This window comes from Paenibacillus sp. P3E, assembly GCF_001909045.1.
Taxonomy (GTDB): Bacteria; Bacillota; Bacilli; order Paenibacillales; family Paenibacillaceae; genus Paenibacillus_AQ; species Paenibacillus_AQ helianthi.
The window spans coordinates 57672-114564 of the sequence record NZ_LVWH01000198.1 but is presented as its reverse complement, the minus strand read 5'-3'; the positions used below and the strand labels follow the sequence as shown (position 1 = coordinate 114564).

Sequence of the window (56893 nt, the reverse complement as noted above, 5' to 3'; positions counted from 1 at the left end):
TTCTCGGTGGTGCAGTAGTTACCAAAACCGGTTCGGGACTGGAATGCGGCAATGAATGGCCACTCTGTCACGGAAAGCTGATTCCTGCCTATACGCTAGGTTCTCTAATCGAATACACCCATCGTTTATTTAGCGGGCTGGCTGGCCTGATGTCCCTTGTCTCGATGCTGGCCTTTTGGCGTTATGCGCGTAAACGGAGAGATCTGATGGTGTACGCTCTGCTGACGCTTTTATTTGTGGTGGTGCAGGGAGGAATGGGAGCGCTTGCGGTGATTAAATCGCAGTCGGCTGCGGTGATGGCACTGCATATGGGCTTCTCCCTGATCGCTTTTGCCAGCTCGCTGATGCTTGCGCTCGGGTCGAAAAGGCGGCATGCGCTGGGGGATAATCCGCCTCTTCCGGGACCGCGTGTCAGCAAAGGCTTCCGCAACTTAACATGGGCGGCTGCGTTATATTCTTATATAGTGGTTTATATTGGGGCCTATGTCAGCCATACGGATTCCCAGGGAGGCTGCTCCGGGTGGCCGCTCTGTAACGGGGAATGGATACCGGAGCTGTCTGGCGGTGTGGGCATTGTGTTCACGCATAGGGTTGCAGCGGCATTGCTGTTTCTCCTGATCGCTTGCCTGGGACATTTAGCCTTCTGGAAACATAAAGCTCTGCCTGAGCTGAGGGCACTTGGTAGTGCTGCTGTTGTTCTGTGTCTGCTTCAGGTATTCAGCGGTGCTGCTGTTGTTCATACCCTATATAATGAACGGCTGTACATTTTTGCCGCACTGGCGCATATCCTCCTGATTGCCGGACTCTTCGGTGTTCTGTGCTACATGAGTGTGCGCGTATGGCAGCTGGAAAGAGCGAATAAATAGTCTACGCTCATCAAACTTTTGCGAGATAACGCCCTGTTTGAGGAGGAACGATATAGTGGGATACGGAAATTTGCGTCAATGGATTGAACAGCTCCGCCGGGATAAGGATATTGCCGTGATTGATGCTCCGGTGGATCCTTATTTGGAGCTTGCAGAGATACATCGGCGTGTCGTAGAAGAGGAAGGGCCGGCTTTGCTCTTTACGAATGTAACCGGAACACCGTTTCCGGTGGCAACCAATCTCTTCGGGACGGTCCGCCGGGCCAATCAGGCCTTCGGAACGCGTCCGGAGCAGCTGATGAAGACGATGGTGAGTGCAGCCGAAACACTGCTGCCGCCAACAGCGTCCGGGATATGGAAGGAAAAACGGCTGCTCCTGGACCTGCTTAAGGTGGGAACCCGGAATGTACCGCAGGGAGAAGCCCCGGTACTTGGCGTCTGCCGCAGTACGGATCCGCTTAAGGAGCTGCCCCGCATCACCAGCTGGCAGGAGGAGGGAGGACCATCGATCCTTCTGCCCATTGTCTATACAGAGAGCATTACTCAGCCGAATGACCATAACCTTGGGATATACCGGATTCAAATGTATGATGACAGCAAGGTGGGAGTGCATTGGCAAAAGCATAAAGGAGGCAGCTTCCATCACCGGGAGGCGGAACTGCTCGGAGAGACCCTTCCGGTATCCGTCTTTTTAGGCGGGCCTCCGGCATTGATTGCCGCAGCAGCGGCTCCAGTACAGGAACGGATACCGGAGCTGATGCTAGCCTCTCTGGTGCTGGGCCGAAAGCTGCAGATGGTCAAGGACCCGATGGGCGGGCACCGGATTCCCGCTGAAGCGGAATTTGCCATTCGCGGACTGGTCACGCCCCAAGAGCGTCATACGGACGGACCATTCGGTAATCACTATGGTTATTACTCCAAACCCCGCGATTTCCCGGTCATGCACGTTCAGCGGATTTGGCACCGGAAGGATGCCATCTATCCGGCAACTATCGTCGGCAAACCACACCAGGAAGATTACTACCTCAGGGAGTACATACAGCGGCTGCTGGCTCCGGTGTATCCGCTGCTAATGCCGTCCGTCAAAGCACTGTGGGAGTACTCGGAATGCGGTCCGCATTCCCTGGTGTCTGCTGTCGTGAGAGAGAGCTACCCTAACGAAGCGATGGTATCAGCCTACCGGATTCTGGGGGAAGGCCAGCTGTCCTTAACCAAATTCCTGCTGCTGACTGATGAGCCGGTCGAGCTGACCGATTTCCCGAGACTGCTGGAGAACGTACTGGAGCGCTTCAATCCCGCCTCGGATCTTATGGTATACAGCAATGTCTCCCAGCATGAGCAAGGGCATCCGGTGAATCCATTGAACAATAGCAGCAAGGCTATAATGGTAGGAGTGGGAAGTCCAGTACGTGAGCTTCCTTATGCATACACAGAAGGACTAATTCCGGGTGTCTCACAGGCAATTCCTTACTGCCGGGGATGTTTAGCCGTTTCCGGTGCATCCTATGAAGAAGATCCTGAACTTGCGTCCCGGCTAGTCGCTGTTCTGCGAGCCCAGGAAACGGCCTGGCCGCTCGTGATAGTGGTGGATAACGCCGCAGATACAGTACGGACTCAAACCTCTTTTCTGTGGACGGTGTTCACAAGGTTCGATCCGGCCAGTGATATATACGCCGAATGTGAGATCAAACGCCATCATATCGGCTATAAGCTGCCCCTTGTGATCGATGCCAGAATGAAACGGGAGTATCCGGAGGAGCTGATTCCGCGCGAGGATATTGTTCAGCGGGTTGACCGCAACTGGAAAAGCTATTTCCCACACTGAGGAGGTTACAGGATGCTGCGGATATTACTCGGAGAGCCGCCCCGTGAGAACAGCGGTGTGCTGGCTGAAGCGATGGACAATATGGCCAGGCTCGCATCCATGCTGCGCAAGGACATGAACCTGCATGAAGACCGTAACCACGAATACCGCAAGCTTGAAATCTGGACGCGCGGTCTAATCTCTTCACTGGACGAGCTGGAGCAAAGCTGGTTCGCGGCTGCCTTTTTCCGCAAATCCGTTGTAGCGGGTTACATGGATGATATGTCCCCTATGGAGCAGGGTGAATATGCGAGATATGTTTATTTTTATAAAGATGGCTTCATTCGTGTGTTTTCACTGCTCGACAAGCTGGGTACGGTGCTCAACAGTCTGTACGATCTGAACACCAGCAAGGTCAAAGCCCATTTCTCCTATTTTACAGTGCTTCGCCAGTTTCATTTACTTAAGCAGCATACAGAACTGGCTAATGAACTGGAGGGAATTAAGCATTCCTACCGGGAGCCGCTGGAGAATCTGCGCAAGCGCCGTAACGCCGAGATCCATTACATGAATGCTGAAATGCAGGATGATCTGTGGCAGCGGCATCAGGGACTTCATGACAGAATTCATTTGGAGGATCTGGATAGCCATCTTGAGGATTTGAAGCAGAGCCTTGAAATGGCATGTAAGACCTTGGCAGCAGCATTCAGATACAGCAATGAGCAGTGGCATAAGAGCAAAATCGCCGCCAATCTAAAGCCCGGGCCTTCTTCCTCAGTAAAAAGTTCCCTTTGACAAAAAAACTTAAACTTACTATACTTGAGCTTACATTAGCAGCTTACATGTTGCGGGAACTAATTTCATAATAAACTCTTATCGAGAGCGGCGGAGGGATAGGCCCGATGAAGCCCGGCAACCGATTTGTAGGCGAAGCGATACTCGTCGCTCTCTTCAAATGTCATGGTGCTAATTCCTACAATGCCGCGTGGTTTGCGGTCGTTGGCAGATGAGAAGGCATGGTTAGTACAATCACAGGGCCTCTTTCGATCTGCAAATGATCGTAAGAGGTCTTTTTGGTTTTCATATGGGTTACTTGGGGAGGACAAATGGTTTGATAGAGCTGAAAGGTTTGACCAAGGTATACGGAAAAGGCAGCAAAGCTGCAACGGCGCTCTCCGGACTGAACCTGTCGATTCAAAAAGGGGAGATTTTTGGAGTCATCGGCCACTCGGGTGCCGGTAAAAGTACATTGATCCGCTGCATCAACCTGCTGGAGCGCCCGACGGAAGGCGAAGTATGGGTGGACGGAGTGGAATTGACCTCACTCAGTCAAGGACAGCTTCAGGAACGGCGCCGCAAGATCGGTATGATCTTTCAGCATTTTAATCTGCTGTCTTCCGCGACGGTGTACGATAACATTGCATTTCCGCTGCGGCTGTCGGGAACACCCAAGGCACAGATTGAACAGAAGGTTCTGGGTCTGCTGTCGCTCGTAGGTCTTGAAGAGCACAGCCGTAAATACCCGGCCCAGCTATCGGGAGGGCAAAAGCAGCGGGTTGGCGTCGCGAGGGCCCTAGCCAGTGACCCCGATGTGCTGCTATGCGATGAAGCTACCTCGGCACTGGACCCGCAGACGACCGATTCAATCCTGCGGCTGCTGCTGGACATCAACCGGAAGTTTCATCTGACCATCGTGCTGATTACCCATGAAATGCATGTCATTCAGAGTATTTGCGACCGGGTTGCAGTGATACATGGCGGGGGAATAGTCGAGCAAGGCGAGGTAGCCACGGTATTCCTGAAGCCGCAGCATGAAGTGACGAAGGATTTTATCCGCAGTGAACACCAGCATGAAGGTCCGCTTCGTGTAGCGCTGGATGCAGTACATGGACAGTACAGTACATCCGTCAAAATCACATTCCTTGGACAAAAGACCTATGAATCCACGCTCTCCCATGTGGTCCGGAGAACGGGTGTGGACTTTGCCATTCTTCAGGGAACGATATCAACGATCAAGGATGTACCATACGGCCAGCTCCTGGTTCGCTTTGAAGGCAGCTTGGAAGCGGTTGAGGCAACTCTTGCCGAACTGACAGCGCAAGGTCTTGATGTGGAGGTGTTCGGCTAATGGGGAATTTGAATTTTAACGAAATTAACTGGGAAGAAATGCTGGATGCGGGCATAGCTACACTACGAATGTTGGCTTATTCCGGAATTTTCACAATTATTCTTGGTTTACCACTCGGAATTGTGTTATATTTATGGGGAAGATCAAATAACTATATTATCAGGTTGGTTTACTCGGTATTATCTTTCGTGGTGAATATCCTGCGTTCCGTGCCTTTCATTATCCTGATGGTCGCCTTGATTCCTTTGAGCAAAAGCATCATGGGAACTTCAATCGGTGTTCTGGGAACCATTCCGGCGCTGGTAATCGGTGCTGCTCCGTTTTTCGCCCGGCTGGTGGAAACGGCTCTACGCGAGGTGGACCGGGGCGTGATCGAAGCGGCGCAAGGGATGGGGGCTACTACCGGACAAATCGTCTGGCGCGTGCTTTTGCCGGAAGCCCGTCCAGGTCTGCTAGCCGGAGTGACCATTACCATTGTTACATTAGTTTCATACACAGCGATGTCGGGGATGATCGGCGGCGGAGGTCTGGGTGACCTGGCTATCCGATACGGCTATTACCGCTATGAGAAGGAAGTCATGATAATCTCGGTAGCGCTAATGGTGATTCTCGTGCAGCTGCTGCAAATGGCCGGTGACCGGCTGGTTCAACATTTTACCCGGAAATAAGGTACTTCCATATACAAGCCTTATTCATACACACATACACAATAGAGGGGGATTTACAGATGAAAAAAGTACTGCTCACATTCTTCAGCTTGACCTTGGTTTTGGTGCTGGCAGCCTGCGGCAACAACAATAATACCAACAATGCAGCGAACTCTGCGGCTACGAAGGCCCCGGCTGCGAATGCATCCACAGAGCCGTCAACCGAGCCGTCTGCTGAACCGGTAACGCTGGTGATTGGCGCATCCCCGAAACCGCATGCGGAAATTCTAAAGGCAATTGCCCCGCTTCTTGAAAAGCAAGGCATCAAACTGGAAATCAAAGAATTCACGGACTATATCCTGCCCAATACACAGCTGGCCGAGAAAGAACTGGACGCCAACTTCTTCCAGCACAAGCCTTACCTGGATGACCAGAACCAAAAGAACGGCACGGATCTGGTATCCGTTACGGCAGTTCACGTTGAACCCTTTGGTGCCTACTCCAAAAAAATCAAATCGATCGATGAGCTGGCTGACGGCGCAAAAGTAGCGATTCCGAACGATGCCACCAACGGTGGACGCGCCTTGATCCTGATGGCCAAAAATGGCCTGATCACTTTGAAGGACGATACCAATATCGCTTCCACCACAGCAGATATCACCGAGAACAAAAAGAACCTGAAAATCGTGGAATTGGAAGCCGCTATGCTTCCCCGCCAGCTGGATGAAGTAGATCTGGCCCTGATCAACACCAACTATGCGCTGGAGGCAGGCCTTGTTCCAACCAAAGACGCATTGTTTATCGAAGGAGCAGATTCTCCGTATGCCAACCTGCTGGTAGCCCGTCCTGACAACAAGGACTCTGATGCCATTCAGAAGCTGGCTGCAGCACTGACTTCTCCGGAAGCCAAAGCCTTTATTGAAAAGGAATACCAAGGTTCGATCATCCCTGCGTTCTAAGAGGGATTCATAACTGAAGAGGTGAAATTCAGACCAGAGATTGCAGGGTAGCCATAAGTGGCTGTTCGGGCAGCCTCTGGTCTTTACTAATAGCTCTGCTACTCCGGTACCTGTACCTGTCCGATGCCCTAAAAGTTGATACGCCATGTGAAATCCACTATAATAAAAAAAATCCCGGCCTTCTCCATCGGAAGGCCGGGATCGTTATGATACGGGATTAGAATACTTGAATAACTTCTTCCACGCCGTCTACTTCTTCAAGGAGGGCGCGTTCGATCCCGGCTTTAAGCGTGATCGTGGAGCTTGGGCAACTGCCGCAGGCACCCATAAGTTTCAACTTCACAATGCCGTCTTCGACATCGATCAGTTCGACGTCACCGCCATCGCGCTGCAGGAACGGACGAAGTTTATCGAGCACTTCCAGTACTTCATCATACATGGTGGCGCTTTGTACATTCTCACTCATTTCTCAATCACTCCTTTCGTATGCTTATTATAGTACAAAAAGTTAAAAAATAAAATGGTTCACACAGAATAAGGAGAACATCATGAGACCACTTATTGAATTTTGTGCCAGCAATATCGGTCATGGCACAGAACCGCTGAAGCGCAAGCTGGAACTAAATCCCGAATATGATGTCATCGAATATGGCTGTCTGAACAATTGCGGGCAATGCTATCTGCAGCCCTTTGCCATGCTTGACGGTGAAATTATTGAAGCAGAAACTCCTGAAGCGCTTGAAGAAGCCATTGAGGCAGCCATTAAGGAACAGGAAGCCTGGGACAATCTTGAAATTGACTAGTCCCGGTTTTTTTAGCCGAAATGCCGCTTGGACATCCAGAGCACACCGCTTTTCAGCAGGCGGGGAACCCGTCCTATCACAGAACGGCGGCCCATCAGGCCAAAGCCGGCATTTTTGCCCAGAGAGCCAAGGGTGCCCTTCAGCTTGATTTTGTGCAGCTTCGGTGTTTCATCGCGCCATAGTGCTTGAATAATCTGTGCCACCTGTTCACCTTGCGCTCCTGCCGCCTGTGCGCTGGGTGCAAAGGGAAGACTTGCACAGTCCCCAATCACATAAACCTCCGGATAATCAGCCACATTATAATACTGACCCACAACAATCCGTCCGCCCCGGTCCTTCGGCAGCTCTAGCTCCTGGACGACCTGCACCGGCTGGATGCCTGCGGTCCATACGGTTACATCTCCGGGAATGGCCTGGGTGCCATTGAAGATGGCATCCTTTTCAACGTGGGATACAGAAATTTGGCCCAGGGTCTCCACGTGATGCTCACTGAACCATTCCTCCACATACTGCGACAGCTTCGCGGGAAAGGAGGACAGCACGCGTTCTCCCCGGTCCAGAATGGCGATGTTCAGATCCGGACGGCTCTCCCGCAGCTCTGCAGCAATCTCCACTCCGCTAAGTCCGCCACCTACAATGTTAACGGTTCCGTATGGTTTCACGTCATTCAGACGGCGGTAGGTTTCACGTGTCCCGGAGAAGCTCTGGATGCTGCAAGTATGCTGTTCTGCTCCTGGAATATGATGATAATTATCCGTACAGCCGAGTGCAATGGCCAAAATGTCGTAAGACAACGGTTCCCCTGTCTTCAGAAATACCACACGGCTCCCCAGATCAATGGAGCCCACTTCTCCGTAACGAACCGTAAGACGGGGGTGAACCGGGAACTGGATGCGCAGATGGTAATCCGTGACGGTGCCCGCAGCCAGTGCGTAGTATTCCGTCTTGATTCCCTGATAAGGCATCCGGTCAATCAAAACAATTTCCACATCATGGGGGAGATGGTTGTCGAGTAATTCTTGAATAAGGGCAAGGCCGCCGTAGCCGCCGCCCAAGACGAGTACTGTTCTCATGACATCTTCCTTTCGAATATGGCTCAAGTAATGGCCATTGCAGCTGTTATCGGATGAATTCCGGCTTGCAGTTATTCGTATACCTTAATCTCGTTGTAGAAGGTATCCCGTTCTACCGGAATCTTACCGGCGCCCTTCACCAGCCAGATCAGCTCTTCGCGGGTCAGTCCCTCTGGAGTTAAGGCCCCAGCCGCGTGGCTAATCCGTTCCTTCAGAATCGTGCCATGCACGTCAGATGCGCCGAAGCTCAGGGCAACCTGGGTTAGCTGTGCCCCGATATTGATGAAATAAGCCTTAATATGGTCGAAATTGTCCAGCATTAGACGGCTGATCGCAATCGTTTTGAGGTCCTCGTAGGCCGAGTTACGGCGCATGATTCCGGCGTTCTTATTCTTGGGCTGCATCGACAGGGGAATGAATACCATGAAGCCGTTCGTTTCATCCTGAAGATCCCGGATTTGCAGCATATGCCGCACGCGGTCCTCATGAGACTCGATCGATCCATACAGCATCGTGGTATGGGTCTTCATGCCGAGCTGGTGTGCCGTCCGGTGAACCTCCAGGTATTCCTCTACATTGGCTTTGTTGACCCGCATTTTTTTGCGGTATTGGTCAGAGAGAATTTCTGCTCCACCGCCTGTAAGCGACTGAAGTCCGGCTGCACGCAGTTCCTCCAGCACCTCACGGATACTGAGTCCGCTGATTCGGGTGAAGAAATCGATCTCCGCCGCTGTGTAGGCCTTCAGAGTCACCTGCGGGAACGCTTCATTCAAGGCCTTAAGCGAATCCACATAATATTGAAAAGGTACCTTATCATTATGGCCGCCGACAATATGGAACTCACGCACCCCGGGGTGGATATGCTGTTCGACATATTGCACCATTTCCTGGCCGGAAAGGGTATAAGCGCCTTCTTCACCGTCATCCTTGCGGAAATTGCAGAATGCGCAGTGTGCTTCGCAGACATTGGTGAAATATAGGCTCATGTTTTCGATAAAATATACCTTGTTGCCGTTCTTGCGCTGATTGACTTCATTTGCCAACTGGCCGATGGTGAGTAAATCATTGCTTTCATATAAATAAACGCCATCTTCCAAATTTAATCGTTCTCCGCCGCGAACCTTCTCGATGATGTTCGCCATTTTGGCGTCTGTGTGGGGTGTTATAAGAGTAGACATATGATTCCTCCTGAAGGTTATGGCGAGGCAAATGCATCGCAGAATAATTCCCAAAACAAACTTAGGGAGTGGCCGTCCATTACAAATAGCTGCGATGTCAGCTGCCTGCGTGACAATTTTCCGAATTTTACGCATACCGCTTTACCTATTATAAACCTCTCACAGGGGAGCGGGCAACCGCTGAGAAGAGATGGGATAGGAGGGTGCAGATATAAACGGCAGGATCAGTTTGGACTTGAGGGCAGGGGGATAGTGGAGTATACTTAATTTTATATAAAAAATGACTTTTGGCTGGATCAGCCATCGAATACAGAATATTTATTCAGGAGGTTAGAGACCATGATTACAATCAGTGAATCAGCAGCAGAACAACTCAAGACTATGCTGGCTGAACAGGAAATTCCGAATATGTTCCTTCGGCTTGGTGTTACTGAAGGCGGCTGCAGCGGCTTCTCCTACGCCATGGGCTTCGACGACAACGAGAGCGATCAGGACGTATTCCTGGATGTTCAGGGCATGAAGGTTGTCGTAAGCAAAGACGATATCCGTTACCTGAATGGCCTCGAAATCGACTTCGAGGAATCCGGCATGACCGGCGGCTTCACCATTAATAACCCGAACGCCACCGCCACCTGCGGCTGCGGATCATCGTTCCGTACGAAGGACGATGCCGGCAAGCCTGCGGCTGAGCCTTGCTAAACTGAGGTGGAGCAACGCTACCTGCGGCTGAGCCGTGTTGTGCTGCGGATGAACTGTGTTAGCTGAGGCTGAACTGCGCTGAACTACGACTGAGTCGTCCTAACTGCTGTTGAGCTGGCTTCCATGCAGCATCGGCTGAAGACGATGTTTGACTTTTTGATCCACCGCTCGTAAGCGATGTTTAATGCTGCGGAGTGAGGTACCCAACATGAACGTATGGATGGAGTGGAATTACTCCCACTAATCCGAGACTTTAGGCAGCTGGATCATCATTAGGTGGAATAAGTCCATCTAAAATAGCTCAATTAGACCACATCTGCTGATTTCCTCTGAATGAAGTGGAGAAAATCCCACTAATCACTGCTACACAACAGTTTTCGGCTAATCAAATGGAGAAATTCCACCTAAAGATTAGTGTGTTACTACTTTTATCGCTTCATATACAGTTACGAAGCCTTCAGGTGCATGTACCTGGAGGCTTTTTTGTACCGTCCACAGCAAGCCGGCGGAAGTTCCAGTATTTAGCTGTGCTTGTATACTGAGTGAAAGAGGAGCGTTCTTGAACAGGTATGAATAATCCAATCTTGGTAAGACTGGCAACCCCGGAGGATGCCGAAAGTCTGGCAAGGCTTAACTATGAGTTTAACGGAGTTCTAATGGACATGCATACAATTCAGGAAACACTGGTTTCGTCAAATGAACTGGTCGCGCTGGGCGTAAGCGGAGATACACCGGTAGGTTTTGCATGCGGCCAGTATTTCAAATCCGTATGTTATCGGGAGTTGTATGGAGAAATTACTGAAATGTATGTGAGTGAGAATGCGCGAAGAAGCGGGTGCGCCACATCATTACTTTCTTTTCTGGAAGCGGAACTTCGGGCCCGCGGGGTCAAAGAAATTAAATTAATAACCGGCGCAAACAATGAGGCAGCTATCGCAACCTATACGAAAAATGACTACACAAAACAAGAACATGCCGTGCTGTCCAAAAAATTATGAATACATTAAACAGCTACCCATTAGGACAACGAAGGGAGAACCAACATGATCACCATAGCTTTGACGAAGAAGCTTTTTGAGCTTAGCGCTTTGGTAGAGGAACAGGACAATGAAGAAGAGGCTGAATTCTATAAGTGGCATGCTAATGTGTTCCGGATGGCTAGGAAGAATAACATTAACCAGTTATTCGTCCAGTCTCTGATAGAGAACTTGCGAGCCGATGAGTTCAGTGATTCGAAAATTACGGAGTATGTAAGTAAAGCCGATGCAATCAAGTTCACGAAAACCTATAGTCGAAGTGTGCTGGGTTCTATGACAGACATGGTGAAGATGACAGGATTCTTAATTTCGGATTATCCTCCTCACGCAATGAATATTATAGCGCTTAATCAAAAAAACAATCGGTGTCCTTTGGTTAAACTAAGCAGCTTCCCCGAACGATTGATGAAAGAGGCATTGGGTTTGCACTAATATGAAGGAGGAGGACTCGTATGAGGCCGTTGCATCAGTCATTCTGACTCCTGCTCCCCCTTCTGGGGGTTGTAAGTCCAAGCAAGCTACATAATAATTTTCCAATAAGAGGTAATGAATACTCACTGTCGAATAAGTGATAGATATACGAATGGAATCAATTTGTGTACGGAGTTTGAATGTTGTAAACGCTCACAATAGAGATGCAGGAGGCGCTGACGATGGACGGAAGCAAGTCGTTGATCTATCAAATTCTCAAGACAATTGAAGAGGGCAAAGAACCGGTGCTGGAGAACCTGGAAGGAATAACAATAGGGGGATATCATAGCGCTCTGGAACAGATTAAGGAGAACAATCTGGCCAGCAATATCAGCTTCTCCCTTAGCGGAAAAGGTAAAAAAGCGGTCCGTGTTGCGAACATAAGCGGCTCCAAATTGACCCCTCAGGGTATCAACTATATCCATATCCAGGACAGCCGCAGCTTCTAGCGTTCCATAAGAGGAGTGTTCCTTATGGAAGATAGGCAAAAGCATACTATCCATCCACTCCGGGGGAATCCGGATACAACTGATTTCGTCTATATTGAGCTCCAGAGATATAGCGGAACGGGAAAGTGCCCCCGAAGCATTAGCTCTAGAGGGAACTAGGTGTAGAGAAGGTATCCTATAAGATTGAAACGCAGAAACCGGAATTTCGGCTTCTGCGTTTTTGCATGGGTTGAATAGGAACCTGTTTTAGATCCTTCCAGCTCCCGAAAGCTTCTGGTGAGATTTGCTGATTGTTATACTTGGCGACAGCCGCTGCAATTTCAGCCGCTTGTCCCGGCGCAGCGCCACTCTAGCTGTTGAACAAGCGGTACTCGCGTGGGGATACTCCGCTCAGCTGCTTGAAGACTTTACCGAAATGGGAGAAGTTCCCGAAGCCGCACTGCTCGGAAACGGAGGTGACCGATAATCCGGTTTCCTTTAATAAGCGCTGTGCTTGCCTGACTCTTGTGAGATTGATGTATTCGCTGAATCCGAAGCCGGTAACTTCCTTGAACATTCGGCTAAGATGGCTTTTGCTGATGTAGAAGCGGGACGATAAGTCGTCCAGCTCCAGAGGTTCAGCATAGCTGGCATGAATATGGCGGACTATAGCGGTGATCTTCTGCTGCACCGGTGTAGGCTCGTAGTGAACAGACGGCTCCTGTCTGAGCAATTCTCTGGCCGTGAACAGCAGCAGCTCGGTCGCCGCATGGACCGCGTGGATTTCATAGCCCGGGGGTTCTTCAGTAAGCTCCCCGAGCAGTTTCAGCAGCAGCGCCTCCAGCGGGAGGCGCTGCTGTAGCTTCAGCCTCAGTATAGGATACTCATGGGAGAATACAGACAATAGCAGTTGCTTATGTTCTGCGGAGAATCCGTCGAAGAAGGCAGGATCATAATACAGCAGCATTCTTTCGTAGCCGGGTATGCCGGCGTCGGAGGTTCGATGCACTATATCCGAGCCGATCAGCACGATATCTCCGGGCTGTACGGTGAAACTGCGGTCATGGATGAAGTAATTCCGCTCACCGGAAAAAAGATAATACAGTTCATATTCACGGTGAAAATGGGTTTCCGTCATGGTGTGAAAATCATTCCTGTCGAACTCTATCTGAAGTCCATTCCGGGAAGCTGTAAGGTCAAATCTAATTTGATCCGGCACCTGCCCAATGTCCATACCCAACGCTCCTCATATAGAAAATAACATATGCAGCTATTATAGCAAAATAAGCGGGGTATTAGATAAAAGGAGTAATAATTGCAGAGAAACCATATAAATATTGTGTTACTCTATGGCTGAAAGCCAACAAATAGGATGAACTATAGGAGGCGAAAGAGAATTGGATAAGAAACGTTATGTACAGGTAGGCATTGGGGGCAGGGCACAATTCTTCTATGAAGCCATTGCAAAGGAATACAGGGATTCCGCAGAGCTTACCGCTTTTTGCGATGTGAACCAGACGCGTATGGATTATGCCAATAAGGTTCTCTCGGGAACCTATGAATATCCGCAGGTCCGTACTTACCTGACTGAACAATTTGATGAGATGGTTGAAACCGAGAAGCCGGATATCGTCATTGTTACCAGTGTGGACCGGACACATCACCGATATATTATCCGGGCGCTTGAGCTGGGCTGTGATGTCATTACGGAGAAGCCCATGACCGTCGATGTGGAGAAATGCAAAGAGATATACGATGCTGTGGAGCGAACAGGACATAAGGTGCGGGTTACCTTCAATTACCGTTATGCTCCGCATCACACGAAGGCCCGCGAGCTGATCTCCTCCGGGGTGATCGGGGATGTGCATTCGATCCATTTTGAATGGCTGTTGAATACACAGCATGGTGCGGATTATTTCCGCCGCTGGCACCGGGATAAGCGTAACAGCGGAGGTCTACTTGTCCACAAATCGACTCATCATTTCGATCTGGTCAACTTCTGGATCGGTGCAGAGCCGGAGACGGTATTTGCCTTTGGTGATCTGAGATTCTACGGCCGGGAGAACGCCGAACGGCGCGGCGTAACTTCGTTCTACCAGCGTGGCACCGGCAATCCGGCAGCCTCGGAAGATCCTTTCGCCCTGCATCTGGATCAGAATCCCGTGCTGAAGGAGATGTATCTGGATGCGGAGGCGGATGACGGCTACCAGCGGGATCAAAGCGTATTCGGTGACGGCATCAGCATCGAGGACACAATGGGGGTAATGGTCCGGTACAGCAACAAGGCCATTCTCACCTATTCGCTGAATGCCTATATGCCTTGGGAAGGCTACCGGATCGCTTTTAACGGCTCCAAAGGAAGAATCGAAATGAGCATAGTAGAGAAATCCTATGTCAATGCCGGAGGTGACCGGTCACTGGAAGGTGCCGTGGAGGGCAAGCATATTGTGGTCCATCCCATGTTTGATGCGCCTTATGAGGTCCAAGTGGACGAAGGAGCAGGAGGTCACGGCGGGGGAGATCCGGTGCTGCTGAATGATCTGTTCGGAACCCCGGACGAGGACATCTACCACCGGGCAGCTGACCACCGGGATGGAGCCCGCTCCATCATGACCGGCATCGCTGCCAACCAAGCCATCCGCACCGGGCTTCCAGTCCGGATCAAGGATCTGATCTCAATTTAATTTAATAGGTGCGCAGATCTGGAGGCTTTTTTAAATATAATCCGTATTTTATATGTTGTACGCAATAAGTTGCCTATCCTTATATTTCTCGCTGAACGGCTACCGTCCTAAAAAGGGCGGCGAAGCCGTTTCTGCTTGTCTGGGCTCATCCAGTTTCCAGTTTTTAGCGGGACTGATATACTGAATTGTAGTGTGGATAACGTTCTGAAGGCAGGATAATAACGGAGGAGCTCATATGAAAACCTTATACCGGCCCGTCGGCCTCACGGAAATGAAACTAATACTCGATCTGCACCTCGGCGGCTTTCCTCCCAGATTACCGGAACAACCGATTTTTTATCCTGTTCTTAATAAGCCGTATGCTGATCAAATCGCGAGAGAATGGAACACCAAGGACCTATTTTCCGGCTATGCCGGATTTGTAACTGAATTTGACGTGGCCAGTCCTTATATCGATCAGTATGAAGAACATGTTGTAGGAGCCAGACATCATCTAGAGTTGTGGATACCTGCTGAGGAAATGGACGACTTCAATCATCAAATTGTTGGTCCAATCCGAGTGGTTGATATTTACTACGGTACCGATTATGTGGGTCTGATTCCGGGGGGATCTGTTTTTGAGAACCAAAGCGCAGCCCAGCAGTTGATTACTTGGAAAAATATTTTAGAATGCAATGCTATGGATTTTTACAGTGAGATCAGAGAGCATTGGCAGCATATTTTCACGAGTTATCCCTATTGGAGTCAGAGGGGTTTTACGGGGTACGGATTATCAGAGGCTACAAAAAACGAAGTGCTTGGAACAATGAAAGAATATTGGAATGGGCTTTTTCCGGATATGGTTTTACTTAGCCTAGGCAAGGAGGCATTATGATTCTGATGTTGCGTCTATGGTCGGAATAAAATGGAGGGTACTATGAGCGTATGGAGAAGAAAGGCTCTGGAGTTGTTTTATGATGCCAGATTTCATTTTACTCAAAAAGATGACACCGTATATTCCCTGTTACTTGAGTTGCACATTAGGCTCGATGAGCTCCACAGAAATAATAATACCTTTGAGCTTACCAAAATCTATAATTACGTAGAATGGTGCTTTCATCAAGGCAACCGAAGCCATTATCTGTGCAATGCTGCGGCAGTAGGTTTCTATGAGCATTTAGTAGATGATGAAATCACACGCAATGCCATTCCCTATTGGGTCAAACCTGATATTTTCGAAGCGGTCCAATCATTTTTTGAATGGAGGCTAGAAAATAAACTAGCTCTATATATTGAGTTGGTTATGGAATATAACAAAATCAACAATACGCAATTTATAAGTTGACTGGAGGAACGATGATGAGTAACCCGAAGGCGAATATCAATACATGGTTTCCTAAAGAATCTTCAACCCTCTCAGCGGAAGAAATCGTTGATTCGGTATGCAGCAGCATCTATGAGCCTGAGAATGCGGCTGCCCGGGAGGATGTGCTGAAATCACCTGGATTCCTGAGGGAGATTATGCTGCTGATCGATCTGGATACAGAACTCACGATGAATGGCATCCTGGGCTTTCTGGAAAATTCATCCGGCCGGTATTTGCTGGAGACTATTCAAGCACTTCAGCATATTGGCGCAGCCGAAGATGCGGAGATTTTAGAGCAGATCTACCAGCAGCTTGAAATCACTCCGGCTCAGCGAATAAAATCTCCCGGTCTGCATGAAGTCAGCAGCTTTCAAGACCGGTACATCCTGAATGCAGAAGTGTTAGATGGAATACTCAGGCTGTCCGAAGCGTTGTATTTGAACACACCTGACCGCAATATTTTTGATAACCTGGTTGGCTATCTTTCTGCGAACAGACATCTGCTTGATGAAGAACTGAAGAAGTATAGCTGGTGATACGTTCTAGCTGAGGGGAAGGAAATAATCTGATCTAGGAGATGCACAAAATGCCCGAAACGATCAAAACTAATGTAGATGTACTCAACATGCTGGACTCGCTAATGAGAGAGCCCGCCCCGTTTTGGAACAAATTCTATAGTGACAGAACGAAGGGGGTTCCCTTTTTTGTAGATAAGCCGGATGAAAATTTGGTCTCTTATGTAGAATCGGAGATACTGGAGGGCGGACGCATGCTGGAATTGGGGTGCGGACCTGGACGGAATGCGATTTATGCGGCGCTTCATGATTTTGATGTGGATGCAATCGATCTTTCGGAAGAAGCCATTGCCTGGGCGAAGGAACGTGCAGCTGAAAAAAATATTCAGGTGAATTTTACCTGCGGATCGGTTTTTGACCTGTCTCCCGAGTCTGAATATGATCTGGTCTATGATGCAGGCTGTCTTCATCATCTGTGGCCCCATCGGCGAATTGGATATATGGAGATGATCCATCATGCGCTGAAGGACGGGGGATATTTTGGATTAACATGTTTTGCTCCCGGGTTTACGGAAATGGGAGGAGCCATGGAATTAAGCGACTGGGATGTGTACCGGGACCGAAGCATGCATGGCGGACAAGCGTACAGCCAAGAGAAATTAAGCGAACTCTTAGGCGGATATTTTGAGCTGGTGGAGATCCGGTTGATGAAGGAATGTGCGGAGAAGGACGAAGTGTTCGGCGTTCCTTTTCTATGGACAAGCCTATGGAGAAAACACCCGAAGGGATAACTGCATAGGCCAGATTACTTACAAACAAAAAACCTATGTGAAAATGAACGTATCCTTGAGTTCATCTGTACTATCTTTCTATGCAGGACGAATTAAACGGACAGCAAGCTGACTCCGTAAAAACTTTGAAGTATGAAGGAAGGGAACTCCATGACTCTATTGGAAACAGAACGGTTAATCATTCGTGAATTTGTCCTTGAAGATATGGAAGCGGTGCATGCCTATGCCTCAGATCCTCTGGTGGCGAAATATATGATATGGGGGCCGAACTCAGAAGAGGAAACCGGAAGCTATATTAATTTGACCATGGAAATGCAACGTCAGAGTCCGCGGCGAGACTTTGAATTTGCCGTAGTTCTCAAACAGACCCATCAGCTGATCGGTGGCTGCGGCATTCACGTAAGTGAACCGAGCCAAGGGGAAATTGGCTATTGCTTCAATCGGCTGTTTTGGAGACAGGGATATACCTCTGAGGCTGCTGATACCGTGCTTGATTTTGGTTTTCGGGAACTCGATCTTCACCGTGTATACGCTACTTGCCGTCCGGAGAATGTGGGTTCAGCCAAAGTTATGCAGAAGCTTGGCATGGCCTATGAGGGACATTTGCGTGAACACATGTGGCATAAAGGGAAATGGCATGACTCCTATCTGTATTCGATTTTAAAACCGGAATATGATCGCCAGAGATGAAATGGTTCATACTGGAACATTAATCAGCGAATTAAGCTGTCCATCTGCACAAGCCATCCGTTCTGTTTTTCATAGAGTATAGTAAAAACCCTGTACAGAAAAATCTCTGTGACAGGGCAGTACAGGCAAGGCAATGAACGGAAAGAATCCTTCAATCATACAGGGATAATGAATTTGAAATTAATCATAAAGACGACCAGCGCGGCGGAAGCCAGAGAAAAGGTAATACAGCCTGCACCCAGGGCACTGCGGCGGTCTCTGATGAATTTGAAGCCCAGTGCCCCAATAAGAACCGTAGTTCCCGCCAGAACGACTGTCATACCCACCATTGCCAGCCAGTATAGCACCTCAAAAAACTCTGCCATGAAGAGTCCTCCCCTCCAGGCCATAATACAATGATTTTTAAGGATTTTCCAGCAAAATGTCAGGATATGTACAGCTAGTAATTGAAATTAGACCCGTATTTATTGTTGCCTTCGCTTGGAAGACAAGCAAAAACAGTTAAGATAACGAATCCCACCATGGGAATCAAACAGAACAGAACCCACCAGCCGCTCTTCCCGGAATCGTGTAGTCTTCGTAACAGAACAGCCAAAGCTGGCAAAAACATGGCGAGCGAATAGAGCGGCGTCAGGAGGTGAATGATTCCAAGCATCTCCTGCAGGAATGCCAAAGCGATGAAGAAGATAATATTGAACAGAAAGAACATCCAATACTCTGTCCGGGTGGCCCTCCCTGTGAATCCTCTATAGTTTTTTAATACTTTTATGTACCACTGCATTGACCCAACTCCCGAATCTATTATGATTATGTATTGATTTTTTATCGGCACAGTGTTAACGAAATATGATACCAGCGCTCTCCAGACCATCTGACATTCTATGCGTCCTTGATTATTTTAGGCGATTGCTGTCGATTACCGTAAGGCAGGCTTTGTCGGAATCTGCGGCTTGAGCGGCGCATCCCATAAATGGATATACCAGGACATAGAGCCCCGCGGCTATATGCCCTTTTTTGCCATGTCTACCTGCTTACACGGACAATCATACAGGAGGGTGGGAGCTTTTCTGAGTAAAGTATAGGGTAGGCTGGGGAATGTGAAAGGAGTGGGAGAACAATGGCGGGAAGACAACTGGCCAGCAAGTGGCTGAAAACCGAGGCGCTGCTGAGCGATCCGCGGGTTGCCGGTTACATTCCGAGAACGATGGAATATAGCGCTGCTGGGTTGTTAAGGATGCTGGGTATATACGGTTCGGTCGTAATAAAACCTGTTGTCGGCGGTGGCGGTTACGGGGTAATCAAAGTGTTCCGTAGCAGCCGGGCATATGGATTCACACATATGCACAGTACAAGAATGTATCGGGATTTCTCATCCATGAGACGCGCGCTGGACATGTTTAAGGTCAAACGCAGATATCTAATGCAGCAGTGTATCTCACTCGCCCGGATTGATGGACGTCCTATTGATTATCGGGTCAAGGTGGTGAAGAACGGGGATCATTGGGAGTTTCGGGCTATGGTGGGAAGAGTGGCCCGGCCAGGGCTATTCGTGACGAATCTCTGTAAGGGAGGCACGATGTTAAGCTGCCGGGAGGGGTTAAGAAGATCCTTACCCCGAATTAGGACTTCTGCCAAAAAAGCAGAGATGCGTCGTCTGACCCTGATCTGCATAGAACTGCTGGAGCGGCATTTTCCGGGGATCGGTGAACTTGGGTTTGATTATGCTGTGGATCAACGTGGAAAAATCTGGATTCTGGAAGTAAATACCCGTCCGAAATGATTAAGCAATTTTTAAGAATTGACGATAAATATAGTAATACGATAGAATTGCGATTAGTTGTGTGATTCACGAGGTAATATTTGATAAAAAATTCCACGGAATTATGAACAATGTAAAAATATTTCAGACCCATTTCCTGCGGATGAGACCTGTGTATAACTTTTATCCCCATAGTCCACTGTACAGTGAATGACTTTCAGGCCCTTACTAACATCTTATACACAGGATTTCCACAGTCGCTTGTGGATAGTGGGAACGCTTGTTCGAAAAATGATAGTTTGCTATGATAGATTCAGATCCAAATAAAGGAAAGGTAGGTGAACGTTATGGTTGAATTGTCGGATGAGATGCTCTTGGACTCTTACCATAGAGCAATAGAACTGCAATTAGAGCATGATTTCATCGCTCTTCTGCTCGCTGAAATTCGCAAACGGAACTTACACTCTCCAGTTCATGCGGTTCTTCACTAAGACGCAGAGACACCTTTGCAGCAGCTCCTACATTCAAACCGCAAGCATCACAAAATAGGGTATCTGTTCAGATTGAAGTGCAATCAACCTGAACAGATACCCTTTTATTTGGTTCAATAGGAAGCGGATGTTCCGTTAGAGCTTGAGATTGCTGCTGTGCCCCGGAGACAGCTTGGCTTCCGGGTCAAGGTAGACCTTGGCATTGTTCACTGCCGTAGGGGCTTCTCCAAATCCTACAGCAATCAGCTTCAGCTTGCCTGGATATGTAGTAATATCGCCGGCAGCGAAGATCCCTGGAATGCTGGTCTCCATGCGGGAGTCAACCACGATAGAGTTGCTCTCAATGTCGATGCCCCACTCGGCAATCGGTCCCAGCGAAGAGACAAAGCCGAAATTGACGATTACGCTATCTACTTCAAGTTCTTGCGTTTCTTTGGTTTTGATATGGGACAAGGTAACCTTGGTAATGAATTCTTCGCCGTGCAACTCGGTGATCTCTGAAGGCGTAATGACATTAACCTTGGATGCCATGAGGTTCTCTACACTATGCTCATGAGCGCGGAATTTATCCCGGCGGTGAATGAGGGTTACCTCTTCAGCAATGGGTTCCAGCATCAGTGCCCAATCCACCGCAGAGTCGCCTCCACCGCTGATCAGCACCTTTTTCCCCTTGAATGCATTCAAATCACTTATAAAATAATGCAGATTGGCTCTCTCAAAACGGGCGGCCTCCGGAAGTTCCAGACGGCGTGGTTCAAAGGCACCAACTCCTGCTGTAATGATCACTGCCTTACTATGATACTCTGCTTTATCGGTAGTGATAACGAAATGGCGTTCGTCCTGCTTGATAAGCGAAACGACCTTCTCCTCCAGCCGGATATCGGACTGGAACAGCTCCATTTGGCGGGAAAGGTTATCTACCAGCTCCTGACCGGTGACTTTTGGAAAGCCGGCCACGTCATAAATATATTTTTCAGGATAAAGAGCAGCAAGCTGCCCTCCCAGTTGGGGCATACTTTCAATAAGGGTTACCGATGCCTGGCGCATCCCGCCATAAAAGGCGGCAAACATCCCGGCCGGACCGCCTCCTATGATTAAAAGATCGCTCATAGGAACGGATTGCTCTTGTGTCACGAATATTACACCTCCGAGTTGATAGTTTCAAATTGCCATACTGGCTTATCTAACATTATAAACATTGTGACACCGACCTGCAAAGGCTTGATTTCGGAAGAAAAATGTGACATTTTGCTGCATGATTATATTTGATTAAAACGATACTAAGGTTTACAATGGATATGGTTATTTTAGAAATCCTTTAAGTTTAATTGGAAATTCTTCTGAATTTAAGTGTATAAATTCACAAAATAAACCGAATTTTTTTACAAAAAATAACACATAGACAGATTTACCTGTTGGAAGGAGCCGGAACATGAGCAGTATTCCCAAAATCGTTATCCTAGGCGCGGGATATGGAGGTATTTTGACCGCGCAGCGGCTGCAGAAAGCTTTGAACTATAATGAAGCAGATGTGACACTGGTGAACCGCCATGAGTATCACTATTTCACTACCCATCTACATATGCCTGCTGCAGGTACAGACAGCATCGAGCATACCCGGGTGTCGATTTCCAAATTAATTGATGAATTCAAAATTGATCTCGTTAAATCTTCCGTACAGGAAATTCGCACCCAGCAAAAAAAGGTAATTCTGGAAGACGGTACGCTGTCGTATGACTATCTCGTAATCGCCCTTGGAGGGGAACCTGAAACCTTCGGAATTCCGGGACTGGATAAATATGCGCTGACTATCCGCAGTATTAATTCCGTGCGTTTGATCCGTGAGCATATCGAATATCAATTTGCTAAATACAAGAATGAGAACAATGCACAGGAGCATATTAATTTCGTTGTGGGCGGCGCAGGTTTCAGCGGCATTGAATTTGTGGCTGAGCTGGCAGACCGCATTCCGGCGCTGTGCAAGGAATATGATGTGGATCCAAGCATGGTCAATATCTACAATGTGGAGGCTGCTCCTACGGCACTGCCGGGCTTTGCACCTGAACTGGTAGAGCATGCGATGACAGTGCTGACGAAGAAAGGTGTAACCTTCAAGATCGGTGTAGCCATCAAAGAGTGCCTGCCTGGCGGCGTTATCCTTGCCACTGGTGAAGAGATCAAAGCCTCAACTATTGTCTGGACCGGCGGCATCCGTGGCAACCGGCTGATCGAAGCAGCAGGGTTTGAAGCCATGCGCGGACGGGTTAAGGTGGACGAGTACTTGCGCGCTCCGGGACATGAAAATATCTTTATTATCGGCGATGGCTCTTTGATGATTAATCCGGAAGGACGCCCTTACCCGCCAACGGCACAGATTGCCATGCAGCAGGGTGAATGCTGCGCACATAACCTAGTGGCCGCGATTCGGAGCCAGCAGCCTAGAAAGTTTGCCTTTAGCAACAAAGGCACAGTAGCTTCTCTGGGGAAAGGTCAAGGTATTGCCGTAGTTGGCGATAAGACCTATAAGGGCTGGACAGCAGCGCAGCTGAAGAAGGTTGTGGATATGCGTTATCTGTTCATCATCGGCGGTATACCGCTAGTCCTAAAAAAAGGAAGATTCCTCTAGGATGCGCCACTGCAGCGTGCAAGTCCGCGGACTGCTGACGCGTGAGGAGTTGGACCGGTATAATGGTCTGATTGAGGTCGGATCTTATCTGGAGGACCAGAGCCGTTACGATCTCGCCTACAATGTCCAGAAGGAAATCGACATCCTCATACTCCCGGCGATTGAGCGGCTGAAGGATAAAGGGCGGGCCCGCGACCGGGCGACGGCTGAATACCTGGAGAGTCTGCGTGAAGAAGAGGAAGACTGCGAAGAGGATGACGAAACCGGTTCATCAACGGTTTAATTCAAATACTATGTATGACTTCATGAACATGACAAAGGGTGTGTCTCCATTATGGGAGACACACCCTTTCTGCATAGGAACAGGAGATTACTGTTGTTACAGCTTCAGCAGTTCTTCGAAACTGTCCAGTGTCAGCAGATTGCCGACATAGAACGGGCCAAATTCACCATAGCGGGCGCTGACCTCATCAAAGCGCATCTCGTAGACCAGCTTCTTGAACTGCAGCGCGTCGTCGGCAAATAGGGTGACGCCCCATTCCCAGTCGTCGAAGCCGACGGAGCCGGTAATGATCTGCTTCACTTTGCCGGCATACCCGCGGCCGATTAATCCGTGCGAATGCATCAGCTCGCGGCGCTTCTCCATATCGAGCATATACCAGTTGTCGGCAAGCTCGCGTTTTTTGTTCATCGGATAGAAGCAGATATGCTTCATTTGCGGCAGAACAGGCTTCAAGCGGGCGGCTACATGCGGATTCTGCATAGGATCACTGCCGTCTCCAGCGCTTCCGCCAGCGGCATAGTTGCTGAGCTCAACGATACTGACATAGGAATAGGACTTGGTAGTATACTGGGCAAAGGCGATTTTGTTAAAGGCGGTCTCAAGCTGGTTCAGTGCTTCCAGGCTTTCCCGCAGAAACATCATCACGAAATCAGCCTTCTGGCCGACAATGGAGTACACTGTGGTGCTTCCTTCCTTGGCTTCCTCAACTGTATCCCATTCCTGCATGAAGGCATGCAGTTCTTCCAGGGCAACAGCACGTTCTTCGTCATCGGCAGCCGTCCAGGCCGTCCAGTTCAAAGAGCGGAAGTCATGCAGGGCATACCAGCCTTCCAGTGTCAACGCGGCTTCGTTCATGTATTCTCACTCCTTAGCATAAGTTTATATGTACATCCGCTTAATCTATTTGCATTGTATCGCATGCAGGCAGGCAGAGCAAACGCGCAGCTCCAGGATATGCTGTGTGAAGATCCGGGATGAAGATAATGTTCATTGCTTCGCTACATTTTTTCTAGTAAACTTACTATTAATTAAGGTTTGCTGTGCGGTTCTTTATAGAGAGAGGGGATGGCGGTACGATGGGGTTTATTCCTGTGTTGGTTCTGGCCGTTTTGTTCTTTGTTATGATGTTTGGCATTGGCTTTATCCTTAACATGTTAATGAAGACTACCTGGTTCCCTGCCTATCTGTTTGTCCTTGTGATTCTGCCTGTGGTCGTCTATTCGATCTGGGATCGGAGCGCCATGAGCCTGTGGGAGCATTTGTCCACCTTCCATGTCGTGGATTACCTCACGGGTATTGCGGGTCTGGCTGGAGCAGTGCTCAGCGGCTGGACAATTCAGAAGCTCAGGCTTGGCGGCTACAAAATGTTCTAATGAAGGGTTTCGTGCGCATACAGAGCGGCTGCTGTCCTTACCTAAGGATGGAGAGCCGTTTTTTCTTGGAATATAAGCATTTATCTGTTCACGCCAGCAATGGATAACAAGCTGTCGATATCAGGGGGATAAGCACTGAATTTGGACTTTTTTTTACATTTCCGGGCGGAAGTTTTGTGATAGAATAGAAATCTAAATGGATTCGTGTAGAAAAAGAGGGAGGTAATCCGCAGATGCGCATGAGTCACCTGCATCATTTCACCGAACATCATCGGTACTGCGTTTCCCGCGAATTCGGTCTAAGCAGTGTAGATGCACGTATGCTGGGCTCGGTCTATCAGCCGATGGTAGGCGCTTTTGCCATCAGTCTGTACCGTCTGCTGTTTGAGCATATTCCGGCTGAAGCAATCGGCTACTCTCCGGTGGAGCAGCAGCGCCGTCTGTTCATGACGCTGGGTGTGGAACCCAATGAGAAGGGCCGCAAATATATAGTGGATCAGGCTTCCCGGCTGGAGGCGGTGGGACTGCTGCAGACCTGCCGAATCTTTGTAGCGGAGACTGATGATTATATGTACGAATACGAACTGCTGCCGCCGCTGTCGCCGGCTGATTTTTTTGCAACCCAGCATTTAACACTGCTGCTGCGTGACAAAATCGGTAAATTTGCCGTGCTGTCCCTGCGTGAGCAGTTCTGGAACCGGGAACCGGAGGAATGGAGCCGCCGGTCGATCGGCAAAGAAAATATTTCCCTGCCCTTTTATGATATTTTTCAACTCAATACCCATGTGATCGATTACGAACTGGAGCAGGCTTTGGCTGAGGTGGCAACGGTCAAGCAGCCCGGCATGCGGGAAACCGGGGAACCTGCTATCGGGTACAGTGATATTATCCTGCGGTTTCCGCGGGAATCAGTCAACCGGGTTCATGTCGAGAAGCTGCGTTTTGACCATACCCAGATGGGGATGATCAATTATGTAGCTCATAAGTATGAGCTTAGCCCGCAAGACCTGTCCCGTCTGCTGGATGAGGACGGGGTATTTACGCCGGATGGCGAAGTGATTCTGGATGCACTGCAGTACAAGGCAAGCCAGCATTTCCGCCAGGATATGAAACGCCAGGAGAAGCGGGAGGTTGCCGCAGCGAAGGTGGTGGCGCTGCGCTCTGCTGCTGCCGTGGAAGGCGATGATTCCATCGCTCCGCTGGAGCAGTCCGTCGAAATGGAATATTATGTGGAGGTGCCTCCGCAATTTCTGTCCAAATGCGACATTCACCAATATAATATGATGCTTCGCAACGAGCCTTATACACGTCTGCTGCAGACTTTTTTCCCGGGTGCCGTGCCCACACAGCTGATGGATACTTTTGAGAAGATTGATCTGAATTATAAGCTGAGCGGGGAAGTCATTAATGTACTCATTCATTATCTGATGACCATGGTAGCCTCCGGGGGCGATCAGCGGATGAACCGTAACTTCGTGGAGGCGATTGCCTCGAATATGCTGGTCAAGCAGGTGAACACCTACGAGAAGGCTGTCCGTTATATCCGAGACCAGACCAAGGTTAAGGGTAAAGGTTCAGCAACGGGGTCAACGGCATCAGGTGGAACGCGCCAGCGCAGCTACAGCAAAGCCGGCGGCCGTTCCGGCAAAGCCGAGATTCCGATTGTGCTGGATGACGGCAGCGCCGGGACGGTATCCGAAGAAGAGTTCGCGGCGATGATGAAGAAGGCGGCTGAAATCAAGGCCAGTAAGAAGAAAGGCGTATCCAAGACGCCATAAAGAAAGCGAGGTGCGGCTATGGAGTCTATGGGCGAAGTGCTGCGTTCGATGAACAATTCCGCGCTCCGCCAGCGCTCCCGTGATCTTGAGCAGAACCTGCTGAACCATCCTTTGGTGAAGCAGCTTCAAGCCGAGCATCCTGAGCTGGACGAGTCGCGGCTGCGGCTTCATTTAAGCCGCCTGTATCAATATGTAGAAGAAAGCCGCCATTGTGCGAATTGTCCCGGCCTGGAGAAATGCCCGAATGATTTCCAGGGCCACTACAGCAAACTTACTGTTGAGACGGTTAATGGTACGGCAGATCTGTACGAACGGAAGACAGCCTGCAACCTTAAGATTGCCCGGGATAACCAGGATAGCATCCGCAAGCGTATCCGCAGCTTTTATGTAGATGAACGCGTGTTGAACGGCGGCTACGATGAGATTGACATTATGGGCAAGGACCCCCGCCGGGTCTCCGCTGTGAACCGGATATTTGATTATATAGCCAGTGCCAAAGAGAATGGCCTAACCTCACGGGGGATATATCTGCAGGGCTCTTTTGGAACAGGCAAAACATTTTTGATGTGCTATATGCTGCATGAGCTGGCGATTGCCGGGTACAGCGGCGTGATCGTATACATGCCTGATTTCATCGAGGAGCTCAAGCTGATTATGATGGATAATCAGAAGCTTAAGGAAATGGTGGACACGATGAAGAATTGTGACCTGCTGATCTTTGACGATATCGGGGCGGAGAACCTCAACCCTTGGGCCCGTGACCATGTGCTGGGTGCGATCCTGAACCACCGGATGAACCGTAAGCCGACTTTTTACACTTCAAACTATCCTTTGGACGGGCTGGAGAAGCATCTGAGTATTACAAGCAAGGACGGCGAGGAGATCTATAAAGGCCAGCGCCTGATGGACCGGATTGCACCGTTTGTGGATGTGATCCCGCTTCACGGGGAGAATCAGCGGGGAATGAGCAGATAAAAGATATCCTATAAATTAGCAAAATCCGGCTTCTTCCATATAGGAAAAGGCCGGATTTTGCGCTTTGGCAGGCAATACGGGGTATGGCCCGGCAATTACTCGGACAAAAACTTGATAATCACCATACCAAAGAAAACAACGGTCATGAATCCCGTCATTCCGAAGAAACCGGCCAGCAAATCGCCCAGGTCATTGCGTGGCTCCTCGTTGATATGCTCCCGCGGATCACGTGCTTGCGCGTTGACATCCATCTTTTTTCCTCCTTGCAGTTGCATGACTGCAATTAGTGGGTTACAGTTAGACGTGTGAGAGAAGTCATTGACAATTAATGCGCTTTCCTCAAGTATACGAAGTCCCTGGAATGTTGTAAAGCAGAGACTGCGGCGGAATATTTGATTTTATACAATTTAATTTCATAAAACATTACACAAAGTCACTGTAAATATGTTATACTGTGGATGTGTCGGTAAATGGTAATCTGGTTATCATATTACATGAAACATTTTATCCGTTATAATTTCGGAGTGAATTCGCCACACTAGGCTTATGAGTTATAGAAGCGGATGAAAGCTTCGTACAACTTAAAGGAGGAACAATATCATGGCTATCGTGAACGTGTCTGACCAATCCTTTGTGGGTGAAGTTGAAGGTCAAGGTACTGTAGTAGTAGATTTCTGGGCACCTTGGTGTGGCCCTTGCAAAATGCTTGCCCCAATTCTGGAGGAGCTGTCCACCGAGCTGGGTGACGATGTGAAAATTGCCAAGCTGAACGTGGATGAAAATCCGGAAACGGCTTCCCGTTTTGGAGTCATGAGTATTCCTACCTTGATTTTCTTCAAAGACGGCCAGCCTGTGGATAAAGTTGTAGGACTGAACTCCAAGGATTCCCTTAAGAATATTGTAGCCAAACATCAGTAAGATGATGCTGTCTTCCCCGGGGCCTCTGCCCTGCCGCCAAAGCGCCTTCGGTTTATCCGAAGGCGCTTTGTGCGTCGAATGGAAACCGCGCTCTTTTGAAATATACGAATGTTTGTGGTATCAGAAATAAGTTGGATTCCGGGGTTTGGGGTTGAACCCATAGCGACTTATATCTTAAACTTAAGTTATCACGGTGTTGTACAGGTGGGGGAGAAATCATGGATTATATGGATAATATCCGCAACAAACTGGCACTATTGCCCGACCTGCCCGGGTGCTATCTGATGAAGAATGAAGAGGGCACGATTATTTATGTGGGCAAGGCCAAGGTGCTGAAGAACCGGGTTCGCTCATATTTCACAGGCAGCCATAACGGGAAGACGCAGAGGCTAGTCGCCAATATTGTCGACTTTGAATATATCGTTACGTCCAGCAACATGGAAGCGCTCATTCTGGAGTGCAATCTGATCAAGAAGCATATGCCGCGTTATAATGTGCTTTTGAAGGATGACAAGACATTCCCGTATCTAAAAATCACGAATGAAGCTCATCCGCGCCTGGAGGTTACGCGCCGGGTGATTAAGGATAAAGCAAAATATTTCGGACCGTATCCGAATGCCTACGCGGCCCATCAGACCAAGAAGCTGCTCGACCGGATGTATCCGCTGCGCAAATGCGGTGTAATGCCCAAGGAAGTCTGTCTGTACTATCATATGGGCCAGTGTCTGGCGCCCTGCGAGAAGGAAGTGCCTAAGTCTGCTTACGAGGAGATTACCCAGAGCATTGCCAGTTTCTTGGGGGGCGGCCATGAGGCAGTCAAGAAGGATCTGCAGAAAAAAATGCAGGAAGCCGCGGAGGAACTGTATTTCGAACGGGCCAAGGAGCTTCGTGACCAGATTATCAACATTGATGCCTTGATGGAGAAGCAGAAAATCAACACCGCTGATACCAAAGACCGCGATGTATTCGGTTATGCTGTGGACAAGGGCTGGATGTGCGTACAAATCCTGTATATGCGTCAGGGGAAAATGATCCAGCGTCACTCCTCGGTGTTCCCTTTCTACGGGGAGGCGTACAGCGATTTCATCTCCTATGTAACGCAGTATTATAGCGAGAACCCGGCCCTGCCGCAGGAAATTCTGCTGCCGGAAACCGTGCTTGAAGGCACGGATGCATCAGGCAAGCCGCAATTGGCTGTTAGCAGTGAGGCTGAGGGGGCAGATACCGAAGATACGCTGGATAATGTGGCGGGGCTCGCGGCTGAGACTACTGGTGAAGCTGAGGCGGCTGAGGTGACTGAGGTGACTGAGGTGACTGAGGTGACTGAGGCGGCCACCGAAGGAAACGTGGACGCAGCAGGCGGTGCAGCTGCGCTTCAGGAATGGCTGGGTGTCAAGGTACTGGTACCCCAACGCGGCTTGAAGAAGCAAATGGTCGGAATGGCATGCCAGAACGGCCGGGTGGCACTGGATGAGAAGTTCCGCCTGATCGAGCGGGATGAAGAACGCACTTCCGGTGCAGCCAGCAGCCTGGGGCAGAGCCTGGGCCTGGAGTCACTTAGCCGGATTGAGGCTTTTGATAACTCGAATATCCAGGGAACCAACCCGGTATCCGCGATGGTTGTGTTTATAGACGGCAAGCCGGCGCGCAAGGAATACCGCAAATACAAGGTCCGCTCGGTACAGGGACCGGATGATTACGAAACGATGCGCGAGGTAATCCGCCGCCGCTATGAACGAGTGCTGAAGGAGAACCTGCCGCAGCCGGATCTGATTGTGGTCGATGGAGGGAAAGGGCAGATCTCCTCCGCCATTGACATTCTGCAGAATGAGCTGGGGCTGTACATCCCGGTCTGCGGTCTGGTGAAGGACGACAAGCACAGAACGGCGCAGCTGCTGGTCGGGGATTCCGCCGAACCGGTGAGCCTGGCACGGGACAGTCAGGAGTTTTATCTGCTGCAGCGTATTCAGGATGAAGTTCACCGGTTTGCGATTACGTTCCACCGCGAACAGCGCGCCAAATCGATGGTGACCTCGAAGCTGGATTCCATTCCGGGCATCGGCGAGAAGCGGCGCAAGCTGCTGCTGAAGCATTTCGGGTCCCTCAAAAAAATCAAGGAAGCCGCAATCGAGGACTTCCGCCCGCTGTCGATCGGCGACAAGCTGGCTGCACAGATTCTGGATGCCCTCAAGGATGAAGAACCGTCATTATAAAGTACTATCATTTATGCATCAATGCAGAAACGGCTGAGCTTTCCTTATCATAAGGAGGCTCAGCCGTTTTGTGTGTGTGCTCTTTGAGTTATACTAGTGGATTCACCGGTTCAGCCTGTTCCACTTTGCGCGGCGGATTGAACCGGTACACGATATAACCCACGATGAACGGCAGCACGATGGTGACAATACCCGCGCTGATATTTACGGATTCCTTCATAAAGATCAAGGTGGCGCCCATCAGGATGCTGTCAAACACCACGTGGCTGAACATAACGGCGATGAAGCCGTAGCGCAGGAAAATGTAGCTGAACAGCAGGCCGATCACGGTCAGCTCAATCGGACGCGAGCTGATGGGATAGATCGGATACAGGGTATGTCCGAACGCCCAGACCAGTGTGGTGATCAAAGAGGCCAGGAAGGTATTGCGAACGATTTTCTTGACCATACGGATACCGAACAGACGGTAGATGGCTTCCTCGGACAACCCGGCAAGCCAGGCCACAATAGGCAGCAGCCAGGCATATCTCATGTTGTATGGAGACTGGCTGGCGTCGGTGGTGGACCAGTTATGCAAGGTGAATGACAGGATAATGAACATGATGGTCTGTACGCCAAGCAGGATAAAGGCCCAGACATAGCCGGCACGCATACTGTCCAGCACATACCGCCCATAACCCGGTTCTTTGGCCCGCGGCCAGGGGTTCAGATCTTCTTCTTTACGCCACAGGCCGTTGCCTCCCACCAGCGAGAAGTAGAGCATCAGAGACATCAGCAGACTGTAGAAGATATAGAAGATGAGCGTGATGAGGCCCGTTAAACGGCTCTGTAGGCTGTCTCCGCTGGCCTCCGGCAGCATGTTATAGGTGCTGACCAGCATGATTACAAAATGGGCGGCGCTGAGGAAAATCCCCCGCTTGAACGAAGTATGCCCTCTGCGCAGAATGCTGTAGATCAACGCCAGAATGCCCAGTGCCAGTGTGGGTATGCCATAGCCGAGCCCGGTCACCCAAGTGGCCATGGACGTTTGATCTTTGACATAGCTGATATGCCAGGCGGGAGCCGAGAATCCAGCCCGGAAATACGAGACCTGCTCCTGCTGGAATTTGAACCGGTATTGCAGCTGCGATTCTCCAACCTTGACCGAGCTGTCGGTATAGACCAGTCCATAATTGTCACTATCCGCCTGGATTTGCAGCTTGGAGGGATTGGCTCCCCAAGACTGAAGCCAGGGACGGGCGAGGTTCTCCTTCTGCTCAAGTGAAAGCTCCGGCTCACTGGCCGCGCTTTTGCTGGAAAGAGCGGTAGCAGAAGTTGTCTCCGTTCCCGTGCTGAAGCCGGAATGTTCGCCGCGCCCAAAGCCTACGACCTTGCCGGTATACATATTAAGATCCACTGACAAAATCGGGATGGCTTGGCCGGGAGCGTGCAGCACGGCATGAAAAACATCGAACGGATAACGCTGATCGAGCTTCTTCTTGGAATATTGATCCAAAAGTTTTTCCCGGGACATATAGCCGTAGAAAGAAGAGTCGGTCCGGTAGCTTACAGCCCACTTTTCTCCTGTGGACTCCGGATGGCCAAGCTGCTTGGCTGCAAATACGGCGGCTTGCTCGCGGGCCTCATTCTTGCTGATAGGGGTGGTGTCAGACTCACCTGTGCCCCCGAGGAGCTGGGGAGCGATCTGGAACATAATGAACACGATGAGACCGATAATACCCGCAAGAATAAGTCTGGTAGTAAGGGGCCGCTGCTGTAGGGGCTGGCCGACGGAATTCATGTAACGCCTCCTTGTGATGATAATGATGCTGTTATTTTTCATTATAGTATTACTGGCAGACCTTTTACAAAAAAATACTGTATTATCCTTTTACGTGAAGATAGCTGTACTTATGCTTGTTTTGTCCGTACGGCTTCATTCTTCTGCATCAGCACAAGATGGTAATATTTAGAGCCTGCAAGAATACAGCATACCGCAAAAGGCAGACCCAATACAGCAGTCCAGCCGAGTAACGCCCAGTCGGGATGCCAGCCGCTGCTGTAAGATGCCGGGAACATATATGTATTGATCAGATTGCTCTGTAAAGGAACCGCAAAGGCAACGGGCAAAAACAGCAGGGAGAGTGCTCGTGACCTCATCAGATAATAGCTGATTTGCAGCAGGCCAAGTGCCAGTGTCAGGGCCAGTGTATAGACCAGAAATGAGAAAAACAGCCAGGACACATATTGGGTCATCTCGTGAAAACTGGACTTGCCTGCGGCGAGACCGGCCAGAAGGCCAACAACAGCTGATACCCCCAATACCACATTCACACGCATCACTGTAACCCATACAGCGGCAATCCCTGACAGCAGCAGCCGCAGCCGGCTCTGTGGAAATCCCAGCCACCAGGGTAATTGCTTGCGTTCAAAGCTATTGCGCAGCAGCATCCAGAATGAACCGAACAATACCGGAAATATGAAAGGTAAACGGATTGCGGACTGCATCGCATTCAGATTGCCGGAGGTGAAATAAAACATCGCAACGGCAATAACGGGAGCGGCAAGCTTCAAGATGCGTACAGCTTGATGCTTCTCCATCTGTTGCAGACGGCTGGAGTCAAGCTTGTACAGGGTGACGAATGGTGATTGGCTCCTTGCCGAAAGGTGTCTGTCCTTTTCCGGTTTACGGACGGACTCTGCCTTTGAGGAGGCTGCCGCAGGGATGCTGCGTTCCCCCATTTGTCCAAGCCCGTTCACCGCAATCCGGGGCATCAGAAAATAACAGGCCGGCCACCCGACAACGAGGAGTGCAGCTGTATAGAGGATGATATACGATGGTGCTGTATATTGCATATCATAAATGCCCAGAGCCTGTGAGTTGAGAAGCCCAATAAGAATAAACGGCAGCATCCAGAGAATTGAATACGGGAGGAGCAGCACCCGCGCAACTCTGCCGGGACGCATGATGAGGCTCGCCAGCAGGCCGAATACAACGGCTATTGGCAGAAGAACAAGGATGAACATTACGTAAGCTGTAAGGGTATAGATCAGCTCTCCGGCGGGAAGCGGCGTATAACGTCCTGTAAAGGTTGAAAGGCAGTACAGGACAATCGCTTCTATATACAACAGGAGCGTAAGATTGAGGCTGTGTCTAAGCAGGCTGGCCCCTTTGGCATAGAGCAGGGTGAGCCGGCTGTGGGGAAAGGTAAGCACCCAATCCCTATTCCGCTGCCCTGGAAAGGAGGCCATATGAAGAAAGGAGATGCCCACGCTCACGGTCCACAGCAGGAGGGCAACGGTTATGAACGGAGACCGCTGCGATGTGTTGAAGCCCGGGAGATACATACCGAGAAGCAGCAACAGAGAGAACAGGACCAGCACAGTCAGACTGCGCTGCTTCTTGCTGAATCTGGCTGGACCATAGCGGCTGTATTCCAGGTTGATTAGTGTTCTAAACGCGCTCATGCGAACACTTCCCGGTATCTGGATTCCACTGATTTGCCGGAGCGGCGCAGAGTGTCAACATCCTCGATGCCCTGGATTTTTCCTTCGCCCATCAGGATCAGCCGGTCGAACAGCAGCTCCATTTCACGGATATCATGGGTTGCAATGAGAAAGGTCCGGGCGCCATCCGCCAGCTCGCCGACCACAGCCGAGGCGATGCGTTCTCTGGAGATCAGGTCAACGCCGGTAAACGGTTCATCCAGCATAATCAGCGGTGCCTTCCGCGACAGGCAGGTCAGCAGCTGGAGACGTGCCTCTTCTCCCCGGGACATTGCGGAAATGAGAGCCTCGGTTGAGACGGAGAGCTGGAGCAGCAGCTGTTCAGCTTTGTCTGCATCCCAGTCCGGATAGATGCCTTGGGCAAAACCCAGCCACTGCGCTACAGTCAGCCAGCCGGGAAGATTCGCGCGGTCAGGCAGCATAGACAGTACACCGAGCCGGTCAACTCCCGAGGGCTTGCCGAAAATCTGTGTAGAGCCTGAATCCGGTAGGGTCAGACCGGCAAGAATGCGTAGCAGAGACGATTTACCTGCGCCATTGGGTCCAAGCAGGCCGGTAATGCTGCCTGACGGGATCTGAAAGCTGATTCCGTCCAGTATCATTTTTTTCTTCACTATTAGTCTTACATCCTGGCACTCCACCGCGACAGGTTCATCATAGGGTACGGGAAGCTTGTTATTGTCTATCATTTGAATCCTCCTTATCGAAATTAAGCATTTGCTCTGCCGAGAGTCCGAGTGACTCCGCTATGAACTTGAACTCTAGGACGGCCTTGCGCATGATCGTCTTGCGTGCCTCTGCAATGACCGCCTCCTCAAGGGTAACGAAGGTTCCCTGGCCGCGACGGGTGACGATTAGACCGATACGCTCAAGCTCCTGGTAGGTTCTGGCCGCAGTGGTCGGATTTACATTTCTTCCCGCGGCCAGCTCCCGAACAGAGGGCAGGCGCGAGCCGGGCGGGATGAGCCCGGTTACAATCCGTCCACGGATGGCATCAACAAATTGCTCATAAATCGGGAGCGAAGGATTGATCTGGAATTGCTCCGGTAAAAGCTCATAGGATTGCTCCATCGGTTCCTTCCTCCAACCTTGTTGTTATGTGTGTATGGATACATGCCATACACTTAATAAGTGAAGTGTACCATCTTGCACCATACAATAGCAAGAGCAGGAATGATAAATATAAAATGAACCTTTGTGAAGTTGGGTAATAACGATTATAATTTGTATGTTTATTACGTAAGTTGCGAAAGGATGAGATGTTTGGCTTCACCCATTCCAAAAATTACAAATTTCAGATTTCTGAAGCTGTCTCCGCCGCAGATTCTGGTGCTTGGCTTTGCTGCCGTCATTCTGACCGGGACCTTGCTTCTGATGCTTCCGATGTCGAGTACATCAGGAGTATCGCTCAATTTTATTGATGCATTGTTTACTGCAACCTCGGCAACCTGTGTCACCGGGCTTGTGGTGGTGGATACAGGTACGTATTTCACTGTGTTTGGACAAATTGTAATCATGCTGCTTATTCAAGTTGGGGGATTAGGGTTCATGACGATGGCCACCCTGTTCGCCCTGGTGCTGAAACGCAGAATCTCCCTGCGCGACCGGCTGATTCTTCAGGAAGCCATGAATCAGAGCTCCATGGAAGGCATTGTACGGCTGATCCGCAAGGTGCTCATCTATTCACTCGTCATTGAAGCCGCGGCTGCTGCTATACTCTCACTGCGCTGGGCATTTGATATGCCGCTGGGGCGTGCTGTCTACTTTGGTATTTTTCATGCGGTATCGATGTTCAATAATGCGGGGTTTGATATCTTTGGAGACTACCGAAGCTTGACCGGATATGTAAACGACCCTATTGTCAACTTTGTGGTCATGTTCCTGATTATATCTGGAGGCATTGGCTTCATCGTGATGTCCGATTTGGTGGAATTTCGGCACACGCGCAGGTTGTCTCTCCACAGCAAAGTGGTTCTGTCGATGACAGCGGCGCTGATTTTACTTGGAGCAGTTGTTATTTTTGTATTTGAATTCACCAATTCCCGGACCATGGGGCCGCTGAGCTTCGGGGGTAAAATCTGGGCTGCCTTCTTTCAATCCGTCACCCCGCGTACAGCGGGAGCGAATACATTGGACATTGGCAGTCTTCGTCAGGCCTCGCAATTTTTCATCGTCATCCTGATGTTCATCGGTGCTTCACCAGGCTCCACAGGCGGGGGCATCAAGACTACGACCTTCACCCTGATGATCGGTGCAGTAATCTCGATGCTGCGCGGCCGCGAGGATATTGTCTTGTTCCGCTACCGGCTTGCACAGGAACGTGTATTCAAGGCGCTGACGATTACGCTGCTGGCGCTGCTGCTGGTTGTGTCTGTCTCGATGATCCTGTCCACCACGGAGGATCGGGCGTTTCTTATGATACTGTTCGAGACTACCTCGGCTTTCGCTACAGTGGGCCTCAGCATGGGGCTAACTCCGGAGCTGAGCCAGTTCGGAAAAATCCTGATCAGTCTGACCATGTTCGCCGGACGGCTTGGGCTTCTAACACTGGCGTATGCAATTGGGCCGAAACAGGGTAAGCAATTATATAAATACCCGGAAGGCAAAATGATAATTGGATAAGGAGTTACGGACATTATGAAAGCACAGCAGTTTGTCATCATCGGTCTTGGCCGCTTCGGCTCAAGCCTTGCCCTGGAACTGATGGCCATGGGCTATGAAGTGCTCGGTATTGACCATTATGAGGAACGCGTAGAGGAAATGAGCGGCCAGCTGACCCATGCCGTCGTTGCGGATGCCACGGATGAGGGGATCATGCGCTCACTGGGTGTGCGCAACTTCGACTGCGGCATTGTGGCGATTGGCGATAACATGGAGCGGAGCATCCTGGCGGCGATTCTGCTGAAAGAACTGGGTGTGAAGCAAGTGGTGGCCAAGGCGATTTCGATCCTTCACGGACGGGCCTTGTCCAAGCTTGGCGTAGACCGGGTGATTTTTCCTGAACGGGATATGGGTATTCGTGTCGCTCATCAGCTGACCACGCCCAACCTGCTGGACTATATTGAGCTCTCCAAGGATTACAAGGTGGTCGAGCTGACTGTTCCCGCCTGTATGGATGGCAAGAGCCTCTCTGAGCTCAACACGCGGGCCAAATACGGCTGCAGCATTATTGCCCTGAACCGGGAAGACGGTGTAATTGTCGCCCCGACAGCCCATGACCATGTGCATCAGGGGGATATTATGGTGGTCATCGGTTCCAATGCAAGCATCGTGGAGTTCGAGAACGAAGCGGTGAATGTGGAGTTGTGAGTAACTACTACTATAGGTTATGTTAAACGATAGAAACACAAACAAACGCCCGGATACGCATCCGGGCGTTTGTTTGTGTTTGGAGCGAGGTAAGGGTGATGAATATCCGTGAGTAGGCATCTTTGATATTGGCGGAATTTACTTTGTCATTGTGTAGTCCGTAGCCCCAAGATTGCATTTTGCCGCCAGCCTGATAATGGCCTGCGATACACATTCCCGACTGCATCTACATCAGGACTCGCTGTCAGGAGAAAATAAAGTTTTCTACTGAAAATAAAGGAATAGACTTGCAAATATAAATGTAGACTGGGAAAATAAAATATGGGACTGACGATGCTTCATTAAGCTGACGGGCAGAAGAGTGCGGTGGAACGGCTGTTTATTATCGCTCTCTCTTTTGCCAGAGTAACACATCCGCTTCACCTACAATATGATAAGTCTAGAAATCTAAAGAGGTGAGCCAATGGCAGTCGTAAAATCCAGGAAACAGGATATTGATATGTTGGCAAGGTTGCTTCGAGCTGAAGCTGAGACCGAAGGGGAAATGGGCATGCTCCTTGTTGGAAATGTTGGCATTAACCGAATAAGAGCGAATTGCTCCGATTTTACAGGAATCCGGACAATTCCACAAATGATCAACCAGCCGCATGCATTCGAAGCGTTACAACATGGTATGTACTATCAAAACGCAAGAGACAGGGAACGCCGTCTGGCGCAACGGGCTGTGAATGGGGAGCGGAATTGGCCAGGCGAATTCTCCCTATGGTATTTCCGTCCAGGATCGTTCGAAAATCCCGGACCATGTCCGCCAACTTGGTATGATCAGCCGTTCGTAGGACGATGGAAGAAGCACTGTTTTTATCAACCGACCGTGGAAGAATGTGAAAATATATATAATACGTAAATGAAAAGAGCTCTTAGGATCTCTTAACTTGACCTGTCACAGCCATGTGTCGGTTGACAAGAACTTTATCTCATTAAGTGCCGCGTAAATCGCGGCTTCTTTGGGTTTAGTGGAATAAAAGTTGTTGTCACGGTCATTATTCGGAAACTATACCCACGTGACAGGCCGTCCGATGTCGGATTAAAAGAACATTAGCCGAATGAAGTCTGCTTGAATTGCGGGCTTTATTTATTACCGGATCAAGCTCTTGTCATTTGTTAATGTCAAGAACATTGTCCGATTGCCGACGAGCTTTGCCGGTCGGCAGCCTGTTTATCGAACGGGAAAGAAAGTTAAAAAAAGGAAAATCACGATGGGTGGAGGAATAAGTTGTTGTCGGGTTAGAGATTGAACTAACGGGGAACTTTAGTTCAATGAAACAGCGACAGTCTTTGACGTTATTATCTCGTCCTTGGCTGTCGCTGTTTCATTTTCTAAGGTCAGTCTAAAACTATATCTTCTGTTAACACTCGCAATTTCCCCCTTCTGCACTCAACTGCAGGCGCAGCAAGGCATCGCTATTCCCGTCCCGGCAGGAACACTGCTTCAGTTACCTGCACGAGGCAGCGTGCAGCCTTGCTTAAGCTCCCGTTGCTTGGATAGATCAGACATGTCGTCCGCCGGGTCTGCTCCAGCTCCTTGATGTGCAGTGAGACCAGCCCGCCGCCGTTCAGCAGCTCGGAGCGCAGATAAGACTTCGGCAGCAGTGCCGCGGCTTTGATCGTTGGCAGCAGCCGGACAATCGCCTCGAAGGAGTCGATCTCCATACGCACATCGGGATCGGTACCGCTGCGCTGAAACAGCTCGTCGGTCATACGGCGGTACCATGTGCCCTTGGAGAAGAGGATCATCGGCAGCCGGGAGAGGTCACTCATGGTCAGCTTCGCAGACAGAGCCAGCGGGTGATGCTCCGAGACAACCAGACGGAGCTGATCCTCGAACAGAGGGATACAACGCAGACCCGGCTCCTGAGTGGAGGACGCGATAATTCCGAGATCGGACCTGCCTTCGCTGACCGAGGAGACGATCTCATGCGTCTTGCCGGTGATCAGCTTCAGCTCGGCTGCCGGATATTTCTCCATGTAGGCGTTCACCAGCGGCGGCAGTGTGGTCTGGAGTGTAGTTAGGCTGGCACCGAGTGTTACAAGCTGCGGTTCCCCTTCCTTGAACTTCGATAGCGCTTCCAGAAATTTGGAACGCTGCTGCCTTTGCTCCAACGCATAGGTATAAGTAAGGCGCCCTACCTCCGTCAGCTCCAGCCGCTTGCCGAACCGGTTGAAGAGTGCAACGCCGAGCCGTTCCTCCAGCTTGGAGATTTTACGGGAGAGGGCGGGCTGGGACAAATTGAGCTGGCGCGAAGCCCGGTTCAGGCTGGAATGCTCCACGACGGCAGCAAAAATATCCAGATCATCAAACATAAGCGCTCCTCCTAAAAGTTTTGTGAGCATAACATCCTGAATCCTCTTCGTACAAAACTCGCTTCGTAAGCATAAACCCTAGTTTTGTGAGCATGACATCCTGAATCCTCTTCGTACAAAACTTACTTCGTAAGCATAAACCTAGTTTTGTGAGCATGACATCCTGAATCTTCTTCGTACAAAACTTACTTCGTAAGCATAAACTTAGTTTTGTGAGCATGACATCCTGAATCCTCTTCGTACAAAACCCGCTTCGTAAGCATAAACTTAGTTTTGTGCCAAATCCCGAGAATTCAGTTTTTATGGAAAGTGATAAATGACATATCCGTTATAAGGAAGTATCCTTTGCCAGCAAGGGATAGCAAGGCTTTTCCAGTAATTATCACGTTCTAAATGAGAATTATTATCACATTAAAAATATTCTTATGCGTTTATTGTATAACGTTTAATAATTAGATTGCAATTCCCTTATAAGAGAAAAAGGAGTAACATGAAAAGTGACACAAGATATTCACATATTGTGAAACATACAGCAAAGTCCGGGAAAACAATGAATAGCGGTGAAAAAAGACATTTTACGGGCTTTTCGAATCCTGATGCCCCCTGTTTCAACTGTACTCCCGGCGGTGTATGCTCATTAATGAAAACGCTGTTTTATATCGGAAAGGGGACACTTTGCATGAGAGGATTTTATTCCAGAAAGATTCATTCCTTGCTTGGCGTCATCCCGCTCGGGTTCTTTTTCCTGGAGCACATGCTGACGAATTTCTCGGCAGTAGAGGGAGGCGCTTCCGGTTTCACGGACAGCGTGTTATGGCTGAACAGCCTGCCGCTCGTCTTCTTCCTGGAATTGTTCGGCATATGGCTTCCGCTGCTGTACCACGGGGTCTACGGGCTGTATATTGCTTATCAATCCAAGCCAAACCTGAACCGTTTCAATCTAGAACGGAACTGGCGGTATACGCTGCAGCGGATTAGCGGAGTGATCACCTTCATTTTCATTGTCTGGCATCTGTACGAAACACGGTTTCAGGTGGCGGTCGGCAAGGTGGAGCATGAAGAGCTTGGCGGTGTCATGCATAACATCGTAACCCAGCCGCTGCTGCTGACTGTGTATATTATCGGTATCCTGGCAGCCTGCTTCCACTTTTCGAACGGTCTCTGGTCGTTCCTGATCAGCTGGGGCATTACTGTGGGGCCGCGTTCCCAGAGAGTATCTTCCGTAATCTGCCTGGGTCTTTTCGTGATTGTCAGCTTCATGTTCCTGTTCTCCCTGGTCACCTTCCGTAACGATGAGTTCCAGGCTACGGCTTCGGCTGTACAGTCGCTGCGCAGTCTGATTTAAAAGAAATATAGAAAGTGCGTCCATCTTTGGACGAACCTTAGGATGTAATATACGGGTAGAAATTCCGCATAACAATTAGGAGGGAACAATCATGGCATCAGCCGATATCATTATCGTGGGCGGAGGGCTTGCCGGCCTGATGGCTACCATCAAGGCGGCGGAATCCGGCGCGCATGTACATTTATTCTCCCTTGTTCCTGTCAAAAGATCGCACTCGGTCTGCGCGCAAGGCGGCATTAACGGTGCGGTGAATACCAAAGGCGAGGGTGACTCGCCCTGGGAGCATTTTGACGACACTGTATACGGCGGTGACTTTCTCGCCAACCAGCCTCCGGTCAAAGCCATGTGCGAAGCAGCACCGGGCATCATCCATCTGATGGACCGGATGGGCGTTATGTTCAACCGCACCCCGGAGGGGCTGCTTGACTTCCGCCGGTTCGGAGGCACGAAGCGGCACCGGACAGCCTTTGCGGGTGCGACAACCGGCCAGCAGCTGCTGTATGCACTGGATGAGCAGGTCCGGCGCTGGGAGGCTGAAGGCATGGTCACCAAAAGCGAGAACTGGGAATTCCTCTCGGTGATCCTGGATGACGAGCGGGTATGCCGCGGCATCAGTGCCCAGAATCTGAAGACGATGGAGATTCAGACCTTCCCGGCAGATGCGGTGATTCTGGCGAGCGGCGGTCCGGGAATTATTTTCGGCAAAACAACCAACTCGGTCATCAACACCGGAACGGCTGCCAGCGCTGTCTACCAGCAGGGTGTACATTACGCCAACGGCGAATTCATTCAGATCCATCCGACCGCAATTCCCGGCGATGACAAGCTCCGGCTGATGTCTGAGTCGGCGCGCGGCGAAGGCGGACGCATCTGGACCTACAAGGACGGCAAGCCGTGGTACTTCCTGGAGGAGAAATATCCTTCTTACGGGAATCTGGTGCCGCGCGACATTGCTACCCGGGAGATTTTTAACGTATGTGTGGATCAGGGGCTTGGCATTAACGGCGAGAACATGGTGTACCTGGATCTCTCCCACAAAGACCCGAAGGAGCTGGATGTGAAGCTGGGCGGCATTATCGAAATCTATGAGAAATTCATGGGTGATGATCCCCGCAAAATCCCAATGAAAATCTTCCCGGCTGTGCATTACTCGATGGGCGGCATGTGGGTCGACTATAACCAAATGACCAATATTCCCGGGCTGTTTGCGGCAGGGGAATGCGAATACCAATATCACGGTGCGAACCGGCTCGGCGCGAACTCGCTTGTATCTGCGATCTACGGCGGCATGGTTTCGGGGCCGAAGGCTGTTGAATATATTAAAGGGCTCAAGAAATCGGTACAGGACATTTCCTCTACCGTCTTTGACACCTTCCATAAGACGCAGACGGATAAATATGAGTCTCTGCTGGCGATGTCCGGCACAGAGAATGCCTATGTCATCCACAAGGAGCTGGGCGAATGGATGACCGCCAATATGACGGTCGTACGCGAGAACAAGAAGCTTGAATCGACCATCAGCAAAATCAAAGAGCTGAAAGAGCGTTACCGCAGCATCAACATGAATGATACCTCTCGCTGGAATAACCAGGGCGTAGCCTTCACCCGCCAGCTCTGGAACATGCTGGAGCTGTCCGAGGCCATGACCCTAGGGGCCCTGCTGCGTAACGAGAGCCGCGGTGCGCACTATAAACCTGAATTCCCGACACGTAATGATGAGGAGTTCCTGAAGACCACCAAAGCCAGTTGGACAGCAGAAGGTCCGCAAATCTCCTATGAAGCGGTGGACGTGTCACTGATCCCTCCACGGGTGCGTGATTACTCGAAGGATTGACCTGCGGAGAAGTATACGAAGCGATTTCATAGTTGCAATGCTCACAAAACTTTTAGGAGGTAACAGATATGGCGGAAACGGCTGCAGCTCCCAAAAACGTAAAGTTTATCATTACCCGCCAGGACGAACCTGAAACGGCCCCGTATACGGAAGAGTTCGAGCTGGCGTACCGTCCGGGGATGAATGTAATCAGTGCTCTGATGGAAATTCAGCGCAACCCGGTCAATGCCGGAGGCGCCAGCACGGTTCCGGTCTGCTGGGAATCCAACTGTCTGGAAGAAGTATGCGGCGCCTGCTCGATGGTAATCAACGGCAAGCCGCGCCAGGCCTGTGCGGCGCTTATAGATAATCTGGAACAGCCCGTGCGTATCGAGCCGATGAAGACCTTCCCTGTGGTCCGTGACCTGGTGATTGACCGCAGCCGGATGTTTAACGCGCTCAAACGGGTTAAGGCTTGGATTCCTATTGACGGCACCTACGATCTGGGTCCGGGCCCGCGTATGCCGGAGAAGAAGCGCCAGTGGGCCTATGAGCTGTCCAAGTGCATGACCTGCGGTGTCTGCCTGGAAGCCTGTCCGAATGTCAATGAGAAGACCAATTTCATCGGTCCGGCGGCCATTTCTCAGGTCCGTCTGTTCAACGCCCACCCTACGGGCGAGATGAACGCCGACGAGCGTCTGGATGCCCTGATGGAAGACGGAGGCATCGACGGCTGCGGTAACTCGCAGAACTGTGTACGGGCCTGCCCGAAAGGCATTCCGCTGACGACTTCGATTGCCGAGATCAACAAGCAGACTACCAAGCATATGTTCAAACGCTGGCTGGGTGTGTAGGATTAGACAGCCTACCTTATGTATATCAAAGCTGTAAAAAGCTAAAGACACAGCACATCTCCGGGTTAGCGGAGATGTGCTGTGTTTTGCTTTGGAAGTAATTAATTGTTTCTTTCCTGCCGCAAAACGGGTACATTTTTACACAGTCCTACAGGAATGATTCAGTTTACAAGGAGCGGTATCAGGTCTTGGATTCCAATAAATATAGGTGGATATGTTATAATCTCACTAGTCGATGCAACACTCAGGCAGTGGATAAACCAGGGAGGTATGACAGTGATTTGTCGTGAACAGGACGGATATTTGGTAATGCTGAGGCAGCATGAGCACGGTCTGCTGGCCGGCAAATTTGCAGAATGGTTCAAGGAACAGCATGTTCCGGCGGAAGGACGCCGTGCAGAGGTGCTGCGGGCAGTCAGCAATCATGACCGGGGCTGGATCGATCTCGATGAGACCCCTTTCTGGAATGATGCGGAGGGTTCGCCGTATACCTTTATGGATTTTCCGCTTGTGCCGAAGCTAACCTTCTATAGACGGGGACTGGACGAGATTGAAGCGGACACTCCATACGGTGCATTACTATGCAGCTCACATTATGAGCGGCTGATCGAGGTGTCAGGGGAGAACTGCCCGGAGCTTACCGCCTACCTGAAGCACGAGGAGGATCGCCGGGCACGCATCCATCGTCTCCTGGAGAACAGCAAGCCGCTCGCAGAGGGCGAATTGTATTATGATGCCAGATTGCTGCAGTTCTGCGATGACCTCTCCCTTTATCTGGGTCTTAGTAGGCCGGGAACCCCCAAATCGGAGGAGCATCCCTGGTTCCGTGACGGATTCTCGGGAAGTGAGGACTTCAGCTTCACCTCCGGACGCCTGATTTCAGCGGAGTGGCAGGACAAGACTACGCTCCTGCTGGATCCTTTTCCATTCACAGAGAACGTCGAGGTGAGTTTCAAGCTGCGCCGGGTCTCCAAAAAGGATGTGGAGCGCAAAGGAATCGCCCTTGCCTTCAGCGGCACCCCCGAAGAAGAATGCCGGATTACTGTGGCCAGCAAGCCGGAATAGGCCGCGTTTTTGACATGGAACCGGGAACAGGAGTGTTATGCCCATGGCATGGTGGATGTGGACCCTCAATATAGCTGTAATTGTTATGATCTCATGGTGGTTTTACCGGATGAAGCTGAGCCGGATGGGAAAAGGAGTGCTCTTGATCCCCATTCTGATCTATACGCTGATCTCCGCCGAAGATCTTCTGAACTGGATTGATCTTCGCACGATTTTGCCCGGGGACCAGGGAATGCGTGCACTGATCCTAATTGTTGCCCTGGCATCCATGCTGTTCTATGTGCTCTTTATTTTTCACGAAATCAAGGAATCCAACAGCAAAGAGGTCAGGATGCAGGAGACGCTCGTGCGTATCAGTATTGCAGCATTCACCTGCATTATTTTTTTCACTGTCGTATATACATCCATATATAAGCTGTTTGGACATTCCTCCTTTGATGGAAATGGACTAGGCGAAGATTTGCTCAGCCAGCTGATTACCTTCCTCTATTTCAGTGTAGCCACTTTCACAACGGTCGGGTACGGAGATGTAGCCCCGGTGGACAATACCTCGCGCCTTGTGGTTGTCATGCAGATCAGCTTCAGCTTCATCACCGTGGCTTATGCGTTATCCATGCTGGGGTTGTTCCGCAAGATTCTGGGCCCGGGTTCGGAAGAGGAGATCGAGGCAGAGATTGATGTGAATATTGAATCAGAGGTTGAAGAAAAGGTAGAGGAGGCTAAGGAGGAGATTCAGGACGAAGAGGATGAGGAATCTTCCCGCTCCAAGCCCTCCCATTAATCTTCTTCCCCGACAATTATCCTGCATGAAAGGAGAACCTCTCTATGAATAAAAAACAGTCTGGGGCTTCTCCGGGCCTCATGGCAGCTACTACAGAAGACAGCACCCGGCACAGTGCTCCTCCCCCGCAAACAGGCGGTGGCCGCAAAATCACCCGCCGCCAGTTCCTCGCAAGGGGAGCAGCTACCGTAATTGGGGCAGGTCTGCTCACCAGCGGCTACGCCTGGCAGGGGGAGCCTAACTGGCTGGACATCACCCGGCTGGAATTGTCCTTTAAGAATCTTCCGTCCGCTTTTGCCGGCACGCGGCTGGTTCATTTCAGTGATGTGCATTTGGGTTTTAACAAGGATGTACATGATCTGAAACGGCTCGCTGGACATATCAAGGAGGCCCAGCCGGACATTATCTGCTTCACTGGCGATATTGTGGACAGCTATGCCGAGGATCTGAAGGAGTCCGTACCGATTCTCGCAGAGATGAGTGCACCGCTTGGCAAATATGCAATCCTGGGCAATCATGATTATAAGAATACAGAGCTGCTTACCCGTCTGCTGAACGATGCCGGCTTCCGCGTGCTGCGGAATCAATCGTATCTGATACAGCAGGGGGGCGCGACTATAGCGGTTACAGGAATTGACGACATGCTGCACGGCAAGCCTGATCCCCAGGCTGCCCTGAAGGGTGTTCCTGAGGATATGTTCACGCTGCTCATGATGCATGAGCCGGATTATGCAGATACGGCAGAAGCATATCCTTTCCATCTCCAATTGTCCGGTCACAGTCATGGTGGGCAGATCCGCCTGCCCTTTCTGGGTGCGGCATACACGCCATACGGAGGCAACAAGTACATAAGCGGTTTGTATTATACGGAGAAGAAGCGAATGCCCGTGTATGTGAACAGGGGGGTCGGCGAAACCTATATGCCATTCCGGTTCATGTGCAGGCCTGAACTCACCATTTTCACCCTGCGGCGCGCGTAGTACAAACAAGGTCCCGGCATAGAAAAGGAGAAGCCCATGAGCACTTTCGATACGGTATTATCCATGGCACGGCAAGGTGAAAAAGTTGAACTAAGGACGATGCCATCTACCGATGCCGGGGTGCTGAGTGCGCTGCTGATGCATCCGGAAGTGAAGCCTCATATTCTGCTGCGCCATGGGGACAGTTCACCGCATACCTATCTGGAGAAGCTGGTGACCCGGATGTTGTATGCCTTTGACCCTTGCGCACTTCATGCCGGGATTTATGTCAGAGGACGGCACGAACTGATTGGAACAGCCTCGCTGCAGAACTGGAACCGTTATGAGAACAAGGCTGTCCTTGGCTATATACTGAATCCGTTATGGTGGGGGCGGGGACTCGCCACTGAAGCGGTCGGGCTGCTGCTGGATTACGCCATTCAGGAGCTGGGAGTTCAGAAGATCGAGGGACGCTGCCGTGGCGACAACCTCAGGTCAGAGCGTGTCATGATCAAGAACGGGTTAACTCTGGAGCGAATCCTCCCTATGCCGGGCAGTTCAGGGGATGTAATGAAAGTATTCACATTGTTACACAAATGAAATAATGCCGTTATGAAACTCTAACAGTGTCCGGTTAAACTAAGTACATGACCCCCTTTTGAAAATATAAATGCTGTTGGGACCCGATGATTCGGGTCCATTTTTTTGTGCTGATTCTCCTTGGCACCGTTATCGGGAATATAGAGCAGCTTGGCCAAGACTGGCGGCTTCCCGGGCAATTAGGATATGATGGTCTGTATACAGCAGCAATAGACCAGGAGGTTATCATCCTTTGAACGAAGTGATCCGAACATTAATGAACCACCGCTCCTTCCGGCAGTATCATGAGCAGCCCGTGGAGCCGGAGAAGCTAAAAACCATTATTGAAGCTGCCCAGGCAGCCCCGTCCTGGGTTCACGGTCAGCAGGTATCCATCATTGCCGTGCGGAGCGAAGAGCGCCGCAAGCAGCTTGCGGTGCTGAGCGGGAATCAGAAGCATGTTGCGGAAGCACCGGTATTTTTAGTGTTTTGCATGGATTTTTACCGGGCCAAAGTGGCAAGTGAGCTGGAAGGACAATCCTTTGAGGCCGCAAGGGACGTGGATGCTCTGCTAGTAGGTGCTACGGATGTGGGCATTGCCTTATCCAATGCCATTGCTGCAGCGGAGTCGCTGGGGCTGGGCATCATCCCGATAGGCGGGGTTCGCCGCCATACAGCGGAGGTGATAGAGCTTCTGCAACTGCCGGAGTATGTATTCCCGATTGTCGGGCTGTGTGTCGGCTACCCTGCCGGGGAGCTGCCGAAGAAGCCAAGGCTACCTATGGAAGCTGTTCTTCATGAGGAACGGTACAATCCGGAGGCGAAGGGCCTGATTGAAGAATACAATCTGACCCACCGCAAGTTCCTGAATTCCCAGGGGTTGACGGAGAGGGATTGGAGCAGCACTATAGCCCACTTCTACACCCTCAATCCCCAGTATGGGGATGCACAGCATACGCTGAAGCAGCAAGGCTTCAACTGCGATAATCTGACCAAATAACAAAATGCACCACAGCCACTCACGATAGACGGCAGCAGTCGTCCATCATGTTCAGGGCTGGGTGCTTTTTTTGTAGCTATAGTATACCTTATGCTGAACTATTGGAGCGGCACGGATATTTTCTCCTTCTGTTTGAAGTATACCCAATGGTCGAACCCGATTTCCTTAAGCCTGGCCACCACAGCTTCATGCTGCTCAGCAACGCGTGAAGGCTTATGCGCATCGGAGCCAAAGGTGACTTCTACTCCGTAATGCAGCGCCCGCGACAGGATATCATCCGAGGGGTACCATCCGCCGCATAGCTTGGTGCTTCCAGAGGTGTTGATCTCAATAGCGATGCCGCATTCCCCGATCACGTGCAGGCATTCATCGATTTCAGCAGTTGCGGGGATATCCGAGAACTGTGGAAAATTGCCCTTCATGGCATCAATGTGACCGAGGATCTGGAACATTCCGCTGCGTGCGGAGGCGGTAATCAGCCGGTAGTACTCAGCCTTGCTCGCAATCTTCCCTTTCTGGTCCAGGCCTTTCCAGCGGCCTTTATTGAAAATGCTCAACCCGCCCACATTGTGAACCGAGCCGATGATGTAATCAAACGGATAAGCCGACAAGGTACGGCGGTACAGCTCTGCATGTTCTGGGAAGTAGTCCGATTCGATGCCTAACAGAACATCAATGGTGCCTGCATATTCTTTTTGCAGGGCCAGCACCTCTTCTACATATTGCGCAAGTTCGGATTTGGCCATGGCTATATGGGGAAAAGCCTGCTCTGACGGACTGCCGAAGTAAGGGGTATGATCAGAAATGCCGATCACTTCGAGTCCCGCGGCAATTCCGGCTTCAATATAATCCCTGATCGTTCCGTCAGCGTGGCCGCAGCGGAAATGATGGGTATGCAGGTCGAATTTCATGGATAGAACATCTCCTTAGGCCAAATTAGCGGAAGTAAACTTCAGAAGTATAGTCTTCACTTCGCGGGGGGATTTTATCGGGTGTCCGGGGCACCTGCAAAGTTCGGAATACCTTCACATTGCGGGGCTCACTCTGACCCGATAAATTGAGCTTCCGGCATCCCCTTGAGGTCGCTTAGAAACTGCCGCATGGCTGAGTTGACGTATTTCCCTGATTTTGTGATTACGCCTACAGGATGAGTGACCTCAAGCTCAATAATCGGCACGATCTTAAGGGTGCCATTACGCACCTCGGCCGATACCGACTGCTTGGAAATTACCGCCGCGCCAAGATCCAGCTCCACCATCCGTTTGACTTCTTCACTGCTGGTCAGTTCCATAATAACCTGCGGCTGGATGCCATGCTTGGCGAACACATCATCCGCGAATCTACGGCCGACTGTGTCTGGCGAGAGCAGGATGAGCGGGGTATTGCGAAGCGCTTCAATTCCGGCCGATTTGACCTGTGCGAGAGGATGACGGGGAGAAACTACTAATTCAAAGGTGTCATAGTAGAGTACAGAGGTTGTCATTCCCGGACTTCTGCCGATCAAGTAGCCGATACCGACATCGACCAGGCCGTTCTCCACATGCTGATAAATTTGTGACGAGGACATGGACGAAATGGAAGTTTTGATATGCGGGAACTGGTCCTGAAAATAAGAAAGGATCCGCGGCAGAATCTGAATGGCAATCGAGGTGGTCGTACCGAGTATAATATGCCCCTGGGGATTCTCATCCAAATCTGCAAGGCGCTGCTTAAGCTCATCGACGATGCTTACAATCTGTTCCGCGTGTGACAGAAATACCTGTCCCCTGTCTGTCAGGGTTACCGGCTGGTTCCGGTCTACGAGCTGAGTTTTGAACTCTTCTTCAAGGCTTTTGATTTGCGCCGATACCGCCGGCTGGGTCAAATTGAGCAGTTCACCCGCCTTGCGGAAGCTCATGGTTTTGGAGATGGTAATCAGCGTCTCAAGCTGGCTGATATTCATGGACGTACCCCCTTTTGGCCTGATGACGGATGCCGCCTTTTGTTTACAGGATAATAAAAAATGTTTTTCACAGGACCCGGGAGCCCTCTTATGGAGTAGGGTTATGAATATGGATGACGCTGCCTTTTCTATACCTATCTTACGCCGGATGTCGGCATTTGATTAAATTATAGGAGATAACCTCCGGCAGGGCAATGTTACCCGGAAAACTATCTTCATAATTCCTTCGACAAGACCATTAATTTTTGGTGAATAATACCGATATATGAAGTATAATAAATCATTATTACTTAGGACTTTTGGTACATGACTAAAGCCTGGTAGAGGGGGGACAGCACTTTCATGAAAGCAGAAGTAATCAATCCGTTTTTAGAATCTGCAAGAATTGTAATTGAACAGGTGATACAGGTCTCGCCATCCACCGGTAATCTGGGCATAAAGGACATTGAACTGATTGATAATCATATATGGATACAGGTGGGAATGACAGGTCAACTGAGCGGGAACATTATTTTTGGGATCGCTGAACAGGTAGCGCTCAAGATCGTGTCGGCCATGATGGGTGGCTATGTGATTACGGAGATGGACGAGATGGGCCAAAGTGCGATTTCGGAACTGGGAAACATGATCAGCGGCAACGCCAGCACCATTTTGTCGAATCAGGGGGTAGCCGTAGATATTACTCCGCCGAAGCTGATGAAGACAGACGGCATGTCGGTAATGCCGCGCAAAGCGCTGAGCATTCCGCTCTTAATGGAAGGCATCGGAGAGCTTGATATTCAGGTAATGATCTCTTAGTCGGACAATTGGAGCTGAACTTCATTCATGGTATTACAAGACAAGGTGGTTGTTATTACAGGAGCTTCGAGCGGGATTGGAGCGCTGACGGCCCAGATGCTCAGCAAGCGTGGGGCTGTGCCGATCCTGCTGGCCCGTTCGGAGGACAAGCTGAAAGAAACTGCGGCCGGTATCCCGGGCGTTTTTGGCCTGTATATCTGTGACGTTACCGATGAGGAGCAGGTAGTGAAGACCTTTGCGGACATCCTTAGCACATATGGCAGAATTGATGTTTTGCTGAATAATGCCGGCTATGGAAAATTCGCTTCATTTACCGAGATGGAGTCCCGCGAATTCGATGAGATGATGGATGTAAATTACATGGGCATCGTACGGTGTACCAAGGCTGTAGTCCCGCATATGCTGGAACGGGGAAGCGGACAGATTGTTAATGTGGCGTCGATGGCCGGCAAAATCGGCACGGCACGGTCCGTTGCTTATAGCGCAACCAAACACGCTGTGCTGGGCTTCACGAATGCGCTGCGTCAGGAGCTGCGCCAGCAGGGAATCATCGTCTCGGCAGTCAATCCGGGACCGATTGCTACAGAGTTCTTCCGTACAGCTGACCCTTCCGGCAGCTATGAGAAAAGTGTCGCCCGGATTATGATGACACCGGAACATGTGGCCAAGAGGATCGTGAAGCTGATCGAGAAAGGGAAGGAAGAGATTGATCTTCCCGGCTTCGCGGCATGGGGGATCCGCTTTTATGGTCTTTTCCCCCGTCTGGCGGACAAGCTTACCTACAATATGATGAACCGGAAATAATAACAATGGCTTTAGAATGGATCAAACGGCCTTCCATTTGGTGGAGAGGCCTTTTTGGCATATAATGAACATATTATCTCAAACGAAAAGGATGAATTACAATTATGAATAAAGCTTCTTTTGCGGCCATCGGGATCCAGGAAGACCTCGTTGCCCGATTGTCGGAATTCGGCATTCAAGATCCATCCCCTGTTCAGGAGCAGACCATTCCTCTGCTGCTGGAGGGAAGAGATGTGCTTGCCGCATCCCAGACAGGGACCGGTAAGACACTGGCGTACCTGCTGCCGCTGCTCCAGGGAATTCATCCCGAGCAGAAAGGGATGCAGAAGCTGGTGCTGGCACCTACGCAGGAGCTGGCGATGCAGATTCTCCGCGAGGCGGAACGTTATGGGGCTCATCGCGGCATCAAGGTGATGGGTCTGATCGGAGGTGCAGCGATCAAGCGCCAGATTGATAAGCTGCGTGAGCATCCGCATCTTGTTGTGGGTACCCCCGGACGCATCCGGGAGCTGATTGGTCTGCGTAAGCTGAAGATGCATGAGGTGACCACGATTGTCATCGATGAAGCGGACCAGATGTTCCAGCTCAGCGGAGCAGGCGAGGTGGCGAAGATCGTCAGCAGCGCGCTGCGTACGCGTCAATTGGTCATGCTGTCCGCGACCATCGGACCGGAGACGAAGGCACTTGCAGCACGGGAGATGAAGAACCCGGCTGAAGTCGGCATTGATCCGGGGGTCATGACCGCGCAGAGCCTTGAGCACCACTACGTGGTCAGCGAGGAACGTAATAAAATAGATATGCTGCGCCGTGTGATCCGCCATTACAACCCGGATCGGGCGATTGTGTTCGTCAATGCCACCGACGATATCGCTGAGGTGACTGCGAAGCTGAACCATCTGGGTCTGACGGCAGCCGCATTATACGGCGATGCGGATAAGGTGACGCGCAGCAATGTGCTGGCCCGCTTCCGTGACGGCAAATTCCGTGTGATGGTGGCCAGCGACGTGGCCGCCCGGGGTCTGGATATTGAGAATCTGACGCTGGTCGTCAGCTTCGACCCGGCCTTTGACTCAGAGCACTATGTGCACCGGGCCGGGCGTACAGGTCGCATGGGACGCCGCGGCCTGTCCGTAACGATCGTCACGGAGCAGCAGACGTTCATCATGCGCAAGTTCGCCAAGGAGCTGGACATCCAGCTGGAGGAGAAGGAAATGGTAGGCGGCAAGGTACGCGCCGCCGATGAGGCCCGCAGCGAGTACCGCGGCGGGACGGATTCGGGACGCCGCGAGGGCAGCAGCCCGCGCGCGGACGGATCTGCGGCGCGCAGCAGCAAGCCGCAGGTGAGGACTTCGGCAGCGGGAGGCCCGGCCTCCGCAGCCGGGATACAAGCACCGCAGCCGGGTACGGCAGCGGGCTTCGATGAGCGGCGCGATCAGCAGCGCCGCAGCCCGGGTTCCGCCGCAGGGGCCCGGAGCGGCGCTCCTGCAAGCAAGGCGCGCAGTAGTGCAGAGCGCGAGAAGAACCGCAAGAATAAGGGAGCGCCCAAATGGCTGAAAGACAAAGCTCCGAGAGGTGACGGTCAATGAATACTGCCCCCGTACTGCAAATTACGGGCTTAAGCGGAGGATACAGCCTGAACAAGCCGGTGCTTCATGATATCGGCCTTCAGGTGCAGCCTGGAGAAATGGTCGGGCTGATCGGATTGAACGGAGCAGGCAAAAGCACGACTATGAAGCATATTCTGGGCCTGATGTCACCGCATAAAGGCGAGATCACCGTCCAGGGTAAGACCCGGAGCAGTGATCCGGAAGCCTATCATGGAGCACTGTCATTTGTACCGGAATCGCCGCTGCTCTACGAGGAAATGACGGTCCGAGAGCATGTCGAATTTACCGCCAGGGCTTACGGCGTGGACCGCAGCGATTATGAATCCCGCAGCAGCCAGCTGGCCGCACTCTTTAATATGGAGGACAAGATGGATACCCTGTCCTCGCATTTATCCAAGGGCATGAAGCAGAAAGTCATGATTATGTGCGCTTTCGTGGCACGTCCGGCACTGTATGTGATTGACGAGCCTTTTCTGGGGCTGGATCCGCTGGGCATCCGTTCCCTGCTCGATTTCATGCTGGATCTGAAGAAATCCGGGGCTTCCATTCTGCTAAGCTCCCATATTCTTTCCACCATTGAGAATTACTGCGACCGCTTCATTGTCCTGCACCGCGGCCAGGTGATCGCGGAGGGTACGCTGGCGGAAATGACCGCGGCTGCCGGGCTGCAGGGATTGAATCTGGAGCAGCTGTTCTACGAATTGGTTCAAGGAGGGAAATGATATGGATTTGAAGGAGCTGCGCCGGCAGCGGCGCAGCCGGTTCACCGGGAGCCTGATTCCTTACATGGGTTATATCATTCAGAGCGGTGTAGCCATGCTGTTCCTGCTGGTGTTAATTATCTTCTCGGCCTGGTACACTTCACTACTCCGTGATATTCCGGCAGGCATTCCAATCCGCTGGATCATGCTGATTTTCCTTCTGCCTGCGGTAGCCCACAGCAGCTTCAGGACGTATCTGCAGAGTCCTGACACCATCTTTTTGCTGCCGCAGGGGCACCGGATGAAGGGATATTTCGCTCCAGCCTGGGTTGCCGGGAATGTCTGGAAGATTCTGCGGCTGGCCTTCGTGCTGATTACACTGTGGCCCCTCTACATACGCACGGATGATTCTCATCAAATGCTGTTTGCCACACTTGTTGTCCTGATCCTGGTGAAGCTGCTGGCAAGCTTTGGTCTGTGGCGGGAGCTTACCATGCTGTCCCGTCCGGCATCTCTTGGGTATAACCTGCTGCGCTGGGCTGTCTCTGGGCTGATGATTGCCGCATGGCTGTGGCAACCCTCTCTGCGTGCGCTGATCTTCATCGTGATTCTGGCCTCAGCCTATCTGGCGGCGCTGGCGGTTCCCGGACGGCACTCCGTTCCCTGGGAACGCCTCATTGCTACCGAACGCAATCAGGGTGCGATAGCGCTGATGATTCTGGGCTGGTTCGTGGATGTGCCGGGACGGGAGCAGCGGGTTTATGTCCGGCGTTATTTGTCCAAATGGGGCGGGGGCATCTCATGGCGGCGTAGTACCGCCTACCGCTTCCTCCTGACTAAAAGCTTCGCCCGGGGCGACATCTTCGGCATTGTGCTGCGAATCGCAGTTCTGTCGTTGCTGCTGGTCTGGTGGAACCGGGGCAGTTATGTGGGTAGCGGCATTTATCTGTTTTTCCTGTTCATCATGGGCGTGCAGCTGTCAGCGCTGCGTAAGCTGCACAGTGAGTCGTTCTGGCTGACCGTCTATCCTCTGCCGGAGGGCAGCAAGGCAAGCAGTACGATTCAGTTCATTTTCCGCGCGCATTTGCTGCTGGCTGTGCTGACCGGTCTGCCATTCCTGACCGCGGTTGTAGAGCGTCCACTGCCTGTAATCGGCACCTTTCTTGCCGGCGGGCTGCTGGCCTATCTCTTCAAAACCCGTGCTTCCCGCAAAACTGTGCAGGAGGACGACGACATTTAGAGAGATTGAACTTGGGAGCTTGATGAAGCGGTTTATTATTCCAAATGGAAAAAGGATCACTAAATGAGCTCATTTGGCCATGAAATATCCCATGTGGGAAAAAGGATCACTAATTCTGCTGAAAAAGGCCATATTGGATGATTCTGTATGAATTAGGTGGACAAAATCCCATTAAACCTTCTGAATCCAGGGTTACAGCCGATTTAGGTCTACTTATTCCACGTAACTTCAGTTCTAACTGTCAGCTCTAACTTTCAGTTCTAACTTCAGTTCTAGCTTTAATTCCTAAGGAGCTTCATTGTCTCCGTCATGGCTTTCAAGTCTACAGTTCAAGCCGTATTCATCCTATATCTGAAAAAGACGCCTTGGCAGGAGCATTAGCTCCGCTCAAGGCGTCTTTTTCTAAAATTATGTGGAGACAATCTAGAGGTACATCTGGAATTGAGGATTCCATCTTTACTTCCGCATGGAGCAGGGAATGGTATACAACGCAGGTAGGACGGGAGAGAGCCGGGGCTCCCTCCCGGGATGGTTATTCCCGGTTAGACAAAGAGTGAACGGCTGATGATGACCAGCAGGATAAAGAGAACCAGAATTGCACCAGTGCTTGTAAACATAGGGTGTCCATATCCGCCTCTAACTTCTTCGCTCATGTTCATTCCCCTTTCGCGTGTGAGTTGTTGTACTTGAGTACACCGTATTGTATGTGTGGAGGGAACAACGTGTATAGGCCAATGCCATAACCGCCTGCAAAAAAAAGTCAGCCCCGGTACGCCGGGGCTGACTTCTATGGTCAAAACTTGTTCAATCAGGCTTTTTCCAGATCGCGGATTCCGGAATAGACCATATCGAACAGATCCTCAAGCTGATCTTCTTCAATACAGGAGAAGGCCACGCGCAGATCGGTCTCACCCAGGGCAATCGTGCCCAGGCCGTAGTTATGGATCAGGTGCAGACGCAGGGCATCAGCGTGAACAGTATGCAGCTTCAGGCACATGAAGTATCCGGAGTTGAAAGGATAGTAGGTCCAGACCTCATCGCCGTATTTGCCGCTGTCCAGCAGTGCCTTCACTTTGTTGGCACGGCCCTTCATGATCTGGAACTTCTCTTCCTTCTGCTCCGCAAATTTAGGCGACTTGAGCGCATCCAGTACAAAGGTCTGCGAAGGATGCGGTCCGCTGGAAATGGTGGCGCGGATAATCCCCATCGTCTTTTGTTCCAGGGAAGCGAGCACTTCCTTGCTGTCTGAAGCAAAAGTGATGAAACCGACGCGGAAGCCCCAGACAAACTCTTCTTTGGTCGCTCCGTCAATCTTCACAGCGAGTACACGCGGATGCAGATTAGCCAGACGGCCGAAGAGGGATTCCTTCAGTGAATCTTCGAAAAAGAGCCCGAAATAAGCGTCGTCACTGACCACTACGACATTGATGCCTTCTTCTGCAGCGCGCAGAATAGAAGCCACGATCGCTTCGCCTTCCTTGATGCCCGGAGTATAGCCTGTAGGGTTGTTCGGGAAGTTAAGAAGCACAATGGCTTTGCCGCGGTCCTTCTGGGCCAGCAGTGCATCCAGCAGCCCCGCGCTGTTGAAGCTCATATCTTCAGTGAAAAGCGGATAGGTGACGGTATCGCTGAGACGGCGCACGCCGAAGGTCAACTCGTAATTCTCCCAGTTTTTGTCCGGATAGATGACAGCATCGCCTTGATCGGCGAATAGG

General features: G+C 50.7%; 60 protein-coding genes and 1 riboswitch (2 of these 61 only partly in view). Of the genes, 42 read left to right on the top strand and 18 right to left on the bottom strand.

Translation table 11 applies throughout. From position 1 onward, the window contains the following. The 6 genes from A3842_RS24550 to A3842_RS24525 form a co-directional block, all read left to right on the top strand. Nucleotides 1-866: the 3' portion of a COX15/CtaA family protein gene (locus tag A3842_RS24550; protein ID WP_143186359.1), read on the top strand. Its footprint begins 61 nt before the window's first position; the window shows 866 of its 927 coding nt (coding positions 62-927); its start codon lies beyond the left edge, outside the window; it ends in the stop codon at nt 864-866. Between the two features lie 55 nt (nt 867-921). Continuing rightward, the gene (locus A3842_RS24545; protein WP_074103044.1) at nt 922-2691 is read left to right on the top strand and encodes a UbiD family decarboxylase; all 1770 of its coding nucleotides are present in this window, start codon (nt 922-924) and stop codon (nt 2689-2691) included. Nucleotides 2692-2703: 12 nt separating this feature from the next. Further along, nucleotides 2704-3465 carry a Cthe_2314 family HEPN domain-containing protein gene (locus A3842_RS24540; RefSeq protein ID WP_074103043.1) on the top strand — a complete coding sequence of 254 codons (762 nt, stop codon included), beginning with the start codon at nt 2704-2706 and terminating at the stop codon, nt 3463-3465. 75 nt (nt 3466-3540) lie between these two features. Further along, nucleotides 3541-3683, top strand: a riboswitch (SAM riboswitch). Nucleotides 3684-3781: 98 nt separating this feature from the next. Then, nucleotides 3782-4798, top strand: a complete 1017-nt coding sequence (locus A3842_RS24535) for a methionine ABC transporter ATP-binding protein (RefSeq protein WP_074103042.1) — start codon at nt 3782-3784, stop codon at nt 4796-4798. Further along, nucleotides 4798-5466, top strand: coding sequence for a methionine ABC transporter permease (locus A3842_RS24530; protein ID WP_074083833.1), 669 nt, complete (start codon nt 4798-4800; stop codon nt 5464-5466). The genes A3842_RS24535 and A3842_RS24530 overlap by 1 nt, the downstream gene beginning before the upstream one ends. A 59-nt stretch (nt 5467-5525) precedes the next feature. Continuing rightward, nucleotides 5526-6404, top strand: a complete 879-nt coding sequence (locus A3842_RS24525) for a MetQ/NlpA family ABC transporter substrate-binding protein (protein ID WP_074083834.1) — start codon at nt 5526-5528, stop codon at nt 6402-6404. Nucleotides 6405-6621: 217 nt separating this feature from the next. Here A3842_RS24525 and A3842_RS24520 read toward each other — a convergent pair whose 3' ends face one another. After that, the gene (locus A3842_RS24520) at nt 6622-6870 is read right to left on the bottom strand and encodes a NifU family protein (RefSeq protein ID WP_074083835.1); all 249 of its coding nucleotides are present in this window, start codon (nt 6868-6870) and stop codon (nt 6622-6624) included. Between the two features lie 82 nt (nt 6871-6952). On the opposite strand from A3842_RS24520, the gene A3842_RS24515 reads away from it, so the two are divergent. Continuing rightward, nucleotides 6953-7207 (top strand): YuzB family protein, encoded by a 255-nt coding sequence (locus A3842_RS24515; protein WP_074083836.1) that lies wholly within the window; start codon nt 6953-6955, stop codon nt 7205-7207. Between the two features lie 11 nt (nt 7208-7218). Here the strand turns inward: A3842_RS24515 and A3842_RS24510 are convergent, their stop codons facing one another. Together A3842_RS24510 and mqnE are read right to left on the bottom strand one after the other, a co-directional pair. Next, the gene (locus A3842_RS24510; RefSeq protein ID WP_074083837.1) at nt 7219-8280 is read right to left on the bottom strand and encodes an NAD(P)/FAD-dependent oxidoreductase; all 1062 of its coding nucleotides are present in this window, start codon (nt 8278-8280) and stop codon (nt 7219-7221) included. Between the two features lie 71 nt (nt 8281-8351). After that, nucleotides 8352-9458, bottom strand: coding sequence for an aminofutalosine synthase MqnE (gene mqnE, locus A3842_RS24505; protein ID WP_074083838.1), 1107 nt, complete (start codon nt 9456-9458; stop codon nt 8352-8354). A 339-nt stretch (nt 9459-9797) separates the two neighbouring features. Here mqnE and A3842_RS24495 point away from each other — a divergent pair, with 339 nt between their 5' ends. The 4 genes from A3842_RS24495 (at nt 9798) to A3842_RS24480 (ending at nt 12114) form a co-directional block, all read left to right on the top strand. Further along, nucleotides 9798-10157 carry a HesB/IscA family protein gene (locus A3842_RS24495; protein ID WP_074103040.1) on the top strand — a complete coding sequence of 120 codons (360 nt, stop codon included), beginning with the start codon at nt 9798-9800 and terminating at the stop codon, nt 10155-10157. Between the two features lie 569 nt (nt 10158-10726). Further along, nucleotides 10727-11155 (top strand): GNAT family N-acetyltransferase, encoded by a 429-nt coding sequence (locus A3842_RS24490; protein WP_074103039.1) that lies wholly within the window; start codon nt 10727-10729, stop codon nt 11153-11155. Between the two features lie 45 nt (nt 11156-11200). Continuing rightward, complete coding sequence (locus tag A3842_RS24485) at nt 11201-11626, top strand: DUF6933 domain-containing protein (protein ID WP_074103038.1); 426 nt, start codon at nt 11201-11203, stop codon at nt 11624-11626. Between the two features lie 221 nt (nt 11627-11847). Next, a complete protein-coding gene (locus A3842_RS24480) occupies nt 11848-12114 on the top strand; it encodes a hypothetical protein (protein WP_074103037.1) in 267 nt (88 codons plus the stop codon). A gap of 349 nt (nt 12115-12463) precedes the next feature. Here A3842_RS24480 and A3842_RS24475 read toward each other — a convergent pair whose 3' ends face one another. Next, nucleotides 12464-13327, bottom strand: a complete 864-nt coding sequence (locus A3842_RS24475) for a helix-turn-helix transcriptional regulator (protein ID WP_074083844.1) — start codon at nt 13325-13327, stop codon at nt 12464-12466. Nucleotides 13328-13490: 163 nt separating this feature from the next. Here A3842_RS24475 and A3842_RS24470 point away from each other — a divergent pair, with 163 nt between their 5' ends. The 6 genes from A3842_RS24470 to A3842_RS24445 all read left to right on the top strand — a co-directional run bounded on the left by A3842_RS24470 (nt 13491) and on the right by A3842_RS24445 (nt 18118). After that, a complete protein-coding gene (locus A3842_RS24470; RefSeq protein ID WP_074103036.1) occupies nt 13491-14777 on the top strand; it encodes a Gfo/Idh/MocA family oxidoreductase in 1287 nt (428 codons plus the stop codon). A 235-nt stretch (nt 14778-15012) separates the two neighbouring features. Beyond that, on the top strand, nt 15013-15651 hold the full coding sequence (locus A3842_RS32690) for a hypothetical protein (protein ID WP_074103035.1): 639 nt from the start codon (nt 15013-15015) through the stop codon (nt 15649-15651). 42 nt (nt 15652-15693) lie between these two features. Continuing rightward, on the top strand, nt 15694-16101 hold the full coding sequence (locus tag A3842_RS24460) for a DUF7674 family protein (protein ID WP_074103034.1): 408 nt from the start codon (nt 15694-15696) through the stop codon (nt 16099-16101). Between the two features lie 14 nt (nt 16102-16115). After that, on the top strand, nt 16116-16658 hold the full coding sequence (locus A3842_RS24455; RefSeq protein ID WP_083606907.1) for a DMP19 family protein: 543 nt from the start codon (nt 16116-16118) through the stop codon (nt 16656-16658). Between the two features lie 41 nt (nt 16659-16699). Further along, nucleotides 16700-17428, top strand: coding sequence for a class I SAM-dependent methyltransferase (locus A3842_RS24450; RefSeq protein WP_074103032.1), 729 nt, complete (start codon nt 16700-16702; stop codon nt 17426-17428). A 150-nt stretch (nt 17429-17578) separates the two neighbouring features. Beyond that, nucleotides 17579-18118: a GNAT family N-acetyltransferase gene (locus tag A3842_RS24445; RefSeq protein ID WP_074103031.1), complete on the top strand. Its 540-nt coding sequence runs from the start codon at nt 17579-17581 to the stop codon at nt 18116-18118. A gap of 155 nt (nt 18119-18273) precedes the next feature. Here A3842_RS24445 and A3842_RS24440 read toward each other — a convergent pair whose 3' ends face one another. Together A3842_RS24440 and A3842_RS24435 are read right to left on the bottom strand one after the other, a co-directional pair. Next, on the bottom strand, nt 18274-18483 hold the full coding sequence (locus A3842_RS24440; protein ID WP_074103030.1) for a hypothetical protein: 210 nt from the start codon (nt 18481-18483) through the stop codon (nt 18274-18276). A gap of 74 nt (nt 18484-18557) precedes the next feature. Beyond that, nucleotides 18558-18899, bottom strand: coding sequence for a DUF805 domain-containing protein (locus A3842_RS24435; protein WP_074103029.1), 342 nt, complete (start codon nt 18897-18899; stop codon nt 18558-18560). 336 nt (nt 18900-19235) lie between these two features. Between A3842_RS24435 and A3842_RS24430 the strand changes: the two genes are divergently transcribed. Together A3842_RS24430 and sda are read left to right on the top strand one after the other, a co-directional pair. Further along, entirely contained in the window at nt 19236-19898 is a 663-nt protein-coding gene (locus A3842_RS24430; RefSeq protein ID WP_074103028.1) for a YheC/YheD family protein, read from the top strand. Nucleotides 19899-20224: 326 nt separating this feature from the next. Continuing rightward, nucleotides 20225-20368, top strand: coding sequence for a sporulation histidine kinase inhibitor Sda (gene sda, locus A3842_RS24425; protein WP_042217282.1), 144 nt, complete (start codon nt 20225-20227; stop codon nt 20366-20368). Nucleotides 20369-20503: 135 nt separating this feature from the next. Here the strand turns inward: sda and A3842_RS24420 are convergent, their stop codons facing one another. Further along, nucleotides 20504-21478, bottom strand: a complete 975-nt coding sequence (locus tag A3842_RS24420; RefSeq protein ID WP_074083873.1) for an NAD(P)/FAD-dependent oxidoreductase — start codon at nt 21476-21478, stop codon at nt 20504-20506. Between the two features lie 322 nt (nt 21479-21800). On the opposite strand from A3842_RS24420, the gene A3842_RS24415 reads away from it, so the two are divergent. Beyond that, nucleotides 21801-22994 carry an NAD(P)/FAD-dependent oxidoreductase gene (locus A3842_RS24415; protein WP_074083854.1) on the top strand — a complete coding sequence of 398 codons (1194 nt, stop codon included), beginning with the start codon at nt 21801-21803 and terminating at the stop codon, nt 22992-22994. Nucleotide 22995: 1 nt separating this feature from the next. Further along, nucleotides 22996-23277 (top strand): hypothetical protein, encoded by a 282-nt coding sequence (locus A3842_RS24410; protein WP_074103027.1) that lies wholly within the window; start codon nt 22996-22998, stop codon nt 23275-23277. A gap of 96 nt (nt 23278-23373) precedes the next feature. Here A3842_RS24410 and hemQ read toward each other — a convergent pair whose 3' ends face one another. Then, nucleotides 23374-24132: a hydrogen peroxide-dependent heme synthase gene (gene hemQ / locus A3842_RS24405; RefSeq protein WP_074087165.1), complete on the bottom strand. Its 759-nt coding sequence runs from the start codon at nt 24130-24132 to the stop codon at nt 23374-23376. A gap of 221 nt (nt 24133-24353) precedes the next feature. Here hemQ and A3842_RS24400 point away from each other — a divergent pair, with 221 nt between their 5' ends. The 3 genes from A3842_RS24400 to dnaI all read left to right on the top strand — a co-directional run bounded on the left by A3842_RS24400 (nt 24354) and on the right by dnaI (nt 27403). Next, nucleotides 24354-24650, top strand: coding sequence for a YuiB family protein (locus tag A3842_RS24400; RefSeq protein ID WP_074087163.1), 297 nt, complete (start codon nt 24354-24356; stop codon nt 24648-24650). A 233-nt stretch (nt 24651-24883) separates the two neighbouring features. After that, entirely contained in the window at nt 24884-26428 is a 1545-nt protein-coding gene (locus tag A3842_RS24395) for a replication initiation and membrane attachment family protein (RefSeq protein WP_074103026.1), read from the top strand. An 18-nt stretch (nt 26429-26446) separates the two neighbouring features. Continuing rightward, nucleotides 26447-27403 carry a primosomal protein DnaI gene (dnaI, locus tag A3842_RS24390; protein ID WP_074087160.1) on the top strand — a complete coding sequence of 319 codons (957 nt, stop codon included), beginning with the start codon at nt 26447-26449 and terminating at the stop codon, nt 27401-27403. A gap of 95 nt (nt 27404-27498) precedes the next feature. Here the strand turns inward: dnaI and A3842_RS32185 are convergent, their stop codons facing one another. Then, nucleotides 27499-27654, bottom strand: a complete 156-nt coding sequence (locus A3842_RS32185; protein ID WP_143186354.1) for a YqzM family protein — start codon at nt 27652-27654, stop codon at nt 27499-27501. 349 nt (nt 27655-28003) lie between these two features. On the opposite strand from A3842_RS32185, the gene trxA reads away from it, so the two are divergent. Both trxA and uvrC read left to right on the top strand, forming a co-directional pair. Next, nucleotides 28004-28321, top strand: coding sequence for a thioredoxin (gene trxA / locus A3842_RS24385; protein ID WP_020430371.1), 318 nt, complete (start codon nt 28004-28006; stop codon nt 28319-28321). Between the two features lie 218 nt (nt 28322-28539). Then, nucleotides 28540-30534, top strand: a complete 1995-nt coding sequence (uvrC, locus tag A3842_RS24380; RefSeq protein ID WP_074103025.1) for an excinuclease ABC subunit UvrC — start codon at nt 28540-28542, stop codon at nt 30532-30534. 88 nt (nt 30535-30622) lie between these two features. On the opposite strand, the gene A3842_RS24375 is transcribed toward uvrC, so the two are convergent. From A3842_RS24375 to A3842_RS24360, 4 genes are all read right to left on the bottom strand, one after another. Beyond that, entirely contained in the window at nt 30623-32314 is a 1692-nt protein-coding gene (locus A3842_RS24375) for a CPBP family intramembrane glutamic endopeptidase (RefSeq protein WP_074103024.1), read from the bottom strand. Nucleotides 32315-32424: 110 nt separating this feature from the next. Next, the gene (locus A3842_RS24370) at nt 32425-33981 is read right to left on the bottom strand and encodes a hypothetical protein (protein ID WP_074103023.1); all 1557 of its coding nucleotides are present in this window, start codon (nt 33979-33981) and stop codon (nt 32425-32427) included. Further along, the gene (locus A3842_RS24365; RefSeq protein ID WP_083609716.1) at nt 33978-34709 is read right to left on the bottom strand and encodes an ATP-binding cassette domain-containing protein; all 732 of its coding nucleotides are present in this window, start codon (nt 34707-34709) and stop codon (nt 33978-33980) included. The genes A3842_RS24370 and A3842_RS24365 overlap by 4 nt, the downstream gene beginning before the upstream one ends. Then, nucleotides 34696-35091, bottom strand: coding sequence for a GntR family transcriptional regulator (locus A3842_RS24360; RefSeq protein WP_074103022.1), 396 nt, complete (start codon nt 35089-35091; stop codon nt 34696-34698). Before A3842_RS24360 ends, A3842_RS24365 begins: the two co-directional genes overlap by 14 nt. A gap of 192 nt (nt 35092-35283) precedes the next feature. Here A3842_RS24360 and A3842_RS24355 point away from each other — a divergent pair, with 192 nt between their 5' ends. From A3842_RS24355 to A3842_RS24345, 3 genes are all read left to right on the top strand, one after another. Beyond that, complete coding sequence (locus A3842_RS24355) at nt 35284-36642, top strand: TrkH family potassium uptake protein (protein ID WP_256701848.1); 1359 nt, start codon at nt 35284-35286, stop codon at nt 36640-36642. Between the two features lie 15 nt (nt 36643-36657). Next, on the top strand, nt 36658-37329 hold the full coding sequence (locus tag A3842_RS24350; protein ID WP_074103020.1) for a potassium channel family protein: 672 nt from the start codon (nt 36658-36660) through the stop codon (nt 37327-37329). Between the two features lie 463 nt (nt 37330-37792). After that, on the top strand, nt 37793-38233 hold the full coding sequence (locus A3842_RS24345; RefSeq protein ID WP_074103019.1) for a cell wall hydrolase: 441 nt from the start codon (nt 37793-37795) through the stop codon (nt 38231-38233). 557 nt (nt 38234-38790) lie between these two features. On the opposite strand, the gene A3842_RS24340 is transcribed toward A3842_RS24345, so the two are convergent. Continuing rightward, on the bottom strand, nt 38791-39690 hold the full coding sequence (locus A3842_RS24340) for a LysR family transcriptional regulator (RefSeq protein ID WP_074103018.1): 900 nt from the start codon (nt 39688-39690) through the stop codon (nt 38791-38793). A gap of 679 nt (nt 39691-40369) precedes the next feature. On the opposite strand from A3842_RS24340, the gene A3842_RS24330 reads away from it, so the two are divergent. The 8 genes from A3842_RS24330 (at nt 40370) to A3842_RS24295 (ending at nt 48086) form a co-directional block, all read left to right on the top strand. Further along, nucleotides 40370-41035 carry a succinate dehydrogenase cytochrome b558 subunit gene (locus A3842_RS24330; protein ID WP_074103069.1) on the top strand — a complete coding sequence of 222 codons (666 nt, stop codon included), beginning with the start codon at nt 40370-40372 and terminating at the stop codon, nt 41033-41035. A gap of 91 nt (nt 41036-41126) precedes the next feature. Beyond that, a complete protein-coding gene (sdhA, locus tag A3842_RS24325; RefSeq protein ID WP_074084063.1) occupies nt 41127-42869 on the top strand; it encodes a succinate dehydrogenase flavoprotein subunit in 1743 nt (580 codons plus the stop codon). 68 nt (nt 42870-42937) lie between these two features. Beyond that, nucleotides 42938-43702, top strand: coding sequence for a succinate dehydrogenase iron-sulfur subunit (gene sdhB, locus A3842_RS24320; protein ID WP_074084064.1), 765 nt, complete (start codon nt 42938-42940; stop codon nt 43700-43702). Nucleotides 43703-43978: 276 nt separating this feature from the next. After that, nucleotides 43979-44767, top strand: a complete 789-nt coding sequence (locus A3842_RS24315) for a DUF3891 family protein (RefSeq protein ID WP_178382405.1) — start codon at nt 43979-43981, stop codon at nt 44765-44767. A gap of 43 nt (nt 44768-44810) precedes the next feature. Further along, nucleotides 44811-45548, top strand: a complete 738-nt coding sequence (locus A3842_RS24310; RefSeq protein WP_074084066.1) for an ion channel — start codon at nt 44811-44813, stop codon at nt 45546-45548. 44 nt (nt 45549-45592) lie between these two features. Then, nucleotides 45593-46528, top strand: a complete 936-nt coding sequence (locus A3842_RS24305) for a metallophosphoesterase (protein ID WP_083609714.1) — start codon at nt 45593-45595, stop codon at nt 46526-46528. A 36-nt stretch (nt 46529-46564) separates the two neighbouring features. Then, nucleotides 46565-47107: a GNAT family N-acetyltransferase gene (locus A3842_RS24300; protein ID WP_074103015.1), complete on the top strand. Its 543-nt coding sequence runs from the start codon at nt 46565-46567 to the stop codon at nt 47105-47107. 241 nt (nt 47108-47348) lie between these two features. Next, the gene (locus A3842_RS24295) at nt 47349-48086 is read left to right on the top strand and encodes an NADPH-dependent oxidoreductase (RefSeq protein ID WP_256701851.1); all 738 of its coding nucleotides are present in this window, start codon (nt 47349-47351) and stop codon (nt 48084-48086) included. Nucleotides 48087-48184: 98 nt separating this feature from the next. On the opposite strand, the gene A3842_RS24290 is transcribed toward A3842_RS24295, so the two are convergent. Together A3842_RS24290 and A3842_RS24285 are read right to left on the bottom strand one after the other, a co-directional pair. Next, a complete protein-coding gene (locus tag A3842_RS24290) occupies nt 48185-48997 on the bottom strand; it encodes a histidinol-phosphatase (protein WP_074103013.1) in 813 nt (270 codons plus the stop codon). Between the two features lie 128 nt (nt 48998-49125). Continuing rightward, nucleotides 49126-50028 carry a LysR family transcriptional regulator gene (locus A3842_RS24285; protein WP_074084071.1) on the bottom strand — a complete coding sequence of 301 codons (903 nt, stop codon included), beginning with the start codon at nt 50026-50028 and terminating at the stop codon, nt 49126-49128. Nucleotides 50029-50370: 342 nt separating this feature from the next. Here A3842_RS24285 and A3842_RS24280 point away from each other — a divergent pair, with 342 nt between their 5' ends. From A3842_RS24280 to A3842_RS24260, 5 genes are all read left to right on the top strand, one after another. After that, a complete protein-coding gene (locus A3842_RS24280; RefSeq protein ID WP_074084072.1) occupies nt 50371-50826 on the top strand; it encodes a chemotaxis protein CheX in 456 nt (151 codons plus the stop codon). A 27-nt stretch (nt 50827-50853) separates the two neighbouring features. Then, on the top strand, nt 50854-51630 hold the full coding sequence (locus tag A3842_RS24275) for an SDR family NAD(P)-dependent oxidoreductase (protein ID WP_074084073.1): 777 nt from the start codon (nt 50854-50856) through the stop codon (nt 51628-51630). A gap of 104 nt (nt 51631-51734) precedes the next feature. Further along, nucleotides 51735-53216, top strand: coding sequence for a DEAD/DEAH box helicase (locus A3842_RS24270; protein WP_074103012.1), 1482 nt, complete (start codon nt 51735-51737; stop codon nt 53214-53216). After that, entirely contained in the window at nt 53213-53959 is a 747-nt protein-coding gene (locus tag A3842_RS24265; RefSeq protein ID WP_074084075.1) for an ABC transporter ATP-binding protein, read from the top strand. The genes A3842_RS24270 and A3842_RS24265 overlap by 4 nt, the downstream gene beginning before the upstream one ends. Nucleotide 53960: 1 nt before the next feature. Continuing rightward, nucleotides 53961-55178 carry an ABC transporter permease gene (locus A3842_RS24260; RefSeq protein ID WP_074103011.1) on the top strand — a complete coding sequence of 406 codons (1218 nt, stop codon included), beginning with the start codon at nt 53961-53963 and terminating at the stop codon, nt 55176-55178. A gap of 542 nt (nt 55179-55720) precedes the next feature. Here the strand turns inward: A3842_RS24260 and A3842_RS33040 are convergent. Beyond that, on the bottom strand, nt 55721-55831 hold the full coding sequence (locus tag A3842_RS33040) for a YjcZ family sporulation protein (RefSeq protein WP_208619449.1): 111 nt from the start codon (nt 55829-55831) through the stop codon (nt 55721-55723). A gap of 155 nt (nt 55832-55986) precedes the next feature. Next, on the bottom strand, nt 55987-56893 hold the 3' portion of the coding sequence (locus A3842_RS24255; RefSeq protein WP_074084077.1) for an aminotransferase class I/II-fold pyridoxal phosphate-dependent enzyme. The gene runs 395 nt beyond the window's last position; the window shows 907 of its 1302 coding nt (coding positions 396-1302); its start codon lies off the right edge, out of view; its stop codon occupies nt 55987-55989.

Excerpts from the sequence above, each read along its gene's own strand:
- A3842_RS24280 (WP_074084072.1), top strand. The coding sequence starts at position 50,371 with ATGAAAGCAGAAGTAATCAATCCGTTTTTAGAATCTGCAAGAATTGTA.
- A3842_RS32185 (WP_143186354.1), bottom strand. The coding sequence starts at position 27,654 with ATGGATGTCAACGCGCAAGCACGTGATCCGCGGGAGCATATCAACGAG.
- dnaI (WP_074087160.1), top strand. The coding sequence starts at position 26,447 with ATGGAGTCTATGGGCGAAGTGCTGCGTTCGATGAACAATTCCGCGCTC.
- A3842_RS24395 (WP_074103026.1), top strand. The coding sequence starts at position 24,884 with ATGCGCATGAGTCACCTGCATCATTTCACCGAACATCATCGGTACTGC.
- A3842_RS24375 (WP_074103024.1), bottom strand. The coding sequence starts at position 32,314 with ATGAATTCCGTCGGCCAGCCCCTACAGCAGCGGCCCCTTACTACCAGA.
- sda (WP_042217282.1), top strand. The coding sequence starts at position 20,225 with ATGGTTGAATTGTCGGATGAGATGCTCTTGGACTCTTACCATAGAGCA.
- A3842_RS24430 (WP_074103028.1), top strand. The coding sequence starts at position 19,236 with ATGGCGGGAAGACAACTGGCCAGCAAGTGGCTGAAAACCGAGGCGCTG.
- uvrC (WP_074103025.1), top strand. The coding sequence starts at position 28,540 with ATGGATTATATGGATAATATCCGCAACAAACTGGCACTATTGCCCGAC.
- sdhB (WP_074084064.1), top strand. The coding sequence starts at position 42,938 with ATGGCGGAAACGGCTGCAGCTCCCAAAAACGTAAAGTTTATCATTACC.
- A3842_RS24455 (WP_083606907.1), top strand. The coding sequence starts at position 16,116 with ATGAGTAACCCGAAGGCGAATATCAATACATGGTTTCCTAAAGAATCT.
- A3842_RS24420 (WP_074083873.1), bottom strand. The coding sequence starts at position 21,478 with ATGAGCGATCTTTTAATCATAGGAGGCGGTCCGGCCGGGATGTTTGCC.
- A3842_RS24520 (WP_074083835.1), bottom strand. The coding sequence starts at position 6,870 with ATGAGTGAGAATGTACAAAGCGCCACCATGTATGATGAAGTACTGGAA.
- hemQ (WP_074087165.1), bottom strand. The coding sequence starts at position 24,132 with ATGAACGAAGCCGCGTTGACACTGGAAGGCTGGTATGCCCTGCATGAC.
- A3842_RS24485 (WP_074103038.1), top strand. The coding sequence starts at position 11,201 with ATGATCACCATAGCTTTGACGAAGAAGCTTTTTGAGCTTAGCGCTTTG.
- A3842_RS24275 (WP_074084073.1), top strand. The coding sequence starts at position 50,854 with ATGGTATTACAAGACAAGGTGGTTGTTATTACAGGAGCTTCGAGCGGG.
- A3842_RS24345 (WP_074103019.1), top strand. The coding sequence starts at position 37,793 with ATGGCAGTCGTAAAATCCAGGAAACAGGATATTGATATGTTGGCAAGG.
- A3842_RS24480 (WP_074103037.1), top strand. The coding sequence starts at position 11,848 with ATGGACGGAAGCAAGTCGTTGATCTATCAAATTCTCAAGACAATTGAA.
- A3842_RS24310 (WP_074084066.1), top strand. The coding sequence starts at position 44,811 with ATGGCATGGTGGATGTGGACCCTCAATATAGCTGTAATTGTTATGATC.
- A3842_RS24265 (WP_074084075.1), top strand. The coding sequence starts at position 53,213 with ATGAATACTGCCCCCGTACTGCAAATTACGGGCTTAAGCGGAGGATAC.
- A3842_RS24330 (WP_074103069.1), top strand. The coding sequence starts at position 40,370 with ATGAGAGGATTTTATTCCAGAAAGATTCATTCCTTGCTTGGCGTCATC.
- A3842_RS24460 (WP_074103034.1), top strand. The coding sequence starts at position 15,694 with ATGAGCGTATGGAGAAGAAAGGCTCTGGAGTTGTTTTATGATGCCAGA.
- A3842_RS24410 (WP_074103027.1), top strand. The coding sequence starts at position 22,996 with ATGCGCCACTGCAGCGTGCAAGTCCGCGGACTGCTGACGCGTGAGGAG.
- A3842_RS24260 (WP_074103011.1), top strand. The coding sequence starts at position 53,961 with ATGGATTTGAAGGAGCTGCGCCGGCAGCGGCGCAGCCGGTTCACCGGG.
- A3842_RS24440 (WP_074103030.1), bottom strand. The coding sequence starts at position 18,483 with ATGGCAGAGTTTTTTGAGGTGCTATACTGGCTGGCAATGGTGGGTATG.
- A3842_RS24495 (WP_074103040.1), top strand. The coding sequence starts at position 9,798 with ATGATTACAATCAGTGAATCAGCAGCAGAACAACTCAAGACTATGCTG.
- A3842_RS24340 (WP_074103018.1), bottom strand. The coding sequence starts at position 39,690 with ATGTTTGATGATCTGGATATTTTTGCTGCCGTCGTGGAGCATTCCAGC.
- A3842_RS24300 (WP_074103015.1), top strand. The coding sequence starts at position 46,565 with ATGAGCACTTTCGATACGGTATTATCCATGGCACGGCAAGGTGAAAAA.
- A3842_RS24450 (WP_074103032.1), top strand. The coding sequence starts at position 16,700 with ATGCACAAAATGCCCGAAACGATCAAAACTAATGTAGATGTACTCAAC.
- A3842_RS24475 (WP_074083844.1), bottom strand. The coding sequence starts at position 13,327 with ATGGACATTGGGCAGGTGCCGGATCAAATTAGATTTGACCTTACAGCT.
- A3842_RS24510 (WP_074083837.1), bottom strand. The coding sequence starts at position 8,280 with ATGAGAACAGTACTCGTCTTGGGCGGCGGCTACGGCGGCCTTGCCCTT.
- A3842_RS24415 (WP_074083854.1), top strand. The coding sequence starts at position 21,801 with ATGAGCAGTATTCCCAAAATCGTTATCCTAGGCGCGGGATATGGAGGT.
- A3842_RS24285 (WP_074084071.1), bottom strand. The coding sequence starts at position 50,028 with ATGAATATCAGCCAGCTTGAGACGCTGATTACCATCTCCAAAACCATG.
- A3842_RS24370 (WP_074103023.1), bottom strand. The coding sequence starts at position 33,981 with ATGAGCGCGTTTAGAACACTAATCAACCTGGAATACAGCCGCTATGGT.
- A3842_RS24290 (WP_074103013.1), bottom strand. The coding sequence starts at position 48,997 with ATGAAATTCGACCTGCATACCCATCATTTCCGCTGCGGCCACGCTGAC.
- A3842_RS33040 (WP_208619449.1), bottom strand. The coding sequence starts at position 55,831 with ATGAGCGAAGAAGTTAGAGGCGGATATGGACACCCTATGTTTACAAGC.
- A3842_RS24400 (WP_074087163.1), top strand. The coding sequence starts at position 24,354 with ATGGGGTTTATTCCTGTGTTGGTTCTGGCCGTTTTGTTCTTTGTTATG.
- A3842_RS24490 (WP_074103039.1), top strand. The coding sequence starts at position 10,727 with ATGAATAATCCAATCTTGGTAAGACTGGCAACCCCGGAGGATGCCGAA.
- A3842_RS24360 (WP_074103022.1), bottom strand. The coding sequence starts at position 35,091 with ATGGAGCAATCCTATGAGCTTTTACCGGAGCAATTCCAGATCAATCCT.
- A3842_RS24435 (WP_074103029.1), bottom strand. The coding sequence starts at position 18,899 with ATGCAGTGGTACATAAAAGTATTAAAAAACTATAGAGGATTCACAGGG.
- A3842_RS24270 (WP_074103012.1), top strand. The coding sequence starts at position 51,735 with ATGAATAAAGCTTCTTTTGCGGCCATCGGGATCCAGGAAGACCTCGTT.
- A3842_RS24445 (WP_074103031.1), top strand. The coding sequence starts at position 17,579 with ATGACTCTATTGGAAACAGAACGGTTAATCATTCGTGAATTTGTCCTT.
- A3842_RS24525 (WP_074083834.1), top strand. The coding sequence starts at position 5,526 with ATGAAAAAAGTACTGCTCACATTCTTCAGCTTGACCTTGGTTTTGGTG.
- sdhA (WP_074084063.1), top strand. The coding sequence starts at position 41,127 with ATGGCATCAGCCGATATCATTATCGTGGGCGGAGGGCTTGCCGGCCTG.
- A3842_RS32690 (WP_074103035.1), top strand. The coding sequence starts at position 15,013 with ATGAAAACCTTATACCGGCCCGTCGGCCTCACGGAAATGAAACTAATA.
- A3842_RS24365 (WP_083609716.1), bottom strand. The coding sequence starts at position 34,709 with ATGATAGACAATAACAAGCTTCCCGTACCCTATGATGAACCTGTCGCG.
- A3842_RS24515 (WP_074083836.1), top strand. The coding sequence starts at position 6,953 with ATGAGACCACTTATTGAATTTTGTGCCAGCAATATCGGTCATGGCACA.
- A3842_RS24540 (WP_074103043.1), top strand. The coding sequence starts at position 2,704 with ATGCTGCGGATATTACTCGGAGAGCCGCCCCGTGAGAACAGCGGTGTG.
- mqnE (WP_074083838.1), bottom strand. The coding sequence starts at position 9,458 with ATGTCTACTCTTATAACACCCCACACAGACGCCAAAATGGCGAACATC.
- A3842_RS24305 (WP_083609714.1), top strand. The coding sequence starts at position 45,593 with ATGAATAAAAAACAGTCTGGGGCTTCTCCGGGCCTCATGGCAGCTACT.
- A3842_RS24530 (WP_074083833.1), top strand. The coding sequence starts at position 4,798 with ATGGGGAATTTGAATTTTAACGAAATTAACTGGGAAGAAATGCTGGAT.
- A3842_RS24350 (WP_074103020.1), top strand. The coding sequence starts at position 36,658 with ATGAAAGCACAGCAGTTTGTCATCATCGGTCTTGGCCGCTTCGGCTCA.
- trxA (WP_020430371.1), top strand. The coding sequence starts at position 28,004 with ATGGCTATCGTGAACGTGTCTGACCAATCCTTTGTGGGTGAAGTTGAA.